The 57,671-nt window shown below is 31.6% G+C and carries 63 protein-coding genes (1 of these 63 running past the window's edge); 13 read left to right on the top strand and 50 right to left on the bottom strand.

Going from position 1 to position 57,671, the window contains the following annotated elements:
- From scpA to COC46_RS12805, 11 genes are all read right to left on the bottom strand, one after another.
- Positions 1–346 carry the beginning of a methylmalonyl-CoA mutase gene (gene scpA, locus COC46_RS12855; RefSeq protein ID WP_098810116.1) on the bottom strand. The gene continues 1,814 nt to the left of window position 1, outside the view, so only the first 346 of its 2,160 coding nucleotides appear in the window; the start codon lies at positions 344–346; its stop codon lies beyond the left edge, outside the window.
- Positions 343–2,430 (bottom strand): methylmalonyl-CoA mutase family protein, encoded by a 2,088-nt coding sequence (locus COC46_RS12850; RefSeq protein WP_098810115.1) that lies wholly within the window; start codon positions 2,428–2,430, stop codon positions 343–345. The genes scpA and COC46_RS12850 overlap by 4 nt, the downstream gene beginning before the upstream one ends.
- Before the next feature lie 270 nt (positions 2,431–2,700).
- Positions 2,701–3,663 (bottom strand): PDR/VanB family oxidoreductase, encoded by a 963-nt coding sequence (locus tag COC46_RS12845; RefSeq protein WP_098810114.1) that lies wholly within the window; start codon positions 3,661–3,663, stop codon positions 2,701–2,703.
- Positions 3,664–3,678: 15 nt separating this feature from the next.
- Complete coding sequence (locus COC46_RS12840; protein WP_098810113.1) at positions 3,679–4,167, bottom strand: dimethylamine monooxygenase subunit DmmA family protein; 489 nt, start codon at positions 4,165–4,167, stop codon at positions 3,679–3,681.
- A 6-nt stretch (positions 4,168–4,173) separates the two neighbouring features.
- Entirely contained in the window at positions 4,174–5,124 is a 951-nt protein-coding gene (locus COC46_RS12835; protein ID WP_098810112.1) for a heme-dependent oxidative N-demethylase family protein, read from the bottom strand.
- Between the two features lie 336 nt (positions 5,125–5,460).
- Positions 5,461–5,757, bottom strand: a complete 297-nt coding sequence (locus COC46_RS12830; RefSeq protein WP_098810111.1) for a rhodanese-like domain-containing protein — start codon at positions 5,755–5,757, stop codon at positions 5,461–5,463.
- 18 nt (positions 5,758–5,775) lie between these two features.
- On the bottom strand, positions 5,776–6,135 hold the full coding sequence (locus COC46_RS12825; protein WP_098810110.1) for a rhodanese-like domain-containing protein: 360 nt from the start codon (positions 6,133–6,135) through the stop codon (positions 5,776–5,778).
- A gap of 61 nt (positions 6,136–6,196) precedes the next feature.
- Positions 6,197–6,457: a metal-sensitive transcriptional regulator gene (locus COC46_RS12820; protein ID WP_098810109.1), complete on the bottom strand. Its 261-nt coding sequence runs from the start codon at positions 6,455–6,457 to the stop codon at positions 6,197–6,199.
- A gap of 670 nt (positions 6,458–7,127) precedes the next feature.
- The gene (gene lepB, locus COC46_RS12815) at positions 7,128–7,664 is read right to left on the bottom strand and encodes a signal peptidase I (RefSeq protein WP_255294895.1); all 537 of its coding nucleotides are present in this window, start codon (positions 7,662–7,664) and stop codon (positions 7,128–7,130) included.
- A 140-nt stretch (positions 7,665–7,804) separates the two neighbouring features.
- Entirely contained in the window at positions 7,805–9,448 is a 1,644-nt protein-coding gene (locus COC46_RS12810) for an AMP-binding protein (RefSeq protein WP_098810108.1), read from the bottom strand.
- Between the two features lie 257 nt (positions 9,449–9,705).
- The gene (locus COC46_RS12805; RefSeq protein ID WP_098810107.1) at positions 9,706–10,980 is read right to left on the bottom strand and encodes an MFS transporter; all 1,275 of its coding nucleotides are present in this window, start codon (positions 10,978–10,980) and stop codon (positions 9,706–9,708) included.
- 260 nt (positions 10,981–11,240) lie between these two features.
- On the opposite strand from COC46_RS12805, the gene COC46_RS12800 reads away from it, so the two are divergent.
- Complete coding sequence (locus COC46_RS12800) at positions 11,241–12,407, top strand: sulfite reductase subunit alpha (protein WP_098810106.1); 1,167 nt, start codon at positions 11,241–11,243, stop codon at positions 12,405–12,407.
- A gap of 202 nt (positions 12,408–12,609) precedes the next feature.
- Here COC46_RS12800 and COC46_RS12795 read toward each other — a convergent pair whose 3' ends face one another.
- Positions 12,610–13,866, bottom strand: a complete 1,257-nt coding sequence (locus tag COC46_RS12795) for a cation:dicarboxylate symporter family transporter (RefSeq protein WP_098810105.1) — start codon at positions 13,864–13,866, stop codon at positions 12,610–12,612.
- A gap of 656 nt (positions 13,867–14,522) precedes the next feature.
- Between COC46_RS12795 and zwf (COC46_RS12790) the strand changes: the two genes are divergently transcribed.
- On the top strand, positions 14,523–16,025 hold the full coding sequence (gene zwf, locus COC46_RS12790; protein ID WP_098810104.1) for a glucose-6-phosphate dehydrogenase: 1,503 nt from the start codon (positions 14,523–14,525) through the stop codon (positions 16,023–16,025).
- A 79-nt stretch (positions 16,026–16,104) separates the two neighbouring features.
- On the opposite strand, the gene gndA is transcribed toward zwf (COC46_RS12790), so the two are convergent.
- Complete coding sequence (gene gndA / locus COC46_RS12785; protein ID WP_098810103.1) at positions 16,105–17,511, bottom strand: NADP-dependent phosphogluconate dehydrogenase; 1,407 nt, start codon at positions 17,509–17,511, stop codon at positions 16,105–16,107.
- Positions 17,512–17,760: 249 nt separating this feature from the next.
- Between gndA and COC46_RS12780 the strand changes: the two genes are divergently transcribed.
- Positions 17,761–18,870, top strand: coding sequence for an AbrB family transcriptional regulator (locus COC46_RS12780; RefSeq protein ID WP_098810102.1), 1,110 nt, complete (start codon positions 17,761–17,763; stop codon positions 18,868–18,870).
- 36 nt (positions 18,871–18,906) lie between these two features.
- Here the strand turns inward: COC46_RS12780 and COC46_RS12775 are convergent, their stop codons facing one another.
- Both COC46_RS12775 and COC46_RS12770 read right to left on the bottom strand, forming a co-directional pair.
- Positions 18,907–19,653 (bottom strand): SDR family NAD(P)-dependent oxidoreductase, encoded by a 747-nt coding sequence (locus COC46_RS12775; protein WP_098810101.1) that lies wholly within the window; start codon positions 19,651–19,653, stop codon positions 18,907–18,909.
- 84 nt (positions 19,654–19,737) lie between these two features.
- On the bottom strand, positions 19,738–20,211 hold the full coding sequence (locus COC46_RS12770) for a MarR family winged helix-turn-helix transcriptional regulator (RefSeq protein ID WP_098810100.1): 474 nt from the start codon (positions 20,209–20,211) through the stop codon (positions 19,738–19,740).
- Positions 20,212–20,896: 685 nt separating this feature from the next.
- Between COC46_RS12770 and COC46_RS12765 the strand changes: the two genes are divergently transcribed.
- Both COC46_RS12765 and COC46_RS12760 read left to right on the top strand, forming a co-directional pair.
- Positions 20,897–22,444, top strand: a complete 1,548-nt coding sequence (locus tag COC46_RS12765; protein WP_098810099.1) for a bifunctional GNAT family N-acetyltransferase/carbon-nitrogen hydrolase family protein — start codon at positions 20,897–20,899, stop codon at positions 22,442–22,444.
- A 372-nt stretch (positions 22,445–22,816) separates the two neighbouring features.
- A complete protein-coding gene (locus COC46_RS12760) occupies positions 22,817–23,596 on the top strand; it encodes a nitroreductase family protein (protein ID WP_098810098.1) in 780 nt (259 codons plus the stop codon).
- A gap of 113 nt (positions 23,597–23,709) precedes the next feature.
- On the opposite strand, the gene COC46_RS12755 is transcribed toward COC46_RS12760, so the two are convergent.
- On the bottom strand, positions 23,710–24,273 hold the full coding sequence (locus tag COC46_RS12755) for a tetratricopeptide repeat protein (protein WP_098810097.1): 564 nt from the start codon (positions 24,271–24,273) through the stop codon (positions 23,710–23,712).
- A 198-nt stretch (positions 24,274–24,471) separates the two neighbouring features.
- The gene (locus tag COC46_RS12750) at positions 24,472–25,134 is read right to left on the bottom strand and encodes a class I SAM-dependent methyltransferase (RefSeq protein ID WP_255294894.1); all 663 of its coding nucleotides are present in this window, start codon (positions 25,132–25,134) and stop codon (positions 24,472–24,474) included.
- 241 nt (positions 25,135–25,375) lie between these two features.
- On the opposite strand from COC46_RS12750, the gene COC46_RS12745 reads away from it, so the two are divergent.
- Positions 25,376–25,957: a TetR/AcrR family transcriptional regulator C-terminal domain-containing protein gene (locus COC46_RS12745; RefSeq protein WP_098810096.1), complete on the top strand. Its 582-nt coding sequence runs from the start codon at positions 25,376–25,378 to the stop codon at positions 25,955–25,957.
- 285 nt (positions 25,958–26,242) lie between these two features.
- Here the strand turns inward: COC46_RS12745 and COC46_RS12740 are convergent, their stop codons facing one another.
- The 5 genes from COC46_RS12740 to COC46_RS12725 all read right to left on the bottom strand — a co-directional run bounded on the left by COC46_RS12740 (position 26,243) and on the right by COC46_RS12725 (position 28,014).
- Complete coding sequence (locus COC46_RS12740; protein ID WP_098810095.1) at positions 26,243–26,431, bottom strand: DUF6440 family protein; 189 nt, start codon at positions 26,429–26,431, stop codon at positions 26,243–26,245.
- 42 nt (positions 26,432–26,473) lie between these two features.
- The gene (locus COC46_RS12735) at positions 26,474–26,773 is read right to left on the bottom strand and encodes a hypothetical protein (RefSeq protein WP_098810094.1); all 300 of its coding nucleotides are present in this window, start codon (positions 26,771–26,773) and stop codon (positions 26,474–26,476) included.
- Positions 26,774–26,882: 109 nt separating this feature from the next.
- Positions 26,883–27,050, bottom strand: a complete 168-nt coding sequence (locus COC46_RS22200; protein ID WP_176545141.1) for a hypothetical protein — start codon at positions 27,048–27,050, stop codon at positions 26,883–26,885.
- A gap of 173 nt (positions 27,051–27,223) precedes the next feature.
- Positions 27,224–27,556, bottom strand: coding sequence for a hypothetical protein (locus COC46_RS12730; protein WP_098810093.1), 333 nt, complete (start codon positions 27,554–27,556; stop codon positions 27,224–27,226).
- A gap of 173 nt (positions 27,557–27,729) precedes the next feature.
- Positions 27,730–28,014, bottom strand: coding sequence for a hypothetical protein (locus COC46_RS12725; protein ID WP_098810092.1), 285 nt, complete (start codon positions 28,012–28,014; stop codon positions 27,730–27,732).
- 257 nt (positions 28,015–28,271) lie between these two features.
- Between COC46_RS12725 and pssA the strand changes: the two genes are divergently transcribed.
- Complete coding sequence (gene pssA / locus COC46_RS12720) at positions 28,272–28,763, top strand: CDP-diacylglycerol--serine O-phosphatidyltransferase (RefSeq protein ID WP_098810091.1); 492 nt, start codon at positions 28,272–28,274, stop codon at positions 28,761–28,763.
- Between the two features lie 83 nt (positions 28,764–28,846).
- On the opposite strand, the gene COC46_RS12715 is transcribed toward pssA, so the two are convergent.
- From COC46_RS12715 to COC46_RS12655, 13 genes are all read right to left on the bottom strand, one after another.
- Positions 28,847–29,200, bottom strand: coding sequence for a hypothetical protein (locus COC46_RS12715; RefSeq protein WP_098810090.1), 354 nt, complete (start codon positions 29,198–29,200; stop codon positions 28,847–28,849).
- 294 nt (positions 29,201–29,494) lie between these two features.
- The gene (locus tag COC46_RS12710) at positions 29,495–30,028 is read right to left on the bottom strand and encodes a hypothetical protein (RefSeq protein WP_098810089.1); all 534 of its coding nucleotides are present in this window, start codon (positions 30,026–30,028) and stop codon (positions 29,495–29,497) included.
- A gap of 242 nt (positions 30,029–30,270) precedes the next feature.
- Positions 30,271–30,585, bottom strand: coding sequence for an iron-sulfur cluster biosynthesis family protein (locus COC46_RS12705; RefSeq protein WP_098810088.1), 315 nt, complete (start codon positions 30,583–30,585; stop codon positions 30,271–30,273).
- A gap of 21 nt (positions 30,586–30,606) precedes the next feature.
- Positions 30,607–31,668 (bottom strand): lactonase family protein, encoded by a 1,062-nt coding sequence (locus tag COC46_RS12700; protein ID WP_098810087.1) that lies wholly within the window; start codon positions 31,666–31,668, stop codon positions 30,607–30,609.
- A gap of 113 nt (positions 31,669–31,781) precedes the next feature.
- Entirely contained in the window at positions 31,782–32,447 is a 666-nt protein-coding gene (fsa, locus tag COC46_RS12695) for a fructose-6-phosphate aldolase (protein WP_088072603.1), read from the bottom strand.
- A gap of 48 nt (positions 32,448–32,495) precedes the next feature.
- Positions 32,496–33,389: a phosphogluconate dehydrogenase (NAD(+)-dependent, decarboxylating) gene (gnd, locus tag COC46_RS12690; RefSeq protein WP_098810086.1), complete on the bottom strand. Its 894-nt coding sequence runs from the start codon at positions 33,387–33,389 to the stop codon at positions 32,496–32,498.
- Positions 33,390–33,481: 92 nt separating this feature from the next.
- Complete coding sequence (tkt, locus tag COC46_RS12685; RefSeq protein ID WP_369700050.1) at positions 33,482–35,473, bottom strand: transketolase; 1,992 nt, start codon at positions 35,471–35,473, stop codon at positions 33,482–33,484.
- A gap of 3 nt (positions 35,474–35,476) precedes the next feature.
- On the bottom strand, positions 35,477–36,988 hold the full coding sequence (gene zwf / locus COC46_RS12680; RefSeq protein WP_098810084.1) for a glucose-6-phosphate dehydrogenase: 1,512 nt from the start codon (positions 36,986–36,988) through the stop codon (positions 35,477–35,479).
- A 291-nt stretch (positions 36,989–37,279) separates the two neighbouring features.
- Entirely contained in the window at positions 37,280–38,470 is a 1,191-nt protein-coding gene (locus COC46_RS12675) for a DUF445 domain-containing protein (protein WP_098810083.1), read from the bottom strand.
- 241 nt (positions 38,471–38,711) lie between these two features.
- On the bottom strand, positions 38,712–39,137 hold the full coding sequence (locus COC46_RS12670) for a GNAT family N-acetyltransferase (RefSeq protein WP_098810082.1): 426 nt from the start codon (positions 39,135–39,137) through the stop codon (positions 38,712–38,714).
- Positions 39,138–39,236: 99 nt separating this feature from the next.
- Positions 39,237–40,055: an SPL family radical SAM protein gene (locus tag COC46_RS12665; RefSeq protein WP_098810081.1), complete on the bottom strand. Its 819-nt coding sequence runs from the start codon at positions 40,053–40,055 to the stop codon at positions 39,237–39,239.
- Entirely contained in the window at positions 40,052–40,597 is a 546-nt protein-coding gene (locus COC46_RS12660) for a methylated-DNA--[protein]-cysteine S-methyltransferase (protein ID WP_098810080.1), read from the bottom strand. Before COC46_RS12660 ends, COC46_RS12665 begins: the two co-directional genes overlap by 4 nt.
- Before the next feature lie 170 nt (positions 40,598–40,767).
- Complete coding sequence (locus COC46_RS12655) at positions 40,768–41,340, bottom strand: DUF1836 domain-containing protein (RefSeq protein WP_098810079.1); 573 nt, start codon at positions 41,338–41,340, stop codon at positions 40,768–40,770.
- Positions 41,341–41,481: 141 nt separating this feature from the next.
- On the opposite strand from COC46_RS12655, the gene trhA reads away from it, so the two are divergent.
- Positions 41,482–42,129 carry a PAQR family membrane homeostasis protein TrhA gene (gene trhA, locus COC46_RS12650; protein ID WP_098810078.1) on the top strand — a complete coding sequence of 216 codons (648 nt, stop codon included), beginning with the start codon at positions 41,482–41,484 and terminating at the stop codon, positions 42,127–42,129.
- 38 nt (positions 42,130–42,167) lie between these two features.
- Here trhA and COC46_RS12645 read toward each other — a convergent pair whose 3' ends face one another.
- The 3 genes from COC46_RS12645 to COC46_RS12635 are packed head-to-tail and all read right to left on the bottom strand — an operon-like array spanning position 42,168 to position 45,874.
- Entirely contained in the window at positions 42,168–43,295 is a 1,128-nt protein-coding gene (locus COC46_RS12645; protein WP_176545140.1) for a Ger(x)C family spore germination protein, read from the bottom strand.
- Complete coding sequence (locus tag COC46_RS12640) at positions 43,285–44,391, bottom strand: GerAB/ArcD/ProY family transporter (protein WP_098810076.1); 1,107 nt, start codon at positions 44,389–44,391, stop codon at positions 43,285–43,287. The genes COC46_RS12645 and COC46_RS12640 overlap by 11 nt, the downstream gene beginning before the upstream one ends.
- Complete coding sequence (locus COC46_RS12635) at positions 44,378–45,874, bottom strand: spore germination protein (protein WP_098810075.1); 1,497 nt, start codon at positions 45,872–45,874, stop codon at positions 44,378–44,380. Before COC46_RS12635 ends, COC46_RS12640 begins: the two co-directional genes overlap by 14 nt.
- Before the next feature lie 366 nt (positions 45,875–46,240).
- Between COC46_RS12635 and COC46_RS12630 the strand changes: the two genes are divergently transcribed.
- Complete coding sequence (locus COC46_RS12630; protein ID WP_098810074.1) at positions 46,241–46,822, top strand: hypothetical protein; 582 nt, start codon at positions 46,241–46,243, stop codon at positions 46,820–46,822.
- 143 nt (positions 46,823–46,965) lie between these two features.
- Here the strand turns inward: COC46_RS12630 and COC46_RS12625 are convergent, their stop codons facing one another.
- From COC46_RS12625 to COC46_RS12615, 3 genes are read right to left on the bottom strand one after another with little or no spacing between them, the layout of a single operon-like run.
- Positions 46,966–48,819 carry a PTS fructose transporter subunit IIABC gene (locus COC46_RS12625; protein WP_098810073.1) on the bottom strand — a complete coding sequence of 618 codons (1,854 nt, stop codon included), beginning with the start codon at positions 48,817–48,819 and terminating at the stop codon, positions 46,966–46,968.
- A gap of 12 nt (positions 48,820–48,831) precedes the next feature.
- Positions 48,832–49,743: a 1-phosphofructokinase gene (gene pfkB / locus COC46_RS12620; RefSeq protein WP_098810072.1), complete on the bottom strand. Its 912-nt coding sequence runs from the start codon at positions 49,741–49,743 to the stop codon at positions 48,832–48,834.
- Entirely contained in the window at positions 49,743–50,495 is a 753-nt protein-coding gene (locus COC46_RS12615; RefSeq protein ID WP_098810071.1) for a DeoR/GlpR family DNA-binding transcription regulator, read from the bottom strand. Before COC46_RS12615 ends, pfkB begins: the two co-directional genes overlap by 1 nt.
- Before the next feature lie 296 nt (positions 50,496–50,791).
- On the opposite strand from COC46_RS12615, the gene COC46_RS12610 reads away from it, so the two are divergent.
- Positions 50,792–51,274: a DinB family protein gene (locus tag COC46_RS12610; protein ID WP_098810070.1), complete on the top strand. Its 483-nt coding sequence runs from the start codon at positions 50,792–50,794 to the stop codon at positions 51,272–51,274.
- Between the two features lie 47 nt (positions 51,275–51,321).
- On the opposite strand, the gene COC46_RS12605 is transcribed toward COC46_RS12610, so the two are convergent.
- The 3 genes from COC46_RS12605 to COC46_RS12595 form a co-directional block, all read right to left on the bottom strand.
- On the bottom strand, positions 51,322–52,104 hold the full coding sequence (locus COC46_RS12605; protein ID WP_369700051.1) for a DUF4931 domain-containing protein: 783 nt from the start codon (positions 52,102–52,104) through the stop codon (positions 51,322–51,324).
- A gap of 45 nt (positions 52,105–52,149) precedes the next feature.
- A complete protein-coding gene (locus COC46_RS12600) occupies positions 52,150–52,350 on the bottom strand; it encodes a hypothetical protein (protein WP_098810068.1) in 201 nt (66 codons plus the stop codon).
- A 72-nt stretch (positions 52,351–52,422) separates the two neighbouring features.
- Positions 52,423–53,151, bottom strand: coding sequence for a phosphotransferase (locus COC46_RS12595; RefSeq protein ID WP_098810067.1), 729 nt, complete (start codon positions 53,149–53,151; stop codon positions 52,423–52,425).
- 236 nt (positions 53,152–53,387) lie between these two features.
- On the opposite strand from COC46_RS12595, the gene COC46_RS12590 reads away from it, so the two are divergent.
- On the top strand, positions 53,388–53,540 hold the full coding sequence (locus tag COC46_RS12590; RefSeq protein ID WP_098810066.1) for a YpzG family protein: 153 nt from the start codon (positions 53,388–53,390) through the stop codon (positions 53,538–53,540).
- 101 nt (positions 53,541–53,641) lie between these two features.
- Here the strand turns inward: COC46_RS12590 and COC46_RS12585 are convergent, their stop codons facing one another.
- The 5 genes from COC46_RS12585 to COC46_RS12570 form a co-directional block, all read right to left on the bottom strand.
- Positions 53,642–53,773 carry a DUF4023 domain-containing protein gene (locus COC46_RS12585; protein ID WP_098810065.1) on the bottom strand — a complete coding sequence of 44 codons (132 nt, stop codon included), beginning with the start codon at positions 53,771–53,773 and terminating at the stop codon, positions 53,642–53,644.
- A gap of 97 nt (positions 53,774–53,870) precedes the next feature.
- Positions 53,871–54,194, bottom strand: coding sequence for a DUF2085 domain-containing protein (locus COC46_RS12580; RefSeq protein ID WP_098810064.1), 324 nt, complete (start codon positions 54,192–54,194; stop codon positions 53,871–53,873).
- 14 nt (positions 54,195–54,208) lie between these two features.
- Complete coding sequence (locus COC46_RS21925) at positions 54,209–54,493, bottom strand: hypothetical protein (RefSeq protein WP_141550896.1); 285 nt, start codon at positions 54,491–54,493, stop codon at positions 54,209–54,211.
- Between the two features lie 58 nt (positions 54,494–54,551).
- The gene (locus tag COC46_RS12575) at positions 54,552–54,848 is read right to left on the bottom strand and encodes a hypothetical protein (RefSeq protein ID WP_098810063.1); all 297 of its coding nucleotides are present in this window, start codon (positions 54,846–54,848) and stop codon (positions 54,552–54,554) included.
- Positions 54,849–55,037: 189 nt separating this feature from the next.
- Entirely contained in the window at positions 55,038–55,793 is a 756-nt protein-coding gene (locus COC46_RS12570) for a sporulation protein (protein WP_098810062.1), read from the bottom strand.
- A gap of 194 nt (positions 55,794–55,987) precedes the next feature.
- Between COC46_RS12570 and COC46_RS12565 the strand changes: the two genes are divergently transcribed.
- Positions 55,988–56,428 carry a cupredoxin domain-containing protein gene (locus tag COC46_RS12565; RefSeq protein ID WP_098810061.1) on the top strand — a complete coding sequence of 147 codons (441 nt, stop codon included), beginning with the start codon at positions 55,988–55,990 and terminating at the stop codon, positions 56,426–56,428.
- A gap of 90 nt (positions 56,429–56,518) precedes the next feature.
- Here COC46_RS12565 and COC46_RS12560 read toward each other — a convergent pair whose 3' ends face one another.
- On the bottom strand, positions 56,519–56,899 hold the full coding sequence (locus tag COC46_RS12560; protein WP_098810060.1) for a FixH family protein: 381 nt from the start codon (positions 56,897–56,899) through the stop codon (positions 56,519–56,521).
- Between the two features lie 199 nt (positions 56,900–57,098).
- Here COC46_RS12560 and COC46_RS12555 point away from each other — a divergent pair, with 199 nt between their 5' ends.
- Positions 57,099–57,563 (top strand): hypothetical protein, encoded by a 465-nt coding sequence (locus COC46_RS12555; RefSeq protein WP_098810059.1) that lies wholly within the window; start codon positions 57,099–57,101, stop codon positions 57,561–57,563.
- The last annotated feature ends 108 nt before the right edge of the window (positions 57,564–57,671 follow it).

Below are 57,671 nucleotides of genomic sequence, written 5' to 3'. Positions count from 1 at the left end.
GAGTTGCTAAGTCAAAGGCAATTGATAACCCTTTTTGACCAGCAGCTAAATTTCTTCGATAAAACGCATTACTCTCTTCTGCAGTTGAAAAACCCGCATATTGTCGGATTGTCCAAGGTTTGTTGATATACATGGCTGGATACGGTCCTCTTAAAAAGGGAGCAATACCAGAAACATAACCTAAATGTTCGATCTGATTAAGATCATTCGAATCATATAATGGCTTAACATCTATTTGTTCTAATGTTTTCCAATCTTCGTGATTAATTTGTTTTGGAGGTGCTGTATTTGGTGCTGAAAACGTTGTATTAAATGGCATCTTTGTAAAGTCTGTTAGTTTATTCATTTCATAATCCCTCCATCCTTTTGAAGAGTTTCTAACTTCTCATAATTATTTACGTTAAAATGAATGAAATCATCCACTCCAACTTGTGTGTAAAAATTCATATCTTCTAGAGACGGTTTACCCGCTAAAAGAACTTTTGCGTTTGGATTACTTGTTTTAATCTGTTTTGTAATAGATGGTACAGCATCCAAATATTGGTCATCCGTTGAACAAATTACAACAATAGTAGATTCTGATTTTTTGTATGAATCAATTATTTCATCAATGGAGGCAAAACCTTTATTTTGCAAAACCTTAAATCCACCAACTTCAAAGAAATCTGTAACAAAATCTGTACGAAGCTTATACCCCGCAACTGGACCAAAATTTGCCACAAAAACAGTAGGGAATTCACCATTACTACTTTTATATTTTTCAGAATTTTGACGTAAAGTTTCATACGGTTGAGCACCACGATGAATCAATAATGGGTCAATTGTCAGAAGTTCTAAGTTTAATAAATTCATTGCATTTGTAATATCCGTTATTGTTGCTCCATTATTAGCAGCATCAATTGTATCTTCAAGTAAGTAACTGTTTAATATCACAGAATGCTCAGTACTTGCTTTAAAATTTTCGGGCATCACTTCAATCTTTTCACGATCCAACTCTTCTTTTGCAATTTGTGTTTCATTCAGATTTGGATAAATATTAGTACCTATAAATTTATCTTTTCTACTCTTTATGTTATTCAATTTTTCATCTGCAACCTTACTAACTAATTGTTGAGGGAAACCTTCTTGTAATGCTTTAACCATTCCGCCTTTTTCTTCAATTTTTTGGAATAGTTCCCACGCTTTTTCAGCTAAAGTATATGTAAGTGATTCAATATACCAAGAACCTCCAGCTGGGTCATTAACTTTTGATAAGTTCGATTCTTTATCAATAATTAGATGTGTATTTCTAGCAATACGTCTAGAAAATTCATCAGATGATTTAATTGATTCATCAAATGGCGAAACTTGTAGTGTATCAGATCCCCCGATTACCCCAGCAAAAGCTTCAACAGTGCCACGAAGTATATTTACATATGGATCATAAATCGTTTTCGTCCATGCAGATGTTCGTGAGTGAATTTTCATCTTTTGTGAAGCTTCGTTACCACCTAATTCTTTTACAATTTTTGCCCAAATCATTCTTGCCGCTCTTAATTTTGCGATTTCCATAAAGAAATTTGATCCGATTGAAAATGAGAAAAGCATTTTTGATGCTGCATCATCAAGTGCAACTTGTCGATGATCCATTTCACGTAAATACTCTAATCCTGTCGAAATAGCGAATGCTAATTCATGAACTGCATTTCCTCCAGCATCGTGGTAAGGATGTGACTGAACTAAAATTGTTCTTAAATTTGGTGTATTTTTAACAGACCATTTTGTCATCTCAGCCATCATTTTGTAAGCATTTTCAAAAGAATACGGAAGAGTCCCTTCTTTTACATAATTGCTTAAAGGATCCATTCCAATAATGCCTTGGATTTTATTAAAATCGTAATTTTGTTGTTGCACATAAGCTATTAATGAAGCAAAAAATGCTTGTCCACCTTTAACTGTTTCAATATATAATGGTACTTCTTCTAAATTTATATTTTGAAAGGCTACTCTAAAATCATTAACTGAATTTATGACTAAACCTTTGTTTTTATTTTTTGTACTGACAGATTCGTTTAGTCGAAGCTTTAGCATTGTTTGTCCTTTGTCTAAGTCATGTCTAGCAACTCGATTGAATTCTTCTGGTGATGTACAATCTAGTTCCTGACAAATCCCCCATGGCTGATCTAGATAGCCATTTTCATTAGTTCCCCTAACGTAAGGAAATTCTCCTGGCTGTGAATTTAAAAAAGGAAAGTTAGCGATATTCTCTTCACCATACATTGGATTTAAATAGATTTCTTCATATGTTTTTGTAACAAGCTTTTCCTCAATAGTGGCTCCTTTCAAGGATTTTTCTACAACATCTCTCCACTCTTGTACAGTCGGCTTTGGAAATTCAGCAAATAAATTTTCTTCCAAATGATGGCTCGAAGTTTTTGTATTTTCTGACATGTTTAAAGCCACTCCTTTCTTTATCTCTTAACCTAATAAGATGTATAAATTAGTTAATCGATTTTATAAATTTGGTTATAAAGCTTTTTCTTTTCATTAAGAACATAAATGCAAAGAATAATTAAAATTTCGACAAATACTTCGAAAAATCCTCTAAAATTACGAAAATTAAGTATTTATCAAATAATCTAATTTATATATATATTTTGATAATAATCCTCAAAAAAATAAAAGAGCTATTCTACCCAATTATTTGGAAAATAGCTCTATTCATTCTATTTCAAGAATTATTTGATTCGATTTTGCTCTAGAGACGCAAGTTAAAATCATTTTATTACTTTTTCTTTGATCTTCATCCAATAAAAAGTCGTGATGATCAATTTGTCCATCAATGACATTCACTTCACATGACCCACATCTACCAACTCTACAAGAATATGGAATTTTTAACCCCTCATCTAGTAAAACGTCTAATAAAGTTTTATCTACAGGGACTTGTTTAGTAGTGCCATTCGCTAGTTTTACCTCAAAAGGTCTTGTATTAGCCAATTTTTGTTGTGTAAACACCTCAATATGGACACTTGATTTTGGATAACCAAATGCATGGGCTGCCTCATTAAATTGAGTGATAAATCGATTTGGACCACAAAAATATACATGAGTTCCGATGGAATGGTCTAATAGTGTTTCAACTTTTATTCGACTAGATCTAACTTCTTTCGTGAAGTAAAAAGAGGTCTCTTTTTGATAATATTCATTTAAATAATCGTAAAATGCACAATTATCTTTTGTCGTAGAAGTATAATGTAGTTCAAAAGATTTATTTTGGCTTTTTAATTCCTTCATCATCGATAAAAATGGCGTTATGCCAATTCCCGCTGCATAAAACACATGATGTTTGGCTCTTGAGCTCATTGGAAAGTAATTTTTAGGATAACTAATTCGTAATCGGTCTCCTACTTTCATTCGTTCATGCCAATAGGTTGAACCACCTTTTGATTCTGAACTTAAATGAATTGCAATTTTAAAAGTGTTATCAATAAGTGAATGATGAACTAACGAATAAGGTCTGCAAATGATTTCATTTTCTGTATCAACATATGTATTAATATGAGAACCTCCACTAAAAGCGGGGAGATTAAATTGTTCAATAGGAATAAAACTAAATTCTTTAACCTGTGATGTTATTTGCTTTATTTCACTAACACGAACTAATATCGAATTCTCAATCAATACATACACCCCCATCTACAATATAGCTACGTTTCCTAAATAAGCGTCATAATGGGCCGAATAATGGTCAGAAACTGAAAGTAATAAATGACAGTTTTGGCATTTGATTTCTCTACCAAATTCCAAATTTTTCACTTCAGTTATGCTATGACAACGACAGCAAAAAACCTTCGAGTTCAGTTCACCATACCCAACATATTGGACTTCATCTTCAAAAAATCCTACATCCTCAATCATCGGTCTTAAATTTTTAAGCTCTTCTTTACTTAATGCAATATATAAATAACTTCCCATTTTTTGATTTTGTAACCAAGTCTTAATATTCGTTTGGATTTGTTCTGGAGTTGAATCAAATCCGATGAATACAAAATCAAAAGAATAATTCTTCTCAAGTAATTTCTCTAGGATTGGTTGGATTAATTCTCTTCCTCTATGATTTGCACAGATTAAATATTTTCTTTTGCCATCTATAAAACTAGCTTGATCAACTATTAAATTATTCATCTCATTCTACCCAACTTCATCTAGTTTATTTTTTAAATATGTTATTACTTCTTTTTTATATGAAGAGATTCCTTTATAATCTAAAATGAAATCTGGCAATTCACATAGAATTGTATAAAATTGCTTTAGCCACTCCTTATTTAAAGAGAATTGCTCTAATGATAATAAGTGCGTATGGATTGTAAAAAGGAGCCCATTGCTAACAGATAGTCTAAATAATTTTTGAACTTCAACTCGTAAGTGAACAAACTTCCCGGCATTATCAGCCGTAACATTTTTTCTGTCTTTACCCCATACATCGAACGTTTCTAATGAAGTGTCCAGACTATTACCAGCCATTAGTGACCAATTTTTCCGGGTCCAAGGTGTTCCTTGTTCAATATTTTTTAAGAAACGAAGAATTTTGTCATCCAATGATTTTTCACTAAACTTAGGTATTGGTTGATGAATCTCTTTAAAACCCATCCCTAGTTTAAAAGCAAGTGACCAATTAGAAGGAAAACAGAGATGTCCAGCATCTAAAAATATATCACCATCTCGTTGGCTCATAAAAATTAAATCTTCTTGAACATGTTTACCAATGAAATTCAATGGTTTTCCTGAAACTGTAGATAAATCTCCAAAGGTCATATATTCTTCTTCCATCAGAAGCTTATTATAAAGTGTCCATTTGTCATTACACTTATGAAGTTCAAAATAATGAGGATAATGATTTACTAAATGATCGATGACCAATTCTACTATTTCCCATTGTCCTTGAACACTAGTAGGTAATGCTTGATAGCAATGGCTAGGTGAATTCTGTAACAATCTTCTTTTTAAATTTATTTCATTTTTATAATGATTAGTGACCTCGATACTTATAGGCGGATCTAATAGAATAGAATTATTGGAGTATCGATAAGTATCATCTTTAAATGGATACGGAAAGCTTTCTAATTCATTGATTTGATTCATCTGAACACCCTTTATAGTAGATTAAAAAGTTTATAGTTCAAATTAGTTAGACGAAGGAGAGATCATCCTCATGTTAGATAGATGATTCTATTAACAGTAGATTTTAATTAATTATAAGAATATTCTGTTTTTTATGTCAATAGTTAGACTATCTAATTATAGAATTTAAATATAAATTTATGAAAAATTCATAAAAAAATTGCTTATACTCATATAAGCAATTTAACTCTGTTGAAAATAATCTTGTCAACTAATAACCAAATTTTCGTAAGAGAGCTTTCCACTACATATCGTTAATAGAACATTAAAATTAAATCTTATTTCATTGAACAAAATTTATTTTATTTCACCAGTCCAAGCATCCATGCCACCTGTCATATTTATAACGTTAAATCCATGACTTTCTAAGTACTGTCCTGCTCGACTGCTTCTGCCACCAGCTTTACAAACAACGATGTATTCATTATTTTTATCTAAATCTTGCATACGAAACTCAATTAAACCAAGAGGGATATGTGTTGCACCAGGTATCATTCCATTCGCTACTTCATCAACCTCACGAACATCGATAATATTAAGTGTTTTGCCTTCCTTTAGTAAATCATTTAGCTGTTCTGCTGTCATTTCTTTCATTACGATTCTCTCCTTTAATTAAGACCAGGCACTCATTCCGCCTTTTACATTTGTAATATTTGTATATCCCATCTTTTTAAGAACTTTACATGCTTTCAAACTTCTGATCCCACTTTGACAAATTACAATGGTTTCTTTGTCTTTTGATAGCCCATTTACATTTTTCTTTAACAAATGAAGTGGTATATTTTCGAATTCTTTAATATTTCTTCCTTTATATTCGGCAGTAGTTCTAACGTCAATGAATTGTTTCTCTTTATGTTTCAATTCATTTTTTAAATCACTTGTTGAGATCTGTTTTACACCTTTGACTGGAAGAAAAGTTTGTACGATAAAATAAGCAATAAAAACAATGATTAGAATATTTAATAATTCCATTTAAAGTCCCACTTTCTTCTTGTTATACATAAGAGGTAAATTTAAAACAATTCAAAGGTACTTATCTACTCTTCACTAATAAGCTAACAGCTTCTTTTACAAGCTCTTCTGCACTTTCCCCGTTTTCATCCGCTAGTCTTACACACTCTATTAGATTCGTACTAACGATCACACCAATTGTTCGATCCATGGCTGCTCTTACTGCAGATAGTTGAGTTATTACATCTTTACAGTTTTTATCCTCATCCATCATCTTTAAAATGCCTCTAAGCTGTCCTTCAATTCTTTTCACTCTATTTTTTATTTGAGCATCATATGTCATTAGAACAATTCCTTTCTAATAAAAATTTTGCATTAGTTAAAATGAACTATATACCCTCATAGGTATGAAGTCAAATAGTTTGTCATCATTTTTAGTAGGAAAGAAATATTGAAGCCACTCTCTAATTTTAAGAGGGTGTGCTCACATATAAAAAAATTTTATGAATAAGTTGATTCCTGCGGGAAATGCGAGAAGCTTGAGAACCCACAGGCGCGCTAAAGGAGGCTCAGTTCTCGCCCATGGAGAGCTAGCAAACTGTAGTGGAAATCAACATCGAATGCTCCCTTTCCGAAATTTTAGTAATTAGCATCGTTATTTTTCAACACAGACAAAAGCCTGGCATCTATACACCAGGCTTTGTTTTTACATATTTATTACTAAAAAAGGAATCGTTATTAATGCTACGACCAATAACAACCAATTATTCTTCTTCATTTGAGTAATCTGTTCCTCCAATAAATGCTCTTCACTTTTTTTCATTATATATTCCTACTTTCAGTTTTAATAAATTTATTCTTATATTTAAGATTTATTTCCTTAAATAAAGCTTAAAATACCTGCAAGTAACAATTTTATTACTTTTTTACCCTATATAATGAAAATGAAAATATGATGAAAAAGCCTTTCACGAACTTTTAAACTTCTTATTTAATCTATTTTACTTTTCTTTTTAGCGTATTATTCTTAATCGATCAAATGGATAAAAAACACCTTCTACTTTTCCGACAATTTCAGATTGCTTAATATATCCTAAACCATTTCTACTATCTTTACTGTTTAAACGATTATCTCCCATCACTAAATACGAATTATTCGGTACTTTCACTTGATTAAATTGAAGGTATTCCTTATATACACTGCGTAATTTTTCATTTAAATAATCTTCAGTTGTATGCTTTCCATTAATGAATAGTGTTCCATTTGTTATATGAACGTGATCATTTGGTATGCCAATTATTCTTTTGACATAGTACTTAGGGTCATTTTGTTTTTTTATAATGACAACTTCACCTCTATTTATAGAAGAAATATGAAATGAAGCTTTGTTTACAAACAAATAATCATGATTCTGTAGGGTCGGTTGCATCGAAGCACCTTCAACAAGAAAGGGTGAAAACACAAAAATCTTAATAACGAATGCGATCGTAAAAGAATAAACGATTAGTTTAGTAGATTGCCATGCAGAATCTTTTTTTCTAGTTTTCAAGTTTATATCCCCTTACTATTAATTGTATCCGCATTTTAACAATAATAGATTAATTGTTTGAATATTCCTTACAATACATTTAATAAAAAATAGCAAAGCTTACTATTCACACTTTGCTATTTCGTTTATGAATTCAATTATTAAATTTGTTTTTGTGCACTTTCCACTGCTTGCTCTCGCAGTCGGAATTTTTGTATTTTTCCTGAGGCAGTCATAGGATATGCTTCAACAAATTCTATATAACGTGGAATTTTATGTTTTGAAATTCGCCCCCTGCAGTATGTACGGATATCCTCAGAATTAATCTTCACACCCTCTTTCGGAATAATCCATGCCATTACTTCTTCACCATATACTTGATCAGGCACTCCGACAACTTGAACATCTAACACATCTGGGTGCGTATATAAAAATTCTTCAATTTCACGAGGGTAAATATTTTCTCCTCCACGGATAATCATATCTTTCAGCCTACCAGTAACTTTACAATACCCATTTTCATCCATGATTGCTAAATCTCCAGTATGTAACCATCCGTCTTCATCAATTGCGGCTTTAGTAGCTTCTTCATTTTTGTAGTAACCCTTCATAACATGGTAGCCTCTAGTACAAAGTTCACCTTGTACACCAATTGGTACTTCCTTTGATGTACCTGGCTCAACAATTTTCACCTCAACATTCGGCAACGCTTTACCAACTGATTCAACTCGTAACTCAATTGGATCATTTGTGCGAGTTTGAGTTATAACAGGTGAAGACTCTGTTTGGCCATATGCGATTGTAATCTCTGTAATTCCCATTTTTTCAATTACAGCCTTCATTACCTCAATTGGACAGTTTGATCCTGCCATAATTCCTGTACGTAAAGTAGATAAATCGTATTTAGAAAAGTCCGGATCATTTAATTCAGCGATAAACATAGTCGGAACCCCATGTAGTCCAGTACATTTTTCATCTTGTACAGTCTGAAGAACCCTTTTTGGACTAAAATCTTGAACTGGCACCATTGTTGCTCCTACGGTCATACAAGCCATTGTCCCTAAAACACAACCAAAGCAATGGAAGAATGGAACAGGAATACATAGACGATCATCCTTTGTTAATTCCATGCAATTCGCAATATTAAACCCATTATTAACGATATTTGAATGTGTTAACATAACACCTTTAGGGAAACCAGTCGTTCCAGAAGTATATTGCATATTTATAACATCATTTGGACTCATTGATTCCATTCTTTTATCTAACTCTAAGTCCGATGTATTTCTCGCCATAGAAACAAGTTCATTCCATGAAAAAGTTCCAGGATACTTTTTATCACCCAGTACGATAACATTACGTAAAAATGGTAATCGACTACTATGTAGTTCACCAGGTATAGAATCCTTTAATTCTGGTATGATTTCATATAGCATTTCAATATATGATGAATCCTTATACTGATCCATTAAAATAATCGTAGTTGAATCAGACTGTTTTAACAAATATTCTAGCTCAGCTGTGCGATAGTTGGTATTCACCGTAACAAGTATGCCACCCATTTTACCAGTAGCAAACTGTGCTGTTAGCCATTCAGGAGTATTAGAAGACCAAATTGCAATATGATCTCCTTTTTGAATTCTAAGACTCATTAAACCTTTTGCTACTTCTCTACAGTGGTTTTCGAATTGCTCATAATTCATCCTTAAACCTCTATCTGCATAGACAACAGCCTCGTGAACAGGATGTAATTTAGCTTTTTCTTCTAATAGTTTCCCTATTGTAATATTTAGTAAATTTGTCATCTGATCCTCCTTAATTTGTCTCCTTTAGCAAGGACGAGTAATTAAATAGAAAACTAAACACAAATAAGAATATTCTATATTTTTAGTTTTTTCCCTTTAAAAATTCTGATTATTAATCTCACTCTTTATTTAATTCATTTTTTTGCATGAAAAAGAAAAGGACTCCGATTTTAACCGGAGTCCTTTCTACTTAACATAAAATTCATTTCTGAATAGCAAATTCAAAAGGGTGTTTTGTTTTGCACACTCTATCTTTTTTAATAAGTTGTGGTATTCGAAACTTCTGCTTTTTCAGGTTCAGATACACGAGTTAAAAAGAGAATACCAATAACAAATAGAATAATTAGGCTAAATACCCCCATATTAGAACGACCTGAAATTTGTGCTGTCAAGCCGACGATTAGTGGTCCCATAATCGAGGCAAATTTCCCGAAAATATTATAGAAGCCAAAAAACTCATTTGATTTTTCTTTAGGAACAAGTTTTGCGTAATACGATCGACTTAGAGCTTGAATTCCACCTTGAGATGTAGCAACAAGCATGGCCAATATCCAAAAGTCTAAAGTGGAGTTTAAAAAATAAGCATATATACAAACAAACATATAAATAATGATTCCTACATAAAGCATAATTTTACCCGTAAACTTATCTGCGAGCTTACCATAAATAATTGCAAATGGAGCAGCAACTACCTGCGTAACAAATAAAATAATTAATAGATTTGTTGAGCTAATTCCAAGGTCGGTTCCATAAGCGGTTGACATCGTAATGATTGTTCCAACGCCATCAATATAGAAGAAATATGCAATTAAAAATAAAAATAAAGCACGATATTGACGAATATTTTTTAGTGTTTTTCCAAGCCTCTTAAAGCTATTTAATAAAGGATTTTTTTCAGGTTCAATAAAATAATTTTGACGAACGTTTCGTAACAAAGGAATTGCAAAAATGCCCCACCATACTGCTGTAATGAGAAAGGCAATTCGACTAGCGAGAGTTGTTGAAATTGAAAGAATCTCTTTTTGTGCTAATACGATGATAGCAATACTAATGATAAATGGAATTGTACTACCAATATAGCCTAAACTAAAACCTCGAGCGGAAACTTTATTCATTCGATTTTCTGAAGTTATATCTACTAAAAATGCGTCATAAAATACGTTCGCGCCACTAAATCCAATCGCAGTGATCGTATAACATATCAATAGTAAAAGCCAGTTATCATTTGGGATAATAGTAATTAGTGCCGTAAAAGAAACCCCGAGAGTAACAAAGAAAGCAAAAAAGATCTTTTTAAATCCTTTGTAGTCGGCAATTGTCCCAAGAACTGGACCCAACATGGCTAATATAAATGTAGAAATTGCAATCGCATAACCTAAATAAGCAGTCGAATCAGAAGAACTTATTCCTGCTTTTGAGGCTGAAGCCTTATAAAAAAGTGGGAATACGGCAGTGCTAATAATAATTGAATAAGCTGAATTAGCCCAATCATAGAACATCCAACTATTTTCTTCCTTCGTAAAACTCTTCATGAGTTTTTTCCTCCCAATGATTAGTAACTGCTGTATTATAAAATAGGCTTATTGATTAAATACTACTGATAGTTTAATTTTCCTCCACATTTAATTATATAAAAATTTTCAATAGACAATATGAACCCTTTGGTCTGTATATCTGTACACATTGCTTTTAAAAAATAGATGACAAACGTAAAAAAGACCTAGATTCTAATACATAAATTCCCATTTGTATGTTATCTTAGTTATATACCAATCCTTGGAGGTTAAGAGAAATGAAATCTACTTTAAACGATACTAAAAATGCGACACCCCCATTTTCAAGGACCAATCCATTTCAAGCGAAGGTTCTAAAAAATATTAATTTAAATGGAACAGGCTCAAACAAGGAAACAAGGCATATTGAGTTATCTTTAAAAGGGTCAGGGCTTACTTATGAACCAGGTTATGCACTTGGTGTGGTCCCATCGAATGATCCAGAACTTGTGGATCTTATTATAAATGAAATGAAATGGGAAGAAGATGCAACTGTAACTGTTGGTAAGCAGGATGAAACACTATCTATAAAAGAAGCGCTTACAAATTACTTTGAAATTACATTATTGTCGAAGAAGATTTTACAACAGGCAGCTGTGTTCACAGAAAACGAAGAACTTCAAAAACTTTTGTTGGTTGAAAATACAAATCAGCTTAAGGAATATTGCTATGGCCGAGATTTGCTTGATATGTTACGTGATTTTGGTCCATGGAAAGCTTCTGCTCAAGAGATCGTTTCAATATTAAGAAAAATGACTCCTCGTCTGTATTCAATTGCAAGCAGTATTGCTGCAAATCCAGATGAAGTTCATCTAACGATCGGTGCTGTACGCTACACTGCGCACGGACGCGATCGTAAAGGTGTTTGTTCAGTTTTATGTTCAGAGCGTGTTAAAGAAGGAGATACTCTCCCAGTCTATGTTCAAGCAAATAAACACTTCCATTTACCGGAGTCTGGAGACAAAGATATTATAATGGTAGGACCTGGGACTGGTATTGCACCATTCCGTTCTTTCATCCAGGAACGTGCAGTCAATAAAGTTAATGGCCGTTCATGGTTATTTTTTGGTGACCAGCATGAATCATCAGATTTCCTTTATCAAAGTGAGCTGGAAAAATATCAAAAAGACGGAGTATTAACTAAACTTGATGCTGCATTCTCTCGTGATACAGATCAAAAAGTTTATGTGCAGCATAAAATGCTGGAAAACAGCAAAGAATTATTCGAATGGATCGAAAAAGGCGCATATTTCTACGTTTGTGGTGATAAGGAATATATGGCGAAAGACGTCAATGAAGCGCTTATTACCATTATCGAAAAAGAAGGTACGTTGTCTCGCGACGAAGCTGAAGCTTATCTTAAAGATATGCAGAAGCAAGGGCGTTATTTACGTGATGTGTATTAATAATTTTTTAGCATTATCTATTCATGAATAATGATTCAAACCAAAAAAGANNTCTTTTTTGGTTTGAATCATGTAAAGTGATCATGAATGTTTGAATGAAAATGTTTTATGTTAATGAACAGGTATGCCTCGACTTTCATAGAATTTCTCTAAAAAAAAGAAGAAGCAGTCAGCTTCTTCTTTTCATTCTATTACTTATAACTTACATCGCAATGTTATTATCATTCTCTACCACTTGTGGCTTAAACGCACGTTCCCATTTAGCAATTACTACTGCTGCCAAAGAGTTACCAACAACGTTCACTGCAGTTCTAGCCATATCTAGAATACGGTCGATACCTGCAATAAATGCTAAACCTTCAACTGGAATGCCTACAGTTCCTAATGTTGCTAATAAAACAACAAACGATACGCCAGGTACTCCTGCGATCCCTTTTGAAGTAACCATTAACACTAGCATTAGAGAAATTTGATCTGTGATTGTTAAATCAATACCGTACATTTGAGCAATAAAAATTGCAGCTAATGCTTGGTATAAAGTTGATCCATCAAGATTAAATGAGTAACCCGTTGGAATTACGAAAGAAGAAATTGATCTAGGTACACCAAATTTTTCAACTTTTTCCATAATTTTAGGTAAAACTGTTTCAGAACTTGCTGTTGAGTATGCTAAGATCAGCTCATCTTTAATTAATTTAATAAATTTAAAAATATTAACGCCTACCATCTTGGCAACTAAACCTAATACTACAACAATAAATAATGCCATTGTTATATAGACAGTTATGACTAATTTTCCTAATGGAATTAAAGATTCTAGTCCAAATTTTGAAACTGTTACACCAATTAATGCAAATACACCAAATGGAGCAAACTTCATAATTTGATTTGTAATGTAAAACATTGTATCAGCTGTTCCTTGGAAAAATGCTAATACTGGCTTTCCTCTTTCTCCTACTGCTGTAATACCAAGACCGAATAGCACTGAGAAGAAGATAATTGCTAACATATTCCCTTCAACAAAAGCTGAAAAAATATTTGGTGGCACGATATTAACGAATGTATCAGCAAATCCATGGCTTTTTACTTCCTTTGCTGTTTCAACATAAGTATTTATATCAGTTTTTTGAAGAATACTCATATCTACACCAGCGCCTGGTTTAACGATATTCGCTACTAATAAACCAATTAAAATCGCGACTGTCGTGATAATCTCAAAGTAAAGGATTGTTTTTCCGCCTAAGCGTCCAAGCTTTTTTGTGTCACCTACACTAGCAACACCAACAATGATACTTGAAACAACAATTGGAATTACGATCATTTTAATCAGTCTTAAAAAGATGTCTCCAATTGGTTGTAAATAATCTGCAACCTTTGGATTACCATAAAAAATTGCACCTACTATGATCCCGATTACTAGACCAATTAGTATTTGCCAAGCTAAGCCAATTTTTTTCATAATAAAAGTCCCCCTTGTAGTAGAATTTTGCCAAGTGTAATTGAATTTACAAAATAAGAAACCATTTAAATTGTTTTTTTTAAATGGTTTTAAGCTCTACTTGGCTTATTAAGTTGTCGATGGAACCCTTATAAATTACCCATCTTTGACTAATTTGTTTTTTGATTATATTCAGAATTTACAATCAAAAAAAGTTATAAATAACAGTATAACAGAAATCATTACGATTTCAATTTTACTATATTTTCCAAACGTCTAGTAAAATATATTACAATTCTACTAAAAAACTGAGATTTTGACAAATCCTTATTAGTTCTTTCTAATTATTTTTTAATTTTCAACCAAATAATTACAGAAATCTAGCTGTTTAATTAAGTATAAAGAAGTATTTTTCTAATTCATTTAAAACCCCTTTGTTTTTTAAGAAAATTGAAGAAAAATGTTAAATTTTATAAAGACTTCTGTTTACGAATCTGTTCGTTTTGTTTATGATATAAGATGAATAATTTGGTAAAGTAATTTATTTTTTAATAATTGATGAAAATGCTTTCAATTTGTTATTTTTTGAAAGCGATTTTACATAAATTGTATAATCGGCTTTGATTATTACTAAAATAAGTTAGTAATTTTATGTTTAAAAAGTGAGGTATATTTCATTGAAAACTAAAGTAAACCCCAAAGCAGTCATAGTCATTTTTGGAGCCACAGGAGATTTAGCAAAAAGAAAGCTTTTTATTTCAATATATAGATTATTTTTAAGTCAAAAAATTGATGAGGGCTTTGCAGTAGTCGGTGTCGGTAGAAGACCATGGTCAAATGAAGAATTTCGTGAGACCGTAAAAAAATCGATTCAATCAATTGCTTCATCAGAAGAAGAAATTGAACGTTTTTTATCTCATTTTTATTACCATCAATTTGAAGTATTAGAAGCATCTTCTTACATTGAATTAGGAAATTTATTAACTAACTTGGATAACCACTATGTAATTCCTGGTAACCGAATTTTCTTTTTAGCAATGGCGCCTGAATTTTTCGGTACAATTGCTAAACAATTAAAACAAAACGGTTTAGCTGATACAGAAGGTTGGAGTCGAATCGTTATTGAAAAACCTTTTGGACATGATTTACCAAGTGCTATGGAATTAAATGATGAAATTCGTGAAGCATTTTCAGAAGATCAAATCTACCGTATTGACCACTATTTAGGTAAAGAAATGGTTCAAAATATTGAGGTAATCCGTTTTGCGAATGCAATGTTTGAACCGCTTTGGAATAATCGATTTATTTCAAATATCCAAATTACTTCAAGTGAAATTCTTGGTGTTGAAGATCGTGGAAAATATTACGAGAATTCTGGTGCTTTAAAAGATATGGTTCAAAATCATATGCTTCAAGTAGCAGCTTTACTTGCTATGGAGCCTCCAATTAAATTAACAACTGAAGAAATTCGTAGTGAAAAAGTTAAAGTATTTAAGGCTCTTCGAAAAATTGAAGAAAACGAAGTGAAAGATTATTTTGTTCGTGGACAATATGATGCTGGTGTAATCAACGATGAAGAAGTACCTGCATATAGAAAAGAGAGCAATGTTGATCCAAATTCACAAACTGAAACATTTGTTGCAGGAAAACTTTATATCGACAACTTTAGATGGGCAGGTGTTCCATTCTATATTCGAACAGGAAAACGAATGGCCACTAAATCTACGAAGATTATTGTACAATTCTCAGATATACCAATGAACCTTTACTACAATACAAAAGAACCAATGTCACCAAATTTATTGATTATACATATTCAACCAGATGAAGGCATTACATTACAATTAAATGCAAAAAGATCTGGATCTGAAGGATACACAAAACCAATTCAATTAACATTTAATAATAATTGTGTTGATTGTGTAAATACACCTGAAGCATACGAGCGATTAATTTATGATTGTATGTTAGGTGATGGAACAAACTTTACTCATTGGGATGAAGTAAAATACTCTTGGAGCTTTGTAGATGTTATCTCTAAAGCTTGGAACCAAAATTTAGCACCACTTACAACATATACTTCTGGTTCAATGGGACCTAATGAAGCTGATACTTTATTGACTGTTGACGGTCATAAGTGGTGGCCTGTTACTGATCGATTAAATGAACACAAAGAATGAAATTAAAGATAAAAAAGTTACCCCCTCTTAATGTAGAGGGGGTAACTTTTTTAGTTCATGAACAAAATAAAATTTAAAATTAAGTCCACTGAGTGTGGAATTTTCCTTCTTTATCAGTACGTTCATAAGTATGCGCACCAAAATAGTCTCTTTGAGCTTGAATTAAGTTAGCTGGAAGTGTTTCAGTACGATAGCTATCATAATATGCTAATGCAGCTGAGAAACATGGAATTGGTACACCAGCCTCAATGGCTACAACGCTAATTTTACGTAATGCGCCTTGATAACTCTCTACGATTTCTTTGAAATAAGGATCAAGTAATAAGTTAGAAAGATTCGTATCAAGATCATATGCTTCTTTAATTTTTTGTAAGAATGCCGCACGAATAATACATCCGCCTCTGAAAATCATGGCGATCTCTCCGTATTTTAAATCCCAATTATACTCATCAGATGCAGCTCTTAATTGTGCAAAACCTTGAGCATAAGAACAAATTTTACTCATATAAAGTGCTTTACGGACATCTTCAATCAGTTGTTCTTTATTTCCAGTATATGAGCTAGTTGACGGACCAGATAATAATTTACTTGCTTTTACTCTCTCATCCTTCATAGCAGAGATGAATCTTGCAAATACAGATTCAGTAATAATGGACGTTGGTACACCTAAATCTAGTGTACTTTGACTTGTCCATTTCCCAGTACCTTTTTGCCCTGCTTTATCTAAAATAACATCTACAAGTGGTTTCCCTGTTTCATCGTCAGTTTTTGTAAAGATATCAGCTGTTATTTCTATTAAATAACTATCAAGCTCACCCTTATTCCACTCACTAAATACTTGATGGAATTCATCAGCACTTAAGCCAAGTACATTTTTTAATAAAAAGTAAGCTTCTGAGATTAATTGCATATCACCGTATTCAATACCATTATGAACCATTTTTACGTAGTGACCAGCACCATCTGGGCCAATATATGTCGTACAAGGTTCATTGTTTACTTTTGCTGAAATAGCTTCAAAAATCGGTTTTACTAATTCAAATGCTTCCTTTTGTCCACCAGGCATAATGGAAGGTCCTTTTAATGCGCCCTCTTCTCCACCTGAAACACCTGTTCCAATAAAATGAATGCCTGAGTCAGATAACATTTTATTACGTCTTTGAGTATCTTTATAGTATGTATTTCCACCATCAATTAAAATATCACCTTTATCAAGATGAGGTAATAACATTTCAATTGTTGAGTCAGTTGGAGCACCTGCTTTTACCATGATTAATATTTTTCTCGGTGTTTCAAGAGAATGTACGAATTCTTCAATAGAAAACGTTCCAACTACATTTTTACCCTCTGCTTCTTTTAAAAATTCTTCTGTTTTTTCAACTGATCGGTTATAGACAGAAATTGAAAAACCTCTACTTTCAATATTTAAAGCTAGGTTTTTTCCCATAACTGCCAATCCAATTACGCCTATTTGTTGTTTAGCCAATTCAATTAGTCCTTTCTAATTAAAATTTGCAGGGTTTTCTAATTAAAAATTGTAAAATATTTACTATCTTTAATATATCCTTCGATTAGTTTTGCTATCCTGTTAAATCATTAGATTGCGACCAACCGAGCAAAATCCTTGCATACCATAAACTTAAGGTCAATAATGATATTAACATACTAGACGTGTTGAATAAATGTAAACATTAATTGTTCATTAAAATTTTATAATTTGAAAAGATGTGAAATTATGGCAATACATTTTTACAATAATAAATGGATTCAACTTTTCCTCACTTTAATCATTGCAATTATTGGAGGTTATTTATTTCAATTCATTAAACTACCAATCCCTTGGCTTCTTGGTCCAATGTTTTTTGTCCTCATATTTTCTAAAATAAATGGTATCAAACTATATTGGCCAAATAAAATTCGTGATGCAGCAATGATCATAATCGGCTACACGATTGGACTATCATTTACTGCTTCAACCTTCATTCAAATCGGACATCAACTACCTTCTATGATTTTAATGACCTTTTTATTGATTTTATTTACAATTACAATTTCAATTATCATTTCAAAACTATTTAAAATTCATTATCCAACCGTTTTATTAGGTAGTATTCCCGGGGGCTTAAGTCAAATGATTGCTCTTGCCGAAGAAATTAAAGATGTTGACTTTACAATTGTCACGTTCTTACAAATTTCTAGGCTCATGATGATTATTTTTATGATTCCACTATTCATTTTCAGTCCATTTTTTGATATACATAAAAATTCAATATCAGAAGCTATTCAACACTCTTCTGCAAGTTGGCATGGCTTGTTTCCAAATATTATTATTTATGCAATTGCATGTACGCTCCTTGGACTATTAGGGAAGAAAATAAATTTTCCAACTGCTTTATTGTTAGGTCCCATGGTCGCTTCAATTATTCTCAATTTATCTGGACTACATGGACCTGCATTGCCATCTGTTATTTTAGATGGCTCTCAGCTAATGATGGGTAGTTATATAGGTCTATTATTGAATCCAGAAAAGTTAACTAATAAATTAAAAATTGTTTTAGTATCAATTTTAAGTGGCATTATTCTATTAGCATTTTCGCTTTTATCGAGCATATTTTTAACACATATTCACTCCATTGATCCTCTAACTGCACTGCTTGGTCTAGCACCGGGCGGTATGGATCAAATGGCACTGATTGCAAAAGAAGTAGACGCAGATATAACTGTCATTATGTGCTACCAACTATTTAGAACACTCTTTATCTTTATTGTTGTACCTTATTTATTAAGATATATATTTAGGGCGAGAATACAAGAAAGTAAGCTTAAACGAATAAGTAATGAATAATAAAAAAGCAAGGAACATTAACTTTCCTTGCTTTTTCTACTCTTCATAGATCATCTTTCTTGTCATGCCGCCATCTATGATCATATTTTCTCCATTAATGAAGTTATTGTCTGGGTCTGCTAAAAAGATACATGCTCTAGCTATATCTTCAGGCTTGCCTACTCGATTTGACCAATGCTGAAGATGGTCCGTTTTTTTTAATTCGTCATAATCATCAACTTGAATCCATCCAGGGCTAATACAGTTTACAGTTATACCATTTGTCTGTAGTGATGCAGCTAATGAATGAGTAATTGACACTATACCGCCCTTAGAAGCTGCATAAGCTTCTGAATTGGGCTCTGACATAATGGCTCTAGTTGATGCCATATTGATTATTCTTCCACCATTTTTCATCACTTTGGCAGCTTCTCTTGACGAGATAAAAACACTTCTCAAGTTTGTGTTGATTACTCTCTCCCATTCATCTATAGATAAGCTCAAAAATGGCTTAAAAACAGAAATTCCTGCATTATTAATTAAAATATCAAGTTTACCTGATTGATCGATTACAGAGTTAATTAGAAGGATGATGTCTTCCTCTTTACTAACATCCGTTTTAAAGAATATTGCTTTTCCGCCGTTTTCCTTAATTTTCTGTACTACCTTATTCCCTTTTTGTTCATTAACGTCTGCTATAAAGATCATTGCTCCTAATCTTCCAAAAGCAATTGCAATACCCTCGCCAATTCCATTCGCACCACCTGTAATGATAATTGATTTGTCTTTAAACTTTTCTTCCATTTGCTCATACCTCTTTAACTTCTAAATATTTATATTATTTCCTACCTTAACAAAAAAAGCCCTCAAGTTGAAAGCTTTTAACATCTATTTGTTTCGAATCAAGTTATCTCTACATTGAGATTTATTCTCATTTAATCCAACCTTTTTTAATAAATAAATCAACATATCCTTTTCAACTGAATTTAGTTGTGCAAATAATTCATGTATCATTTCTTTGTGAACTGGAAAAATGGAACTAATTACACGCTTACCCTCTTCAGTTAATACTGCATAGATTACTCTTCGATCTTTAGGACAATGTAATCGTTTAATATAATGTCTTGCCTCTAATTTATCTAAAACATAAGTCATATTTCCGCTTGAAATTAATATTCTTTTTCCAATTTGTTGTATCGGCAAATCACCTTTTTGGTATAACAATTCTAAAACTGCAAATTCAGTTAAATTCAAACCAAAACAATTTATATTATTAATTGAAGCATCAGTTAACATTCGATTTGCCTTACAAATTTCTGAGTATAACCTAAGCGAATTAGTTGAAATTTCATTATTATTCATTTCATTTCAACACCTTTCAATTATCTTGAATTGAAGATAATTTTAAAGTATTTATTGGAAGTAGTCAATGTCCGAATGTTGGTTTTCATAGTATGCTAGTTAGTTGTATTCGGATTTAGTTTACATAATATTATTATTTGGTAGTTTTTTTCGGATTAGCCAGTTTCAAATAGTCTATACTTTTATATTTTAAAAAATATAAAAAAACGTTGGGTGATCACAAAGTTTTTCTATAAAAACATTTGGTTAAATGATATATTAATTAGCATTAAATCCACTTTGCAAACCACGCAACATAATAGTCAGCAGGTATTAAAAGCTCGAGAAAAAATAGTACCCACAAACTTCAAACTCTATACTTATCCAATTCAGTAATAGCGTCATTTATCCTTCTGTCATCTCCATAAGGATTATTTTCTATTGATAACTCATAATGTCCACTATACCAAAGTTGTTTACTAAGGAAATCAAGATATTTCATAAAATAATTCCCACTTTTTGTACACATACAGAAATCAAAACTTATAAAATTACAATTTCAGCAATTAGTTGAAATATTAATATAAAACTCGAATTACCACCATAGTGAAAAGGTAATTTATGGGTATCCTAATTGTGTAAATTTTAATCCATAGAAAGTTTTATGGAACTGTATGTGAGTTATTTAAATTTAGGACGTGAGAATATGTCAGAGACAGATATGTCGAAATATGAGAAAAAAATTGAAGTTCGAAATATACGGTTGGAAGATATTAATGAAATCATGAGGTTATCTGCCCGCTGTTTTCCTGGCATGGAGGGCTGGAAACGGGAGCAATTAGAAAGTCATATTCGAATTTTTCCTGAGGGCCAGTTTTGTGTAGAGTATGAGGATAAAATTATTGGTTCTTGCTCCAGTTTAATGGTTGATTTTGACGAATATGATGATCAGCACACTTGGAACGTCATAACAGATAATGGTTATATTACGAACCATGACCCTAATGGATTTAATTTATATGGAATTGAAGTAATGGTCGATCCAGAATACCGTCGCATGAAGATTGGACATCGTCTTTACGAAGCTAGGAAGGAACTAGCTCGACAATTAAATCTTCAAAGCATTATCATCGGTGGCCGAATTCCAAATTATCATAAACATAGAGATGAAATGTCACCACGTGAGTATGTTGCAGCAGTCGAGAAACATAGTATTTATGACCCAGTTTTGTCATTCCAACTAATGGAAGGTTTTACCATTAAACGGATTAATACACGTTACCTTCCAGATGATAAAGCATCTGATTCATTTGCCACTTTGATGGAATGGAGTAATATTGACTATCTTCCAAAGTCGAAGAGAGTTTATCGTGCATCATTCCCAGTTAGAATTTGCGCAATTCAATACATGATGAAAAAGATTGATTCGTTTTCAGATTTTACGAAGCAAATCGAGTATTATGTTGACGTTGCTGCTGATTTTGGTTCGGATTTTGCTGTTTTTCCAGAACTATTTACAACACAATTGATGTCATTTCTCGAAGAAAAACGACCTGATCAAGCTGTTCGTAGACTTGCAACTTATACAGAACAATATATCGAACTTTTTACTGAACTTGCTGTTCGTTACAATGTCAATATTGTTGGAGGATCTCATTTCGTTGAGGAAGATTGTAATATCTATAATGTTGCCTATCTATTTAGAAGAGATGGTACAATTGAGAAGCAATTAAAAATCCACGCAACACCAAATGAGCGGAAATGGTGGGGAATTTCAGAAGGAAATGAAATACATGTGTTTGACACGGATTGTGGAAAGATAGCGATTCAAATTTGCTATGATATTGAGTTTCCAGAGCTTGCTCGAATTGCTGTGGATCAAGGAGCGAACATTATTTTCGTTCCGTTTTGTACTGATGATCGCCAAGGTTATCTCCGTGTTCGTTATTGTGCTCAAGCAAGAGCAATCGAGAACCAAGTATATACTTGTATCGCAGGGACAGTAGGTAACTTAACACATGTTGAGAACATGGATATTCAATATGCACAATCAGGTATCTTCTCCCCTTCAGATTTTGGGTTTGCAAGAGATGGAATTGTCGGTGAATGTGATGCGAATGTTGATACTGTAGTTGTTGGAGATGTTGACCTCGAAAAATTAAGACGATCACGAAATACTGGTTCTGTCCGACAATTACGAGATCGCCGACGTGATCTGTATCGAATTGAATTTAAAGATTTAAAGTTAGAATAAATAAATTAATTGATAAGTGACATAATTTAAACGTTATCACAATAAAGCTCAGTCTACTGATTGGACTGAGCTTTATTGTGCTTATTTTTACTACTACCAGCAATAATCACCCTTTGAAACATCTTATATTTTTTTCATCACCGGGTTTTGACATATTTAGACATTTTTTATGCACTTGCTATTTTAATAAAATATTGACGTAAGTAATTTTTCCTAAAAATGAATAAATCGCACAAATTTGTGTACGATAATGGTTTTTTACTTTATAATTTGATTATTCAGAAATAATTACGAATTGAAAATTCCGTGTCGAAATTTTGTGCATTTCCTATTATTTCTATTGAAAACTATTGGATATGAGGAGTGATTGTTTTGGAATTTACTGATGTTTTACATGGTCACAGGTCAATACGAGAATATGAAGACAAGGAAGTAAGTCAAGAGATTTTAGATCAAATATTAGATGCGGGTATTCGTGCCTCATCAAGTGGCAATATGCAATCTTATTCCATCATTGTCACAAAAGACAAGGAAATTAGAAAGAAATTATATAGTGCACATATGGAACAATCAATGGTTGTTGATGCACCAATTCTTTTAACTTTCTGTACAGATTTTAACCGAATGAGAAAATGGCTTACACTGAATGATGCTCCTGTACATTTTGATAATTTCATGAGCTTTATGATCGGTGCGATTGATGCTACTTTAGCATCTCAAAACTGTGCTTTAGCAGCTGAGAATGCTGGACTAGGTATTTGTTACATGGGCTCTACACTTGCAAATTGTAATCAAATTGGAGAAATCCTTAACTTACCACCAAATGTCGTACCAATTGTAGGCTATTCATTAGGCTATCCTAAAGAAAACCCTGCATTACGTGACCGCCTTCCAAGGCATGGTCTAGTACATTATGAACAATATAAAGATTATACAGATGAAGAAATTCTTGAAATTTATAAAGAAAGAGATCAAAAAGGTTGGCAACGTTACATGGACGTTCCAAAGCTAAAAGAAATGACGGAACGACTAGGCCTTAAGAATCTTGCCCAAATTTATACGATTGCAAAGTATACACAAGAATCTCATCACGAATATTCTCAAACTGTTCTTGATTATTTAGAGAAACAGAACTTTATGAATAATAAATAATCTTTACAAAATGGTCGATTTCCAGATTGTTGGAATCGACTTTTTCATTATTAAAATATAGTAGTCTATTTATTACCTTTATATTACTAAACTCCGTAAATTGCATAGTTAATTTAAGACAATAATCTATCCTTTAAAGGCTGTAACCTTTTGAATTTTTTATTATAGGATTGTCTATTTAATAATTCTTTAACTAATCTTATCGCATCTTCTTTTCGATTCGCTTTTACGTAGCATTCAATAATTTCTTTATATTTTTCATCATATGGAATCTTTTCTTGTTTAACTAGTTCAAACGCTTGGTCAAAGCAGATCGTTGCATTTTTATAATCATTTAAATAATAGTATGTTCCGCCATTTCCCACATGTAATTCTGCACGTTGTAAATCATTTAATGATAGTAACTTCAGACCTTCTTGTCTTATTTGAAGTGCTTTTTCATATTCTTTTCTTTCATCACAATTAAATGCTTCACTATAGAAATGCTCAAATTTTGTTAATGTTTTTTTTCGTCTGTTTGCTTTCAGTAAAATCACTATAATAAATAAATCGATAACTATTCTGCCAATATCATAAACTAGTGATTGAGTTTCAAAATTTCCCCAATTACGATAAGCAATTTGAATAAGATCCCACGCGAGCTTAAAATATAATAAATATAGAAAATATTTTCTCAATAAGGTACCAACTTTCTTAGATTATGTACATTTATTATACCAATCTAAGGTTTAAAATGAATAATTTAAAAATATTATAATAGATTATTAACTAACTCAAAATTGAAAAGTAAAACATTTGAATACTCCAAGGTTTAATTCTATCCTTTTTTATAAAATTAATTGGTTTAGCACATTACCTTCTTAGCAACTACCATTCTATTTTTTATAAAGATATACAAATAAACTGATACCATCTTGTTTAATAGTATAATTCTTAAAATCCGTGTCATTTATAAACATTTCAAAATTTCCCTTTGTATAAGCCCCCTTTTTCAGGAAGGTTTTAAATGCAAATTTTACAAAATACTTATCAAATCCTTTCATTTCTGTTTTTCGTATTTCTTTTTCTATATCTTCAGAAGTCGCATTAAAATTCATATCGATGATTAGAGCCATTCCGCCTGGTTTCAATACTCTGTACATTTCTGAAAGTGCTGTTACTGGATCTTTAAAGTTCTTGAATGCAGCACTACAAACAATAAAATCAAATGTATTATCACCACAAGGTAAATTTGATGCATTTCCTTCTTTAAAATCAACTGAGACATTTGCTTCCTTCGCATTATTTTTTTCAATGTTAACAAAATCTAGACTTAACTCTACTCCTGTAACATCAAACCCCATTTTTGCAAGTTCAATAGACAAATATCCCGGTCCAGGAGCTACTTCTAAAATCCTTGCCCCAGCTTCAACTAAAGTATTAATTTCGTAAGCATATTCTTGCATTTGAGTCATACGACTTCTTCGTGAATTTTTGTCATACCATTTTGCTGTTCGGCCGTAAATTCCAACATCTTTTTTCTTCCGCATATTTTTCATCATACGATTCACCTAATCTCCTTTTTATCTCATCAATCATTGTTAACAAGGATTATTATTTAAATTTATAACTAATAAGTAATTTGTTTGTGTAAATTAGTGCTACAACTTTAAAGTAGTTTCCATTTCTTGTACAATAAGAGAACAAAAACATCTAACAACGTTAGTTACCTAACATCGTTAGATTATCATCTAACACTGTTAGAGTCAATGGAAATTATTAAATTTTTGGAGAGATTTTATGGCTATAACTAAAGAAGCAATTGTAAAGGCATCGCTTGAAATATTAAATCGAGATGGAATTAGTAACTTGTCGATGCGTACATTAGCAAAGGAGCTTGAGATCAAAGCTGCCTCATTGTATTGGCATATTAAAGATAAACAGGCTTTGTATGATTTAATTGCTGAGCACTTAAATAATGAAATTGTCTTACCGGAAGAAATTGATGATGCAAAAGAGGCTTTAACAGCACTTGCATTTGAAGTACGTAGAGTTTTATTAAAGACAAGAGATGCAGTTGAGGTATTTGCACAGTCAATGCCAACTACTCCTAGTAGATTAAAAGCAGTCAAATTCACATTAGAAAATTTGACTAAATACGGTGTATCTGATAAAAACTGTTTAGTTGCTGGTAACCTTTTTAACAATTATGTCTTATCATTTGTAGCGGACGAACATCGTGCAAAACAATTCACGTTCACTCCGGAAGAAATTACAGCTTTTACTTCATTTTTTGGTGAACAATATCATTATAGTTTTGATTTTGAAGAACAATTTCGATATGGATTAAGAGTGTTATTTGCAGGATTACATACTGAGTAAATTAAAACGTCACATCNNGATGTGACGTTTTAATTTACACTATAAAAGAAACTGTTTTATTTAGTATTATGATCCATTCTTGAAATAAATGAATCGAATATTTCATCTGTAAAAACGGCAAATTGAAGAAGTTTTTTAGACTTTAATACAATAATTCCACTCTAAAATAGTCTTTCTAAATCCATAAAAATATTTATTTACTACTTATCTACTATTGAAAAAAGAGCTGATTAAAGTTCAGCCCTTTAACTTTTATTAAATAAATCATGTAGCTTACTCGAGAAATTATACATTTTTTGAGTTAACAACCGGTTTCCCATCTCTATCTAATAATGGGGTTAGACCTCCAGCATAACCGTCCCAACTAAATAAGTATTGTACACCGGTCTCTTTATCTTCTAATATTTTTATCCCAGACAACTTACCCTCTTTATAGATTACATTAAATCTATTTTCTGAATCCTTACCAAACATTTGTATCATCCCCTCCATACAAAGTAGCTTTGATCTTTATCTTTAATCAAAACGTACTGTATCAAATCCTTCAATTATATCCTCTAATTCAGTTAAAAAATTAATTTGCACTGGACCAGGAATTTGGTCCATCCATCTTTTTATTTCAGGCAACTCTTCAGCATCCTCTATATTGGACGGTTTTGGGTCAAGAGATTCCCACCACTTTTTTAACTCATCAATAAATTCATAGAAGTAGCGTTCAAATCTTTCTGCCCACTCTGCTCCTTCATCATCTGTTGTTTTTTGCATCATACTCCATGCTTCCATTGCTATTTCAAAGTATTCATCAATCTTTTTCATTTCTGTTTCCTTTCTTAGTAGTTCAAAAAATACGGAACTATCTACTCTGTTATATTACTTTCTTTTATAAAATGCGTAAGAAATTGTCATTTGTAAACATGACAGTAATTTAGAATCTAGGTCGATCATTATTATGTGTATGCCTTGTAATTTCTTCATGCAATTCTTGTCTTTCCGATTTATCTGGTGCTTTTGTACCGAATTTTTTTTGCATAAAGAAACCAAATGCAATTGCAACAAGTACAAATCCCCAAAATAAATAACCAAATAACGTCAATTAAATCCCTCCATTAATTAAAATTATATTGGTTCCATAACATATGGTAGTTTCATCTAATTAAAAGAAGATTCTAGATAAGTAAAAAGTCGACTATAAGTTGACTTTAGTGTTAACCCACACATTTGCTAGTTTTTTATTTTATATATATTCTAAACGCTAATTTAATGATCTTAATGAAAAACTTTTTTTATTAATTCAATTATTAACGGCATCAATATTAATACTGTTGAGCAAGAAATTAAAAGTCTAGTGACTATTTTAGATAATTTCTCCCTTCCTTTTCCATTATACCATCCACTAAATTGTATTTTGTTTCGATATAAGACAAATATTAAAACAAGGATCCCTATAGAACTCCACCATCCAGAATTATTAAGATTCACACCTATTTCTTCATATACTTCTGTTAAAATTGATGAAAATAAAGCACCTAGTAACCCAACAATCAATATAATTCTAAGCAATTCTAATAATGAACCAAGTGAAACTGATATTGACTTCATTTTACGCCTCCATAAATTACTTATATCTTTTTTAATAAGTTCAATTTAATTTATATTCTATATCTGGTAATTTTCCTCTTTTTTCTTTTAATCATATAAAATCAACTGCACACTAATTTTTAGCCAAAAAATCTCATATGTACAAGTGTAAAACCATTATTAAAAAATATTAATTAATTTTCATCATACATCATTTTAGAATCTAATCTTTGAATTACGATAAAGCTAATAATGAAAGAAAAAAGAATAAAATAAAGATGAGGTTGGTAATTAAGTGAAAAAGTTGTTAAAAATACGGTAGCAAATGGTGAAATTAAAATACTCCCCCATTTATTTTTAGTAAACAAATACATTGAAATTGTAAATAAGATTGCTGCTATTACCGCTGATAATATAGGAAATAATTGACCTTCACCAACAATTATATACCGATCATAGAAATATGTTAAAGATTCCATGTGCTCTCCCCTTCAAACTTAGAATACATTTACAATTTATTCGATTTAATTCTTATTTTCCCTCTAAAAGTCTATAAATGGTCTTCATTCTTCTCGAACAATTTGATATTTAGTTTAAGGAAAACACCATTCAAATATAACACTAGCCAGTATAGTAATATTGCTATTCAAAAATGTGTATGTGATCTATTTAAGAATAAAGTATAAATTAATAGAAAATACTATTGTATGATTTATTAATCGCTAGGTGGGATACTTTGTATAATCAAATCGTAAAATCTATACCCAATTTACTTACAATTTGTAATTTATTATGTGGTGTTCTCTCAATCACTTTCAATATGAGTGGATTAGTCATCATTGCCTCTATTTTTATTTTTATTGCTGCTATTTTTGATTTACTTGATGGTAGAGTTGCAAGAAAACTAAAAGTGAATAGTGAATTTGGTGTAGAATTAGATTCTTTAGCGGATATTGTTAGTTTCGGAGTCGCCCCTGCCCTTTTATTTCTTTCCATTTCAGCACCGTCTATTTTAACTTCTTTTGCATTCATCCTTTTTCCTACGATGGGAGCGTTAAGATTAGCTAAATTTAGTGCAAAGCCAACAATAGGTTATTTTAAGGGACTACCTATTCCGGCCGCTGGTTTACCATTAGCTGGTATGGGTATGTTTCTATATAGTAATGCATGGATTACCTTAATTTTAGCTTTCTTAATGGTTAGCCCGATCAGATTTAAAAAACTTTAACAAATACATATTCGAAATAGAAAATGCTATTACCTTTTTTAGAGGAAATAGCATTTTTAATTTATATATAAAATCATAATAATTTATACTTTACTAAATGAATTGATTGCGTTTTTTAAAGTGTAAAGTTTGGCTGTAAAAAGATAAAGTTCATTAAAATTATTTTCAACGTATTCATCAATAATGCTTAAACCTTTTATAAAATTATCAATCAATAAATATGTATATTTTTCATCCCAGTCAAACCGATTAATTCTAATCAGTTCATCTACTAACACTTGAAACCTATATTCCTCAATTAATAGTTTTATTTGAAAAATTTTATCTTTATTATTAAACGATGTATATTTACTATTTTCATAGCTTTTATAAACTAATTTTATAAAATCATTTAGATCCTCAGCCAACATATTTGCTTTTTGCATCTCAAATTTCATTTCCCTCATCCCCTAAAATGTAAAAAATATACATCACTAAGAAGAGTGTATGTTTTTATTTTAAATCATAACACAAACAATTCAATTAATCCCGTATCCTTCCTCATATCCTATACGAAATTGATTTTGAAATTTGATAGTTTTGGAAAAAGTTTTTAAAGAGTAGAAATAAAATAGTAACCATAATAGTGACACTATATTATGCTAAAACTTGTTTTATTAGAATCATCTATTAAAAAGAATTATTATTTTCCCTAGTAGTAATGATTATTTGTACTTTTGTTGTTCAAGTCGTTATTGAAAATCTTTTCCTCGATATACAGTTGACGATGGGTCCGAAGCATACTCTCCGCAGTTTCGAAGCGCTGAACGATCTAGCACCCGTTTCCCATCGGTTGTAATAGCGATTGCTCCAATTTCGGGAACAATGCAACCAATGGCTCGTACTCGATTGATTTCTTTTTGGATTTCTTGTATGATTCGTTTCCCGAACAGTCGTTTGTTTTGATGTTGTTGGTTCACAACCATTGTGGCCAAATAAAGATACACTTGATTACCTTTTTTGTACGGAACGATGTGATGACACAATTCCTTTTCATCGAGTTCACCTACGAGGTACATTTCAAAACTTTCCTGATCCAACCCGAAAAACGCAAGGAAACCTTGAATCCCTACTTCATTTTCTAGTACACGGTAGATCTCATTGTTTCGCTCCCAAGCTGTTTTTACAAAATCCATCGTCACTTGCCACTCGGGTGGATATACGCTTGCATCAAGACTAAGTAACGCTCCAAAATCATCTTCCGTAGCGAATCGAAAGGTCTCCATACTCTTCATTCCTTTCTTAATTTGATCGAGTTACATATTTATATACTCCATTAAAGTGTTACGCTTTTTAGGTTTTGTATATTAAAATCTTATTATCCATTATGCGAAATTTTCCGTCAAATTGCTTTTTATTTTTGACCAGTAGATATAAAAAAAGAGATGCCAATTCATACAAGAATAACATCTCTAAACTATCGAAATATTTAATTTCTCTTGATTAACTTAAAGGATTTGCATCAATCCTATTTAATATAAGTCAAACCAATACGATTATTAAAAATTTGATTTCTATTTTTAAAGATAAATGAACCGTCAGCATAATCAATTACTAGTTGCTCTTCATAAACATCTTCAAAATTTTTATTTACCATAAATTCAAATTGGTCTCCAATAATCATTTTTTCATTTGGACCGCATTCTCTTTTATTAATAACTTTAATTTCGTAAATGTTATTAACTACATCACAGCTTCCACGGTCAAACTCTAATTGAAGTATTTTATTTTGATCTACGCTTGCAAGTATTTCTTTTGCTGCATCTGTTATTTTAAAATCCATATTAAAATCTCCCCAATTCTATTAAGCGTTTAAGAACTTGACGCATACTGCTTCAGGAACTTGTACATCTGATTGAATAACAGTTAGTTTTCCTGTAGTTGTATTTCTTGAATATAAAACTAGATTACCTGACATTTCATTTGAACCAACTAAATAATTTCCAGAAGGATCTAAAACGAAATCTCTTGGCCAGTTCCCTTCACTTGAAGCGATTTCCACTAATTCAAGTTTTCCAGTATCTTGATTTACACTAAATACTGCGATACTATTATGTCCACGATTTCCTGCATAGACGAATTGTCCATCACTTGAAATATGGATGGCACTCCCTTGATTGTTTTCAGTAAAATCACTTGGAATTGTAGAGATATACTGAAGTTCATTAAAGCTTCCTTCTTCTTCATTAAATTGAAGAGCAATTACTTCTGAGCTAAGTTCAGTCATAATATAAGCAAACTTTCCATTCGGGTGGAATGTAATATGGCGTGGTCCGCTTCCAGGCTTAACAGAAAGACTACTTACTTCAACTAACGAATCACCTTCGATTTTATATGTAACTAATTTATCTATTCCTAGGTCAATCGCCACAACATATTTTTCATTTAGTGTATAACCAGAATAGTGTGCATGTGGTTTTTCTTGTCTTTCTTTATTTGGACCTGTTCCTTCATGCTGCATAATAGATTTAACAACACTTGCAAAACCATTCTCTTGATTAATTTTATATAATTCAATTGTACCTTTGTGATAATTCGCTGTAACTATATTTTGCTTATGGCTGTCAACGCTAATATGACAAGGTGAAGCGCCTTCAATAAGCTGTTCATTTAATTTTTGAAGCTCACCACTGTTTTCATTGATTGAATACGTAGCGATTCCACCTAAATTACCATCTTTTACTACAGCATATAAATTTTTATTGTCCTCACTAATAGCTAAATATGTCGGATTTCCCAGTTCAGCAACTGGTTTAACATCTGTAATTCTATCTATTTCAGTATCTAATGTAAATTGATAAATACCTTTACTTTCACTTTTTGTATATGTACCTACATAACCAACAAATTTTTGATTCGAATTCATTATTATTCCTCCTCTATTCCTTATTTTTTATGTAAATACCCCCACTTCAAAAACGAGAAAGTTTCATGAAGATGGGGGTTTATACTTATTTAAGATTCATATGCTTTTAAAAATTATAATGTTGTTTTTGCCCAGTCAGCAGCAAATTTCTCAATACCTTGATCTGTTAAAGGGTGTTTTGATAATTGTTCAATTACACTGTAAGGAATTGTTGCAATATGAGCTCCAGCTAATGCTACTCGAGTAACATGGTCAGGGTGACGAACTGACGCTGCAATAATTTGAGTGTCCATGTTATGAACACGGAATAATTCAGCAATTTTAGCAACTAATAAAACGCCATCTTCAGAAATATCGTCTAAACGACCTAAGAATGGAGATACATACGTAGCACCTGCTCTTGCTGCTAATAAAGCTTGGTTAACAGTGAAGATTAGTGTTACGTTTGTTTTAACACCTTTTTTAGTTAAGTAGCGGCAAGCTTCTAAACCAGCAAGTGTCATTGGTAATTTGATTGTAATATTTTTATCGCCACCATTAATTTTAATAAGCTCATCAGCTTCAGCAATCATTTCTTCAGCAGATACCGCGTTTGGCGTTACTTCTGCAGAAACAGATTCTACTTCAGGAACTAATTTTAAAATTTCTTCGATACGGTCTTCGAATTTAACTCCTTCTTTTGCTACTAAAGATGGGTTTGTTGTTACTCCAGATAATACACCCATTTTGTAAGCTTTTTGAATGTCTTCTACATTAGCTGTGTCAATAAAAAATTTCATTTCTAATTTCCTCCAATTTTTAGGGATATTTCCTATTGTATACTTTATTTATTTCTTTTCAACTGCATGTCCACCAAATTCATTACGAAGAGCCGCAACAACTTTACCTGTAAACGTATCATTATCTAATGAACGGTAACGCATAAGTAGTGACATTGCGATTACTGGTGTAGCAGCTTGAAGATCTAAAGCAGTTTCAATTGTCCATTTACCTTCACCAGATGAATGCATTACACCTCTAATTTCATCAAGTTTTGCATCTTTAGAGAATGCATTTTCAGTTAATTCCATTAACCAAGAACGAATGACTGAACCATTGTTCCATACTTTTGCAACTTTTTCATAATCATAATCAAAGTCACTTTTCTCTAATACTTCAAATCCTTCACCAATTGCAGCCATCATACCGTATTCGATACCATTATGAACCATTTTTAAGAAATGTCCACTACCAATTTTACCAGCATATAAGTAACCATTTTCTACTGAAGTATCTTTAAAAATTGGTTCTACGATATCCCAAGCTTCTTGGTCACCACCAACCATGTAACATGCACCATTACGTGCGCCTTCCATGCCGCCAGAAGTACCAGCATCCATGAATCGGATACCATGTTCTTTTAGTTCATTATAACGTCTAATAGACTCTTTATAGTGTGAGTTTCCTGCTTCAATTATGATATCGCCTTCTGATAAGAATGGTTTAACATCATTAATAACAGAATCAACCACACCATGTGGTACCATAATCCAAAGTACTCTTGGTGTATCAAGATTTTTAACTAAATCTTCTAAACTTGAAGTACCGATCGCACCAAAGCCTTTCATTTCTTCTACTGCAGCAGTATTTAAATCAAATGCTACTACTTCATGATTATGATCCATTAAATTTTGACCTAAATTAAGACCCATTTTACCTAAACCAACTAAGCCGACTTTCATTATGTTATCCTCCCAAAATATCTTCTGTACTATTAATGTTTTTCTCTAAGTTAAAATTTTTATGATATAAAAATCAATTAAAAATCTTTTGATTAAGAATTTAATAAAGCTTTACTAATATTTACTACATTGTTCGTACAAAAACCAAATAATTCCATCACTTCATTTCCTGTACCAGATGCTCCAAAGGTCTCTATTGAGATTTTTTTACCTTTGAAACCAACATAGCGTTCCCAACCAAGTGAAATACCCATTTCGATTGAAACACGGTTTAACATATTTGATGGTAAAACTGACTCTTTATATTCGTCTGATTGTTTATCAAATAATTCCCAACTTGGCAATGCTACAACACGTACTGATAAGTTTTCTTTTTCTAATTCATTTTTACTGTTCACAGCAAGCGACACTTCTGAACCAGTAGCAATTAAGATTAAATCTGGTTGATCGTTTGTTTCTGTTAAAACATATCCACCTTTTGAAAGATTATCTAATCTAGTAGCTGTTTCTTCAAATACTGGTAAGTTTTGACGACTTAATACTAAAGCAATTGGCCCTTTTGTATTTTGTAATGCAAATGCCCAAGCATTAGCTGTTTCATTTGCATCAGATGGACGAATTACTGTTAAACCAGGAATAGCACGTAATGCTGCTAAGTGTTCAACTGGTTCGTGTGTAGGACCGTCTTCACCAACCGCGATAGAATCATGTGTAAATACATAAGTTACTGGTAATTTTTGTAACGCTGCTAAACGAATTGATGGACGTAAATAATCATTAAATACAAAGAATGTACTTACAAACGGTTTAACTCCACCATGTAATGCCATACCATTTGCTGCTGCACCCATTGCATGCTCACGTACACCATAATAAATATTGCGTCCAGCATATGATTCTACAGCAAATTTACTTTCATCTTTAATATCTGTCATTGTTGAATGAGATAAATCTGCGCTTCCGCCGAAAATTTCAGGAACTGATTGAATGTAATGATTGATTGCCTCTCCACTCGCAACACGTGTTGAAATAGCTTTGTCTTGGTCAAAAGTTAATAAATCATTTGTATCGATTAAAACTTCATTAGTAATCGCTTTTTCAAGTTGAGCAGCTAGTGCTGGATAAGCTTCACGGTAAGAATTAAATAATTCATTCCACCTAGCTTCTTTTTCACTGCCTTTTTCTTGTAATTCTTTGAAATGTAATTTTACTTCTTCTGGTACGTAGAAATCTTCCTCGTAGTTCCAGTCATAAGCTTTCTTCGTTTCTTTTGCTTCTTCAAGGCCTAATGGGTTACCGTGGGCTTTGTTTGTACCAGCCACTTTTGGACTTCCATATCCAATAATTGTTCTGATTTCAATAATTGTTGGTTGATCTAAATTTTGTTTAGCTAATTCGATTGCTTTCGAAATTTCTACATGATCGTTTCCATCTTCTACTCTTAAATATTGCCAGTTAAATGATTCTGCTCTCTTTTTCATATCTTCAGAATAAGAAAGATTTAATGTTCCATCTAATGAAATATCGTTTGAATCATACAGAACTACTAGCTTACCAAGTTTCATATGACCAGCAAGTGACATCGCTTCGTATGCTACACCTTCCATTAAATCGCCATCACCAACTAAAGCGTAAGTGAAGTGATCGATAATTGAATGGTCTGCTTTGTTAAATTTACCTGCTAAATGAGCTTCAGCCATTGCCATACCTACCGCAGTAGCAATCCCTTGTCCAAGAGGACCAGTAGTAGCTTCTACACCATCAGTGTGTCCAAATTCAGGATGGCCTGGTGTTTTACTATTTAATTTACGGAAATCTTTAAGATCTTCAATTGAAACATCATAGCCTGCAACGTGTAGTAAGCTATATAACATACTTGAACCATGACCAGCTGACAAAACAAAACGGTCACGGTCAAACCATTTAGAACTTTTTGGACTATGTTTTAAATGATCTGCCCATAAAGCGTATGCCATTGGCGCAGCACCCATTGGTAAACCAGGATGACCAGAATTAGCCTGATTGATTGCATCAATTGAAAGTGTACGGATTGTATTAATTGATAATGTAGAAATCGAACTCATAATTTAAATACTCCTTTTTAGATCTGTTTTATTGTTTTCTGTTGCTTGTACAAAGTCTGTATCTAACCACCATTTGAAACCATCTTCTGCTAATAATTGTTCAGCAGCTTCTGGGCCAAACGAACCGGATTTATAAGTTTGAAGTGGTACTAAGTTTTCTTCAAATGCTTCTAAAATTGGTTGAACCCATTGCCAAGATAATTCTACTTCATTCCAATGAGCAAAAAATTTCGAATCGCCTCGTAATGCATCGTAAACTAATAACTCATATGCTTCTGGACGATCTTCGTTATTAGCAAAATACTCAGCTTTTACAGGTTCAATATTGCCTTCTACGTTTTTACTATTTAAATAGAAGGAAACTCTTTCATTCGGATTAATTTCAATAACCAATAAATTTGGTCCATTGTTTGATTTGTTCTTTTTTGAAAGGTTTTGAATCGGACTTTTAAATTCAAATACGATTCGAGTAGATTTTTCTTTCATTCTCTTACCTGTACGGATATAGAATGGAATTCCCTTCCAAAAATTATTTTCTATCAATACTCTAGCTGCTACATAAGTATCATTTTGTGAAGAAAACTCGATACCTGGTTCTTGTCTATATGCAACTACTTTCTTACCGTTCAGTTCACCAGAACCATATTGACCTCGAACTACATGAGAAGCCACTTCTTCTTTTAGCAATGGTCGAAGCGATTCAAGTACCTTTTTCTTTTCAGCTCTAACATCACTTGCAGTGTTCTGATTAGTTAGGTGCATCGCTGACATCATTAACATTTGAAGCATATGATTTTGGAACATATCTCGAATTGCTCCAGATTTATCATAATAACCCGATCGTTCTTCAACTCCGACTGTTTCACTAGCCGTAATTTGAACGTTTGCGATATATTGATTGTTCCATAATGCTTGTAATACCGGGTTAGCAAACTCTAATGCTTCTAAGTTTTGAACCATTGGTTTACCTAAATAATGATCAATTCTAAAAATCTCATCTTCTTTAAAAGATTTACTTAATTTTTCATTTAACTCTCTTGCTGTTTTCAAATCACGTCCAAAAGGTTTTTCGATAATTAGACGTTTCCAGCCTTTTGTAGTACCAAGACCACTTTCCTTAATATTTGATGCAATGACATCAAAAAATTCAGGTGCTACTGATAAATAAAATAATCGGTTTTCAGGAATCTGTAATTCCTGCTCTCTTTCTTTTACTAAATCTAATAAATCAACGAATCCTTCTTTGTTCGTGATATCTAGTTGTTGATAGCGAATTGAATCTAGAAATTCTTGGACCATTTTTTGATCATCTAAAGAACGTCTTGAAAAAGTAATTAGTGATTGCTTTACTTGATTCTGAAATTCGTTATCTGAAAAATCTTTCCTACCAATTCCTATGATTGAAAAAGACTCAGGCATCTTTTGGTCAATATATAAATTATATAAAGCAGGATAAATTTTTCGTTTTGCTAAATCGCCAGTGGCTCCGAACAATACAAATGACATAGAATCCATTAACTTACCCCCCTTAAGTCGATCTTTTAAGTTGTGATTCTGATAATAAAAATATATTTTCAAACGATCTTTATCTTTTATATCGAGATAATACTAGTTCAAATAATTCATTTCAATTAGTTATTCGGAAAATATTTTTTACCCAAACTAATAATACAAGAAAAAAATTTTTCTTTCCAATAAAATGCTTATGTTTCTATTAATTGGATTTTCATTAACTTCATTAAAAAAAAAGCCTTAATTAATTTTTTACGTTAATTAAGGCTTTGAAATCTTTTTTTATTTTGAAGATTATGTAAAAATCATACGTAGTGTTGTTAATATTAAACCAATAATAAAACCACAAACGGCTCCATTAACCCGAATCCAAGTAATATCCTTACCAATTTTATTTTCTAATAAGTCTGTTATTTCTTCAGTAGATAATTTTTCAATGTTGTATTTTACTAAATCACCAATTTTATGATGATATTTTTCAATTGTATTGATTAGAAGTTTCTTAAAACTTAGCTCAACATTATCAATCCAATTAGAATTTTTAGTGAAAATAATAATTTTTTGGATAGTATTTAAAATAAATTCTTCATCATTTATCTTATTTCTAAACAATTTTATTGCTTGATCTACAAGATATTCATACCCTTTATGTTTCCATTCGTCTAATTGACGAATAATATTTTCATTCGATTTATTTTTTTGGGCTTCCATTCGAATAAACGATAAGATGAAATTTCTTCGATCACTATTAGGATCCTTTAACTCAGAAAGCAAGTCTAATAGTCCACTATGTATAAATTCAGTTATCTTTTCCTCACCAATCATCGGTAAAAAAGCTTTAATCATAAAAAACTTTCGTTCGATAAATTGAATAACCTCTTTGCCAATTAATTCTTTAATATGGGGCAGGCTTACGGTTTCTACGATTTTATTAATTAAAAACTCATAAGTCTTTGAATCCCATTCTTTTTCAATTACAGTATCAACTGCGTTACTTAATAATCTCTGAGAGGAAATAGAATCAATGGTCGGTTTAAATGAATTTAAAAGAAACTTTTCAATTGTTTCATCTTGAATAGACATACCAAATTGTTTTATTGAATGAATCATTTTATTTCTTGATTCTTCATTTTCTACTAGTTGTTCAAATGCACTAATCCCTTGATGGATCCATTCACGTTCTTCTACTTTTTCAATTAAACTTTCCTTACTTAGCCATTGATTATTTAGTGTATTTAAAATACTGTCTGTAATTTTCTTTCTATTTTTTGGTAATAAAGCAGTATGAGGAATTGGTATACCTAGCGGATGACGAAACATTGCAGTAACAGCAAACCAATCTGCAAGACCACCAACTAAAGCTGCCTCAAAACCACCAGAAAGAATTTGTAATAATTTAGATTGAAACGGCGCCGTAGCAGCAAACCCACATGTTGCAACTAATAGAGATAGATTAGCTAGCCGTTTTGAATTTTTTTCTTTCATTACCTAAAAGCCTCCTAAATCTGTTTGAAAATAGTATATCATTCCTTTTATTTATTTTCTAAAATCATATTTAATAAAATTTATTATTTATGTAATTTGCCATAAATTGATTTATGACAGCATGAAGAGTTAAATAGTTAAGTACTGTTAAGCCTATAACGAGAAAAAGACTGTTTTCACAGTCCCAATGAATAGAGTGTTCTTCTATTAGCTGTTTGAAGCTTCTGACAGTCTGAAGTAACTAAAAATGCAATTGAAAATGATGACAAGTTATATGCAATCTATTTTTAAGATAAAATCTATGCGCTTCATATCGCTGAACTCCAGAATCTAAGTGGAATTGTTCACAATTATTCTCTTTTGCTTCTTTAATTAACCAATCCCATAAAAGTTGTGCATAGCCGTTTTTACGTTGGTTTTCGCTTGTAATTAAATCGTCAACATAAAAATATTTCCCCCATGCTAATGACTCAGTAATACGATAGCCAGCAACCGCTGTTACCACTTCATTTTCTAATACAGCTACAAGATGATAATTATTTGAATTTATTAATCTGTTTATCGTTTCAACAAAGTCATCTTCTCTTAAATTTGGACGCAATTGACTTACTGTTTGAAACGTTTTCAAAATATCTGAATTACTTTGCATTAATTTTACTTCTGCCATCTTTTCGCTCTCCTATTCACAAATCAACCTTCTTTAAAACATTAAATTTTATTCAATATTTTACCATTTTTTTGAAGTTATTTGTTTTTTATTTAAGGTTTAAGGTTCAAATCCAACTTTACTAATAAAAATCCGGTCTTCTAAAAAATATTTCTTAAAGCGTTCATAAACTAGCAGATAAGCTTCGGGACTATACCATTCTTCTAAATTGAGCTGAGTATATTTTTGCTCGATACCAAGTCGAGTCGTCCGTTTCCCGCCACTTCCATCACCCATCATAAAATCGTCTATACAAACTCTATTAACAATTCCCGATAACATTGATGGAAAATCCTCACTACTAGGTAAAATAGGCGCAATAGTAGCTTGTGTCGGAATACCAGCTTTTACAAGTTCTTCCAGCGTTTTTATTCGAGCACCAATTGGAGGTGCAAAAGGCGAGAAATACTTTCTAATCTCATCTAAATCTGTTTCAACTGTCATACTTACTCGTACCTTCTCTTTTAATTCCTTTAAAAGGTCAATATCTCTTTTTACAAGCGGACTCCGTGTTTGAACGAACAAAAAATCAGGCTGATTATGAACCATTACTTCTAATAGACTTCTAGTCAACTTCACTTTATATTCAATCGGTTGATATGGATCCGTACTTGAAGACATAAAAATGGTCACTTGCCCTTTGTTTTTTGACCTTGTTAATTCCTTCTCTAGTACTGTGGCTGCATTCTCCTTAATATCAACCCAACTGCCCCATTCTTCTTTTCGAAAAAGTGAAACTGGCATTTGCCTCACGTAGCAATATGAACAAGCAAATGAGCAACCCGTATAGGGATTTAAAGAGTGAGTATATCCAGATAGAAAACCAGTACCTTTATTTAAGATCGTTTTTGAATTTTTATAGATTACTTTGATTTTCATCTGGTCATCTCCGTTTTTAATTTTCTAGATTCAATTTTTAAAAGATTTATTTTCATCTCTAATCCACCGCGATAACCAGTTAATGCTCCGTCTTTTCCGATTACTCGATGGCAAGGAACAATGATAAGTAATGGGTTTGCTCCAATTGCTTTCCCGACTGCTCGAACAGCTTTTGGTTTATTTATATAATTTGCAACGTCTGAGTAAGTTTTAGTTTCTCCATAATTTATCGAGCAAAGTGCAATCCATACTGAATTTTGAAATTCTGTGCCGCGAAAATCCAAGTTAATCGTAAAATTTGAACGTTTTCCTTCTAAAAATTCTATCAATTCTGTCTTATAATCTTCCATCATTGTGTCATCTTCTACTATTTCAAATTTAGGGAAATATTTATCTTTAAATACTAGTAGTTCCTGAATGCCTTCATTTTGCGTTCCGACGAAACATAACCCTTTTGTTGTTGAGGCAATATGAATCTTCCATTCTTTTTGTTCGATTAATGTCCAAAATAATGTTTCAGTTGAATTTTTAAGCAATTTCATTCTCCCTTTTGATACTAATTTTTCATCGACCTATTTAATTCATATTATAAACTTAAATAGGTCCAATGGAGTGTTATTAGAATGAAAGAGCAAGATTTTGAAAATACCTTACTAAAAAAAACAATAGATTTGCTCTATTGTTTAAGCGACTAGTAACTTAGGATTGCAATTTAATTTCGCTTCTCAATCATTTCTGTAATCAGTTTTTCAGCTGCACTTCTATATAAATTGCTCATATTTATGAACGAAGTAATCAGTAGTAATTTCTCAACATATTCTTTACTTTCATCATCTATTCGATCTAACTCTTGATTTACGCTTTCACTTGATTGTTGAAGATCATTTTTAAATTTTTCTAGGCTGAGTTCGTTTAAATGTAAAAAACTATTATAAACATCATCAATATTTATTTGATTGTTTTCTAAAACTCTTTGATTTAACCCATTTAAAGTTTTATTTATGTCGTTTATCGATAGTGCACCTTTTAAATGATAAATTAAGCTAATTAAAATAATATGGTTCTTTGTGTATTTCTTATTTTTTATTGGAAAAAGCAGTTTTGCCTTAGAATAGTTATTAATCATTGTTTTTGTAAGTACTTTTTCGTCTGAATTCGGTTTCGAAAATTTATTATCAAATAGCTGGATTACTTGATCCATATATAGATCTAGATTTGGAATTTCCTCTAATGTAATTTTCTTGTCTAGCTCTAATTGTTCAATTATTTCATTTATATTGTTCATTTTTCATCCTCATTTATATGTCATTTACCTGTTAATAATATCATATTAAAAGGGGAGTTTAAACACTTGACTACATAATATAGTTGATGATAACTTTATATGTAGTTATTAAAACTACGTAACATAGTCGGAGGAGATACAATGGAGAACTTTATGCGTGAACCAATTAATTCTTTAACACATTTAATTGGAGCAGTACTATCACTTTTTGGGTTAATAGCGATGATCTTAAAGTCTACTATTTCTGGTGGGAGTGTTCTACAAACTTCAGCAGTTATTGCTTTCGGTATCAGTATGATTCTTCTCTACGCGGCTTCAACTACTTATCATATGGCAATCGCTAGTGATAAAATAATAGCTTTTTTAAGACGGATGGATCATTCAATGATTTTTGTCTTAATCGCAGGTACATATACTCCTTTTTGCATCATTAGTCTAAATGGAAAAATGGGATGGATCATTTTTTCGATTGTTGCTTTTATTGCTTTTTGTGGTGTTTTATTTAAATTGATTTGGTTTAACTGCCCAAGATGGTTATCTACAACTCTTTATATCGCTTTAGGTTGGATAATTATTATCGCTTCAGCACCCTTATCTGATGCGATTAGTATGAAGGGAATGTTCGCGCTTATTTTAGGTGGAATTTTTTATACTGTTGGTGGCGTCATTTATGGAATTAAACCTAAATTCTTATCATTTAGAAATTGGGGATTCCACGAAATTTTTCATATTTTTATTATGCTTGGAACTCTGTGTCACTTCTTCTGTGTTTATTACTTTGTAATCTAAATAAATATGAAACCATCCATTCGTAAAATGGATGGTTTTTATTTTAATATGCCCGAACCGTCAATTCTCACTTCAACTTTTGGTTTAATTGTAATTTTTTTATAGTCTTTATTCCAATCTAGTTTTTTCCATACATCTGGATGAAATGATATTAACTGTCTTCCAACTCCTAAAGCATCACAATTCGATTCTTGTAATGTCTTAATAACTTTTTCAGCTTTTTTTGTTAATTGCTTTGATAATTCTTTGTTTAACTTATCAATTTCTTTTTTTGAATCTAACTTATCATGAGCGTACTCAAGTGTATCAACTTCTAGTTTTAAATTTAATTTTACCGTTATTTTATTATCTTTTGAAACTTCAATTTTCATTTCCGGATCATTTTTTTTCACTTGAATCGAAATATATCTTTCTCTAACGTCTTTTTCTTTCGGACTAACTTCAATATTAAATCTTGCGAATTTCTCCATTCGATTTTTAAATAAAAGTAGCAAAGTAGGTTCATCATCCAACAAATTATACCCAGTATATTTGTGCTCGTTAAATAAAGCTAAGCCAGATATATCAATCAGTTTCTCATCCACTATTTCAATTAGCGGTAACATAATATCTTCACCTGGATCGAACATAATGGTACAAATCGTTTGAACGTTTTCAATTGGAACGATCGTATGGCTTTCAGCAGTTGTTACTAAATTCAAAATTTCTTCACTAACGAGTGTTGCCTCTACTTTATTTAATTTTAAAATTTCTTCTGCTTGCCCCTTTGCTACAATAACTTTAGCGCCTAATGAACTTCTTGGGTCTCGATAAACGATGTCGAAAATCGGATAAATATCCTGTTTTGCCAATTCATTTCCTAGTAATAATACCCTAGTTTTATTCGTAGCAAAGTCACCTGATACTTTCCGAGTCACTTTTAATTTCGCATCTCCAGGTGTTTTTCCACTAGCATTCACAATAACGTTAGTTGATTTCACTTGTGAGGGATCACTCCCTCCTTGGCTATTTGTCTTAATGACTGCTGTTACTCTTACATTATTATCTTCTGCTAAATCATATCCCGCGCTATAAACTAGCCTAGATTCCTTAAGAAGTCTTTGATCCCAGCAACTAGTTAAAAACAAATTACAAATTAATGTGATGATTACTAATTTATATTTCATATAAATTCCCATTTTCTTTCTTCTTCCTAATTACCGATACAATTAATAAAATTAAAGGAAAAATAAAGATAAATAAATAACTTGTATAAGAAAGATATGTTCCAAATTTCATTACAAATTCTTCATTTTGAGGTACAAATAGGCAGATAATCACGATGACTATTCCTGTAAAAATAGTAGTTTTATGATGGTTTTTAAATTTTAAGAGTTTGCATATACCGAAACATGTTAAGTATAAGTAGGTCACAAAAGAAGTCAAAATCGGTACAACCCAAATAGATAAAAAAACTAGATCTAATCTTTCAATCACTTCGTAGGATAAAGATTTTAATAAATATAAAATAGGCTCAGGTACAATTGCAATCTCTGCCTTGCTAAAGCTCATATAGCTAGTAATTAAAAAAAATGTATATAAAAGCGTTACAAAACTAATTGAGATCGTTCCGGCTTTTAAAATTTTGTTTGGCTTAGCTTTAATAAATGGAAATAATACTAAAATAAATTCAAATCCCATCATTGAAATCATTGCATCGTGAGCCCCGATTAAGATATTTTTTAATCCCGCTTGTCCGACTGGAAACAAATATCGATAATTTATATTATTAAAAGAACAGATTTCTAGAAAAATCAATAATAAAATAAGAATACACACAAATGTAAAAAATCGTGCGATTACTTTCATATTTTCTTTCGCTAAATATACGCCTGTCCCCACTATAAATAGAATTAAAACAAATGGTGGGGTAAATGTTAAGATCCACTTTTTTAAGGTCGAAACTGTGATTACAACAACATAAATTGAGACAATAAAGAAAAATAAGATGTAAAGATATGAAATTAAGATTCCTAAATATTTCCCTACAATTTTCGATGCATATCCATAAATCGTTTCATTAGGAAATCTAGTCCCAAGTAACCACATGATGAGTAATAGAAAAAAAATCCCGATTCCAGCTATTAATACAGAAATCCATCCATCATGTTCTGCATGCTTATGCACAACATATGGTAGAGATAATAAGCCAACACCTATTTGAGCTTGGATGATGACGAATGTAAATTGCGTTATGGAGAGCATCTTTTCATTTTTCATCATGTTCCCATCCCCTAGAATTATTTTCTCGATTAAATTTCTTTGGCAAAGATGCAAACGGTCGCTTTTTCATTTTCCAAGCTGGAGCGCGAACTACTGTATCTTTAAGATCCGATTTTCTAAACGGAGCAAATGGCGAAAAATAAGGTGTTCCGAACGATTCTAGCTTGCATAAATGAATCAATATAATACTAAGTCCAAATACGATGCCAATTAACCCAATTAATGATGCTGCAAACATTAATGGAAACCCAAGTAGCCTGACTGAAGTTCCTATTTCATTGTCTGGAACAACAAAAGATGCTATGGCTGTAAGTGAAATGACGACAATCATTGTATTAGAAACTAAATTAGCCTGTACAACAGCAGTTCCAATTACTAAACCACCTACAACACCTAAAGTTTGTGCGATTGGATTTGGAAGTCTTATTGCTGATTCTCTTAGTAATTCTAAAGTAATTTGCATTCCTAGAGCTTCTATTAATGGTGGGTAAGGAACGTTTTCTAGAGAGCTTTTCACGTTAAATACTAGATCTATTGGTATAATTTCAAAATGAAACGAGACTAATGCGATATATAAAGCAGGTAATGAAATTGCTATCAAAAAACTAACTAATCTTAATATGCGTGCAAATGAGGCAACCATCCATCGGCTATTATAGTCGTCTGGTGATTGATAAAATGAAAAAAATGTAATTGGTAATACAAGTGCGGAAGGGCTACCATCAGTTAAGATAGCAATTTTCCCTTCCATCAAATTGCCTGCTATTCGTTCAGATCGTTCTGTTGTCAGTATCTGTGGAAATGGTGAAAACGGATTGTCTTCGATGAATTCCTCAAGATTTCCTGGAGAATAGATGTAATCAACATTTATATATGAAAGTCTTCGATGGACCTCCTTAACTAACTCCTCATTGGCAATCGTATCAATATATAAGACTGCTAAGCACGTATCAGATTCTACGCCCAATGATAAAGTTTTAACCACAAGATTAGGATTACTAATTCTTCTCCTTATTTGATTAATATTTGTAACGATACACTCTACTAAACCATCATGTGAGCCTCTAATCGTTTGTTCACTACTAGGCTGTTCAATCGATCTATTTTGAAAAGAAGTAGTTTCTAAAATAAATCCAATTTTTTCATCTTCTGTAAAAATGACCGTATTGCCTTTCACAATACTGAGTATACATTCATCAAACGAATCCGAACTTTTAACATCTTTAATTGCTACAGTATTTGGAATCGTATCCTTTGAATTATTAATAATTTGTTGAATGATTTGAGTTTCTAGTGTATCTCTACCTACAATTGTACTGACATAGACAACTACAATTTTCTTATCTTGAAACATTAAATTTCGAGTAGTTAAATCACTAGAATTTAATAATGATTTTTTTACGTTTTCAATATTTTGGTCCAAATCGCGACTTATTTCAACTTTGGAATTCTGATTATTTTGGTTATGTTTAAACGAACGCATTTATACATTTCACCTATTTTCCAAACTCATACAATATATTAGACTTATTTTACGTTAAATAAGGGTTATTATTCATTTGTAAATTTACAACTTTAAGTTAAGGAAAATAGACTAATTACGTATTCATTCTAATTTTTGTTTTCATATAGTATTTGTACAGGCTATTTTCGAAAACTTTGTTTTTTTAAGAATATGTGTGAAAAGTTAAATACAACCGTTTCCTGTATAATGATGAAAATCAAAAGCCTCCTAATACACATTCACACTCTCGGCTTATAATCTCCCCTGATTCATTATTAGGTTTTTCACATTTTCATTCCTATCTATTAATTGAAGCCTTGTATGAAACATGAAAGAGGAATATATATGACAAATTTCGATCCAAGAAGGAATAAACCTTTACTTTATTATAAACGTGCATTATTAAATAATAGCTCGATTGTTAGTAATTCGGTGATTGGTGGTAATAAAGAAATTAGTTGCAACTTACCAACTGATCGCATTTACAATGTTGATAGTACAAGCGAAAGTAGTAATACAAATAATGATACGAGTGATAGCACTAATACAGATAATGATGTAATTGTTAGCACTAATACAGATAATGATGTAATTGTTAGCACTAATCCAGCAGAGAACGATGATATTAAAAGCAATTCTATTAAGATTAGTCCTATTGGTGGTAGTTACACAGACGGCATATCAATAGAACAAAGTAAAGACGGTCTTACAATCAATATTACAATTAACAATTATATTAATAATACACTTCTAGATTCAGCTACAAATCAAAATAAAGAATCAAAAAACCAATTTTCAATAGAAAATAATGAAAATTTGCCTACTATTCAAGATTCAATTATTAATAAGAATGAAGTAAAAGATTTTGAGGAAGAAGTAAGGGAAGAAGTAAGGGAAGAAGTAGCTGAAGAAGAGGTTGACCAATAGATACCTATCACTTTTAAAAAATTGATAAAAATCGATTTTCTATTAAACATATTTGAAGAATTAAATTATATTTAATTTTTTGGTCTTAATAAAAAACTAAACCGATACCTAAAAAGTATCGGTTTTTGAATAAAACTTTTTATTTATTTAATTCTTTTTTTCCAAATTCCTAGAATTACAGCTGTGATGATTGAACCAATTAATATGGCTAGTAAATATAGAACTGGTTTATTAACTAACGGTATAACAAATGCTCCTCCGTGTGGTGCTGGTAATGTAATACCAAATGCCATCGCAAGTCCACCGGCAATTGATGAGCCTATAACAGAACTTACGATAACTCTAACTGGATCAGCAGCAGCAAACGGGATTGCTCCTTCCGTTATAAACGAAATACCCATAACATAGTTTGTAATACCTGACTTACGTTCCATTTCAGAATACTTTGATCTAAAAATCGAAGTAGATAAAGCTATACCTAAAGGTGGTACCATTCCACCTGCCATTACAGCTGCATGTGGTGCAAAATTATTTGCTGCGATTGCTGCAATACCAAACGTGAATGCAGCTTTATTAATAGGTCCACCCATATCTACTGCCATCATTCCACCTAGGATTAAACCTAGCAAAATAGCATTACCACCACTTAAACTATCTAACCAATGAGTTAAAGCAGAATTCAAAAATGTTACTGGCGGATTCACTACTAATTCCATTAAAACGCCAGTAATTAATAATCCAAATACTGGATATAAAAGAACTGGTTTAATACCTTCTAATGCATTTGGTAACTTTGAAAATACTTTCTTTAGTCCAAGTACAACATAACCTGCTAAGAAACCTGCAATCAAACCACCTAAGAAGCCCGCACCAGCACTTGATGCTAAAAATCCTCCTACGACACCAGGTACAAATCCAGGTCGATCGGCAATTGAACTTGCAATAAAACCAGCTAAAATTGGAACTAAATAACTAAAAGCACCTGTTCCACCAATTTTCATCAGTAATTCAGCCACAGGACCTTTTGTATGAATTCCACCAAAAGCAAATGCTAGTGCGATTAGAATACCGCCTCCTACTACAAATGGTAGCATATTACTAACACCGCTCATTAAGTGCTTATAAATACCAGAACTTTGATTAGTAGAAGAACTTCGGCCATCATTTTTATTCGCATGAAAAATGGGTGCATCTTGTTTTACAGCTCGCTCAAGTAATTCCTTTGTCTTACGAATTCCATCAGCTACTGGTACTTGGATAACATGCTTACCATCAAAGCGATTAACTTCAACTTGTTTATCAGCCGCTACAATAATAGCCGATGCTCGACTAATTTCATCATTTGTTAATTCATTCTTAATACCTGTTGAACCATTTGTTTCAACTTTAATATCTATATTTAATTCTTTTGCTTTTGCTTTTAAAGCATCCGCTGCCATATACGTGTGAGCAATTCCTGTTGGACATGCAGTTACTGCAAGTACGAAAGGACGTGAAGAATCTTTTCCAACAGTTTCTGGTTCTTCATTTTCAGCATTTAACGATTTTTCTTTTTGATCAATTAAATCGATTATTTCATTTGCAGTAGATGCATTTAATAATGATTTACGGAATTCTTCATCCATTAATAATGATGAAAGTCGCGATAATGTTTCTAGATGTGCATTATTCGCTCCTTCACTCGCTGCAATCATGAAAAATAAATGAGCTGGTTGACCATCAAGTGATTCATAGTCAATCCCTTCTTTTGATCGCCCGAATGCAATTGCAGGAGTTTTAACCGCTGCAGTCTTTGCGTGTGGAATTGCAATCCCTTCACCAATTCCTGTTGTACTTTGATCTTCGCGTGTTAAAATGGCTTCTTTAAACTGTTGTTTATCATTTAATTTCCCTGTTTGATTTAATACTTCTACTAATTCATCTATTACAGACATTTTTGATGAAGCATACAAATCAATGAGAACCGTATCTATTTTAAGTAATTCTGTTATTCTCATAACTCGTCCCCCCTAGCTCTTTTCAATCTTAACTTGTTTAAGTAATTCTTCAATTTTCTCTCTTTTTGTTAAATCCTCTGAAAAAGCTGTAGCACTACCAGTAGCTACTCCAACTTTAAACGCAGTTTCAATATTATTTGTTTTTACATAGGTTCCAACAAAACCAGCGACAAGTGAATCACCTGCACCAACTGAATTAATCACTTCTCCTTTTGGTACATTTGACACATAAACCGATGATTCGGTAATCAGAATTGCCCCATCACCTGCAAAAGAAATTCCTACATTTTTAGCACCCATCTCAACAAGTTTTTTACCATATGGGATTGCTTGCTCAATTGAAGTAATTTTAACATCAAATAATTCGCCTAATTCGTGATGATTTGGCTTGATAAAAAATGGATTATGTTTAACCACATCTAAAAGTACTTTTCCACTTGCATCTACAATAATATGAACCCCATTTTCTTTTCCCCATAATGTCAATTGTTCATATAAATCAGTTGGTAATGTAGTAGGGATATTACCAGCTAGTACTAAGTAATCACCTTTTTTAACTTGTTTTAGTTTATAACAAAATTGATCTAGCTTTTCCTCGGAAATTGAAGGGCCTTGACCATTCATTTCAGTCTCCAATTGAGATTTTAATTTTATGTTTATTCTAGAATCGCCTTCTACCTGAACGAAGTCAGATGAAACTCTTTCATTTTCCAACACATTTTTTATAAATTCCCCAGTAAATCCTCCGACGAAACCAAGTGCTACACTTTCGACATTTAATCTTTTCAATACTCTAGAAACATTAATTCCTTTTCCACCAGGAAATTTATTTTCCCTCTTCATTCGGTTTATTTTTCCTAATTGAAGATCGTCTACTTCAACGATGTAATCAATTGACGGATTAAGTGTTACTGTATAAATCATTATTCCACTACCTTTATCAATGATGTTTTTTCCTCAAATTGTTTAGCTAGTACATTATCTATTTCATCTGTAATAATTATCGCTTCTTCAATTTCACCAATTTTCGCGAAACTTGTTTCACCAAATTTACTATAATCAGCTATTATAAAAACTTTCTCTGAAATAGAGATTGCTGTTTTCTTTACAAATGCCTCTTCAGGATCTGGTGTCGTATAACCGAATTTAGGATGGATTCCATTCGCTCCAATAAAACTTTTATCAAAGCGATAGTTCTTTAAGCTCTCAGAAGCCATACTTCCTATTAACGCTTTTGTATGCCCTTTCATTTTTCCACCTATCAGATAAGCAGACACTTCATTTTCGAAAAGAGCTTCGACATGCATTAAACCATTCGTAACGACTGTTACATCTAACCCCTTTAATAAAGGAATCATTTCAAATGTCGTACTACCGGCATCTAAATATATACAATCACCTTTATTAATTTGCGAAACGGCAAGTCCAGCGATTAATTTTTTACTTTGAACGTTTTTGGATGTTTTTTCAGTCATACTTAATTCAGTGGCTTTGCTATTTAATGAAGCTGCTCCACCATGAACTCTTTTTAGGAGATTAAGAGATTCAAGCTCAACTAAATCCCTACGTATAGTGGACTCAGAAGTATTTGTTACTTCGACGATATCCCTTAATTTCACAATACCCATTCTTTTAATCATATCGATAATTAATTGTTGTCTTTCGGGAGTTAACATTGTTTTCACCCTTTCATAAAACCAAGTATATGACACAAAAAATAAAAAATCAATCAATTTCTTCCAAAAACATTCAACAACACTCTAAAACATTCAAAACCAATCAAAACCGTCCGATTGTATAATTTTACAAGCTACATTAAACTATTAGTTAAGTACATTTAAATTTGTTTTTTTATTATTTCTAATGCTTACACATAATATTTATGGAAATAAGTTGTATCAAATTTTTAGTTTCATAGAATCTAGAACGGACTTCCAAATTAACCAATTATTTTTGAAATGGGGAATAACTTTTGAAAGAAACTATTCAAACTCGAGAAGAACTTTTAGAAATTGTTGATCAATTAACGGATGATCAATTAAATAAGAAAGTCCAAAATGAAAAATGGTCCATAATGCAAGTACTTGAGCATTTATACTTAATGGAATCCAAATTAGTAAAATTAATGACACGTACATTTAATGAAGCACCCACAGAAGTAATACCAGATAAACCAATTCACCTTGCAACAGATCGAACTCGAAAAGTAATCTCTCCACCTTATTTTGAACCAACTGATCAATTCATTTCTAAAGTGGAAATGAAAGAAAAATTGAAACAATCCAGAAATTCATTACTTGAATTTGTTGAACTATCGAAAGGACATAATTTAGAGGACAAAGGCATGCCACATCCGATTTTTGGTCAAATAAATTTAAAACAATGGATCCCTTTTATTGGAATACATGAAAAACGTCATATTGAACAAATTAGAGAATTAAAAGAAGAGATTTAACTTTGAAATTCCATATTAATAAGAGCTTACCAATGCGGTAAGCTCTTTTACGAAGAAATCGACTCTAATTCTTTTTTATAAATACTAAGTATTTGATCTTTATGAACTTCTAGTTGATTTGACACCTGAGAAATTGAATAGCCAATAAATAATGGAGATACAACAAACCTTGGGAGGATTTTACAAATAATTTTTCCATTCCATTTATAAAAGAATAAATTATAACTTTCTAAGCCTTTATAAAAATGATTAAGTAAATAATGCGTAACCGTTTGTAAGTAGATAGCCATTTGCGAAATAAATTTATGATGTTCAATCAAAATATTAAATTCTCTGAATCCCATGATTGGGTATGTAGATATATTTAATTCATAACCTTCTCCCGACGAAATAGGAATACCTTTGAAATAGGCATCAGTCACTTTTTTGTTGTAGTCGATATTTTTTAATCCAACGATTTGCATATGCGGATGACTTAAGGTCCCCCCAGATAATGGTCCATGATTTTTATATAAAATAACAGACTTGTATTCACCTGTCGATTCCATTTGGTCCCATTTTTCGATAGCGAAGGTTAGTAACTTTGTCAAATGTGCAATTGAGTATTTCGATGGATCTCCTTCACAATCATCACTTTCAATAATAACAGTTTGAAATGTGTCTTCTAAAGTTGGGAATTTATTTTTTAAATAAATGATTGAGCCCGATGTGTCATAAATATCAGTCAAGTTTTCACGATCACAGAATGGGCATTTAACTTCTTTGTTCTTAATACTATCTGGTTTTTTAACGCCAATATCCATTTTAAATTGTAATACTTCATTTTGAATATCCATCACGGTTTCCCCTTAAAAATAAAGTGTATAAAAATAACTTTAACGTAATAATTCTTCTAATTTTTTTCCTCTTTGCAAATAATAATTTAAGTGAGTATTTAATTTTTCTTCGTTTGTTTTGATTAATTCAGAAGTTGTTTTAAAGAAATTCCAATTTATGCAACCTGATAGCCAAAGTAAAGAAGAAAGTCTTTCAATTTGTTCTGTTCCAATTTGGGCATACTCACAGTAATTTGTCAAAAATTTGTCAACTAAAGACTTTGAAACGTAGGTTGAAGTATTCTCGTCTGTTTTTGAATACCATTTAATTAACTATGCTAATCCTTCGATTCGATCAATATATGAAATGGATTCAAAATCAATGATTCCCTTTATAGCTAAATCTTCCACATTCCAAATAATGTTTAGGGGATTTAAATCTGATTGAATAATAAATTCCAATTGGTCAGTATGTGCTTTATTAAGATGCATTTTAATTAAGGATAAGTACTCTCTTAATTTTGAATGATTTGCTTTCGAAATATTTTTGGAATTTGATTCAATGAAAAGTTTCTTTACAAAGCCTTCGTAAGCAATTAAATGTGATTTCTTTCGTAAGGAATTACTTTTAAATCCAATGGCAGCTTCATGAAATTTAGCTGCCATATTTCCAATCTTTTCTGTTATTGAAGGATTAAATTTAGTAATATGTATTCCGTCTATCCATTTAAATAATATAAAACGATACGTTTGATTTTCAATTAAAACGCTCAAACGCTCATTCTTTCTTGTTTTCACAACCTGCATGAATGGAATATTATTTTCACCCAAAAACTCTGTGAACTTTATTTGGTCTTCTATCATTTCATCTGAAAGTTCGCCAAAAAATTCATTATTTGAACGTTGCATGCTAATAAATCTAGCTGAATAGGCGGTATTGTTAACTAAAATTTTAAAATGTTGATCGGTATGCCAAGTATGTGGATTCAATTCTTTTACAACTTCGATCGTCTCTGGTGAAAAAGGATATTCATTTAATATATTTTTTAATAATTTTTCCATGTTATGAATCCTTTCATATTATTTTATAAGAACTTAAAAGAATTCAATATTATTTAAAAAATCCCTTCATTAATTCCTTCAGAAAAAAAATTCTTGAATTTCTGATATCTTTACTAGAAACTCATTCAATATTTTATTGTTTAATAATAGTATCAATTTCAAGTAACTTTCAAATACTAATTATGATATTCAGTTGAATATCAAGAAATCCTAAATTATCTAGAGGTGAATCAAACATGACAATGAAAAATCATTTAGATCCACATTCTCAGAAGTTTTACCATAATTGGACAAGACCTAAACGTGCAAAATCGCAAGTTAATGGACATACGATGGAGTCACAAAACACGATTATTTTAAAAAGCAACGCTAAGGCACATAGATGGTAAAAAAGGATAATTAAGGTGCAGGAAGACATTAAGTTGTCTTCCTTTCTTTTAAATAAAAATAAAATAGCCATGACAAATGCCACGGCTATTTAGTTCATTTTTTATTTATTTGTCCCATGTTGTTTAGTTGGTAACTGTTCGTTTGGTGTTCCGTTACCTTGATGTTCTCTATTTTTTTGGTCTTTTCTTTGCTTTTCGTGTAAATTTTCCACAAACTCATGTGTATCTTCCATTTTAATTCCTCCTTCATAATAAGAATCTAAATGTACTTTAACCAATCGAGCATGAAAAAATTCATTTAAAAACTTGATAATCAATTGAAGTTGATGTTCACATAAGAATTTTTGTCAAAAAGAGAACGGACAGTACAATTAAAATTGTCTGAGCAATTCCAAATAACAATCCAGTAATAAAACGTAAAAAGTTATTACTTTCCCTCCACTTCCATTTTTGTGTATAACCATCAACAAGTAATGGAATCATTAAAATCGGAACATACCACCAATGTAGAAATGATGAGAACATAAATAGAATAGGTAGAAGCAAATAACCAACTAAAATTGCAGTGCATCTTGCACAAAGTGGAAAAGTATATGACCCTATGTGAAAAGATCTTTCTTTTTTTCTATGGCACGGAATCCATTTAAAAAACAAAAGTAATCCCCCTATTAACTCGGACAATCTGGGCTGCAGTCACAATCCGGTGTACAGTCGGGCATATGATGGTGACAATCAGGAAGATCACAGTCTGGTAAATAGATAATATCACCGCAATCACACCTATCGATTCCCCTACTTTTCTTTCTTCTCCGTTCATAATAAATAATCATAAGGATAAAAGAAATAATACTAATGCTAATAATAATTAATCCTTTTGCTAAAAATCCCTTTACGATAAAAACAATTCCAAGAATAAGAAGAATTAAAAAGCCACTTAATAAGAAAAAGACCAACTTAACCACTCTTTCTTAAACATAATGTACACATACTTTACATTTTGACTCTACATTATTATTTTGTACGCTGTGTTGCTGCACCTATTAAAATAAAAATTGCAGAAAGAATATGCATAACCATACCTAAAAAAGGAATCCATGCGAGACAGGATGTAATAATTCCAAAAATATTTCCAAAAGCAGATACTTTAGCTTTTTTCGCTAACACAAGAGTAATGATATGAAGAATTAAAGCAATAAACAACGGCGTATAACCAAAACCAATAACGATGGAACCACCTATAGCCGGAATTCCTAGTAATGCTTCAAAACCACCTGAAATCCATTTCATATTTTTAACGTTAGCATTCATAAATGACTCCTTTTCATCATTAAATGTTAATTTTTTCTATTTATAAATTTATTGTATTCTAAATTTTTTTGTACGAATAGTTTTTATTTTAAATTACGATACAAATTCATACTTAAGAATGAATTTCCGGCTGATTATATTGCTCAAAATAAAAAAGTAAGAGACAACTAAACTGTCTCTTACTTTTTGTTAATTATATTGTTGTAAAAATGACCTTAAAGATTTTGCAATTGAATGCGCATCTTTAAGTTGTTCATTTTTAAAGTTTAGAGATGTTTTCTTTTCATCTAATCCTAGTGATTCCTGTAGTAAGCCTGATAAACCTCGGTGTAAACCAGCTTTATCTACTGCTACCATCATAAATAGTCCATCTTTATTCGGTTCAATCATACATTCAATTTCATCAAAGCGCCATTCTCTTTTTGAGCTTGGAACAAACTCCCATTCTTGATAGAAACGGCCATTTTGAGCTTCAACCTCAACCTGGCGTAGACGGAAACCAAGAATTGTAAACGCTTCAACAAAATTTGCTAATTCTTCGTGAGCATGAACCTTTAAGAAATCAGTATCTGTAGGATCTATGCTTAAATCTATATCTAAATCAGTCTCAATCCAAACTTGGCCATGTTTAATTGTAATCGGTGTGTAAAATGGCAGCTGGAAAGAAAAAGGGATAATTTTCAATTCATTCGCTTCGATTTTCATTTTTCCAGATACATATTCTTCATGTAATTGGATTTTTACCGATACTTCATCGTCTCCACTTTTCTTTTTAGCATAAGACTTTAACTTAAGTGCAATATGATTAATCTCTTGTGCAACTGAACCACCCTTAATTTCAACTACACCTTCAACATTTTTTCCTGGATATAAATCTCTCGTATGAATGACTGTATTGACTGTAGCAGCTCCAATTCCAAGTCTAGCTAGTACTTTTTTAAACATCAGATCCCCTCCAAAAAATATTACTATATTTCCATTATATAGTAGAATACGAATCTTGAATAATCCTATTTATCTCCTTTAATACATTATGATTAAAAAGAATTATCTATGAACTTATGAAAGTAGAATTTGTAGACAAGTTATTAATAGGATAAGCATATTTTATAATATGAAATTAATTTAGGAGGTGCCATATGCACTTTATTTTTATTAAGAAAAGATGGCTACTAATTTGCTTTTTACTCGTAGTAATTGGATTAAGTGGTTGGTATTACTTAACACCAAATGCAGTTCAAACTGCAGTACAACAGCAACAAGTAAAAACAATAGACATCGATATGATTACGGCTGAATTTAGTACAAAGCTAGATGATGGTACGGAAATTGAAGCGTATAGATGGGATCCAGGAACGATTGTTATTCAAAAAAATCAAAAAGTAAATTTGAAAATTCATGGAATAAATGGGAAAGAACATAGTTTTCATATTGAAGGTACCAATATCACAGGGGTAGTTTCAAAAGGGAAAACTACAGAAGTACCTCTATTCTTTAAAAAAGAAGGTACATATCGTTTAATTTGTGATACTCATTCACATGACGGTGCACCTATGATTGGTTACATCGTTGTTGATTAATTATTAATTTATAAAAGATGAAATAAGGTAATTAAAAAAGATAGTAAATACAGTATAGTTTACTAAATTTACTATCTTTTTCTTATTCAATTATTTTATTGATACTTTTCGCTCATATTTACCTTTGATTAATGTTACTTGTTTACTCCAAGTCCCCTCCATTGGAAGTTCTATACTCACTTCATAAACACCCTTACTTATTTGCTTCATATTCGATTCAACATGATGATTCATATTTTTCATTTCCATTTTAAAATTTACTGAATCCACTTCAACTTCTTTCCCATCCGAATTTACTAAATTTACTCTGTAAACATGTGTATGAGCTTTATTTGTTAATTTTTTTTCGTTAATTGATAAATGGATATTGTCTAAAAAAGGGCTAGATTTCATCTCAGCCTTTTTCCCACAACCTGTAAGAATTAGTAAAATACAAATCAATAATAAGATTATATAGTTTAATCTCTTCATTTACTTCACTCCTTTACAGTTAAATCCTCACTTAAAAAGGATAATTTACACTTGAAATAAAAGTATAGAATCAAACATAAAAATAAATTTATAATCATCTCATTCATACATTTCAGCTTTTTCAACATATAATTGAACGTTTAACTAATTATTTTAAGCTCAACATCAAAGAAACTAACATCGAAGGGAGTTTAACTTAATGTTTTTAGAATGGGCTAGCATTGTTTTAACTGTTTTCCTTTCATCATATGTCATAATCATTGCAAATAGAAAAAAAGAAAAACTTTCTTGTACAGTTGGTAAAATGATCAGCATGACTAACTCAATGATGACGAGTATAACGATGGGAACTATATTTGGAATTTTTTTTCGTGATACAGATTTAACAATCCCCACAATCATTTCTATTTCTGTTGGAATATTAATTGGATACTTAACAGGAAAGCCTTTATCTTTAATGGCTGTTTTAGAAGGTATGACTGCAGGTATTATGGGCGGAATGATGGGAGCTATGCTTGGCATTATGCTTCAGCAAACATATATAAACATATTAATCTATTTTATAGACGTTGTTTTTGTTTTAATCACAATCTTATTAATTAAAGTGATTGATCAGGAAGTAAGTAAATATAATAAAAATGAAAAATCGATTCAATCAATTTGAACATAAAAATAGCCTACCTATAATAAATTAGGTAGGCTATTTTTTCAGAGTGTTGAAATATAAAGTTGTCAATATTGGAACAATAGGTAAATTTTATTAATGATAAAG

The organism is Bacillus sp. AFS041924 (assembly GCF_002577195.1).
In the GTDB taxonomy this organism is placed as follows: domain Bacteria; phylum Bacillota; class Bacilli; order Bacillales; family Bacillaceae_G; genus Gottfriedia.
This window is presented reverse-complemented; position numbering and strand designations above follow the sequence as displayed.

Bases quoted from the DNA above. Each gene is read 5' to 3' on its own strand.
- COC46_RS12665 (WP_098810081.1), bottom strand. From the start codon at position 40,055: ATGAAAATCAAAGTAATCTATAAAAATTCAAAAACGATCTTAAATAAA.
- COC46_RS12585 (WP_098810065.1), bottom strand. From the start codon at position 53,773: ATGGAAGATACACATGAGTTTGTGGAAAATTTACACGAAAAGCAAAGA.
- COC46_RS12700 (WP_098810087.1), bottom strand. From the start codon at position 31,668: ATGAATTCGAATCAAAAATTTGTTGGTTATGTAGGTACATATACAAAA.
- COC46_RS12640 (WP_098810076.1), bottom strand. From the start codon at position 44,391: ATGATGAAAAATGAAAAGATGCTCTCCATAACGCAATTTACATTCGTC.
- COC46_RS12810 (WP_098810108.1), bottom strand. From the start codon at position 9,448: ATGACAAATTTACTAAATATTACAATAGGGAAACTATTAGAAGAAAAA.
- COC46_RS12615 (WP_098810071.1), bottom strand. From the start codon at position 50,495: ATGTTAACTCCCGAAAGACAACAATTAATTATCGATATGATTAAAAGA.
- COC46_RS12630 (WP_098810074.1), top strand. From the start codon at position 46,241: ATGACAAATTTCGATCCAAGAAGGAATAAACCTTTACTTTATTATAAA.
- COC46_RS12850 (WP_098810115.1), bottom strand. From the start codon at position 2,430: ATGTCAGAAAATACAAAAACTTCGAGCCATCATTTGGAAGAAAATTTA.
- COC46_RS12590 (WP_098810066.1), top strand. From the start codon at position 53,388: ATGACAATGAAAAATCATTTAGATCCACATTCTCAGAAGTTTTACCAT.
- COC46_RS12555 (WP_098810059.1), top strand. From the start codon at position 57,099: ATGTTTTTAGAATGGGCTAGCATTGTTTTAACTGTTTTCCTTTCATCA.
- COC46_RS12745 (WP_098810096.1), top strand. From the start codon at position 25,376: ATGGCTATAACTAAAGAAGCAATTGTAAAGGCATCGCTTGAAATATTA.
- COC46_RS12730 (WP_098810093.1), bottom strand. From the start codon at position 27,556: ATGAAGTCAATATCAGTTTCACTTGGTTCATTATTAGAATTGCTTAGA.
- COC46_RS12775 (WP_098810101.1), bottom strand. From the start codon at position 19,653: ATGGAAGAAAAGTTTAAAGACAAATCAATTATCATTACAGGTGGTGCG.
- COC46_RS12765 (WP_098810099.1), top strand. From the start codon at position 20,897: ATGTCAGAGACAGATATGTCGAAATATGAGAAAAAAATTGAAGTTCGA.
- fsa (WP_088072603.1), bottom strand. From the start codon at position 32,447: ATGAAATTTTTTATTGACACAGCTAATGTAGAAGACATTCAAAAAGCT.
- COC46_RS12805 (WP_098810107.1), bottom strand. From the start codon at position 10,980: ATGAAGAGTTTTACGAAGGAAGAAAATAGTTGGATGTTCTATGATTGG.
- COC46_RS12830 (WP_098810111.1), bottom strand. From the start codon at position 5,757: ATGAAAGAAATGACAGCAGAACAGCTAAATGATTTACTAAAGGAAGGC.
- COC46_RS12675 (WP_098810083.1), bottom strand. From the start codon at position 38,470: ATGAAAGAAAAAAATTCAAAACGGCTAGCTAATCTATCTCTATTAGTT.
- COC46_RS12840 (WP_098810113.1), bottom strand. From the start codon at position 4,167: ATGAATAATTTAATAGTTGATCAAGCTAGTTTTATAGATGGCAAAAGA.
- COC46_RS12750 (WP_255294894.1), bottom strand. From the start codon at position 25,134: ATGAAAAATATGCGGAAGAAAAAAGATGTTGGAATTTACGGCCGAACA.
- COC46_RS12645 (WP_176545140.1), bottom strand. From the start codon at position 43,295: ATGAAATATAAATTAGTAATCATCACATTAATTTGTAATTTGTTTTTA.
- COC46_RS12725 (WP_098810092.1), bottom strand. From the start codon at position 28,014: ATGGAATCTTTAACATATTTCTATGATCGGTATATAATTGTTGGTGAA.
- COC46_RS12835 (WP_098810112.1), bottom strand. From the start codon at position 5,124: ATGAATCAAATCAATGAATTAGAAAGCTTTCCGTATCCATTTAAAGAT.
- COC46_RS12770 (WP_098810100.1), bottom strand. From the start codon at position 20,211: ATGAATAATAATGAAATTTCAACTAATTCGCTTAGGTTATACTCAGAA.
- COC46_RS12595 (WP_098810067.1), bottom strand. From the start codon at position 53,151: ATGGAAAAATTATTAAAAAATATATTAAATGAATATCCTTTTTCACCA.
- COC46_RS12710 (WP_098810089.1), bottom strand. From the start codon at position 30,028: ATGGAGACCTTTCGATTCGCTACGGAAGATGATTTTGGAGCGTTACTT.
- COC46_RS12800 (WP_098810106.1), top strand. From the start codon at position 11,241: ATGAAATCTACTTTAAACGATACTAAAAATGCGACACCCCCATTTTCA.
- COC46_RS12625 (WP_098810073.1), bottom strand. From the start codon at position 48,819: ATGAGAATAACAGAATTACTTAAAATAGATACGGTTCTCATTGATTTG.
- zwf (WP_098810084.1), bottom strand. From the start codon at position 36,988: ATGGATTCTATGTCATTTGTATTGTTCGGAGCCACTGGCGATTTAGCA.
- COC46_RS12795 (WP_098810105.1), bottom strand. From the start codon at position 13,866: ATGAAAAAAATTGGCTTAGCTTGGCAAATACTAATTGGTCTAGTAATC.
- COC46_RS12660 (WP_098810080.1), bottom strand. From the start codon at position 40,597: ATGAAATTGCTTAAAAATTCAACTGAAACATTATTTTGGACATTAATC.
- trhA (WP_098810078.1), top strand. From the start codon at position 41,482: ATGGAGAACTTTATGCGTGAACCAATTAATTCTTTAACACATTTAATT.
- COC46_RS12575 (WP_098810063.1), bottom strand. From the start codon at position 54,848: ATGAATGCTAACGTTAAAAATATGAAATGGATTTCAGGTGGTTTTGAA.
- COC46_RS12655 (WP_098810079.1), bottom strand. From the start codon at position 41,340: ATGAACAATATAAATGAAATAATTGAACAATTAGAGCTAGACAAGAAA.
- COC46_RS12565 (WP_098810061.1), top strand. From the start codon at position 55,988: ATGCACTTTATTTTTATTAAGAAAAGATGGCTACTAATTTGCTTTTTA.
- COC46_RS12780 (WP_098810102.1), top strand. From the start codon at position 17,761: ATGGCAATACATTTTTACAATAATAAATGGATTCAACTTTTCCTCACT.
- tkt (WP_369700050.1), bottom strand. From the start codon at position 35,473: ATGAGTTCGATTTCTACATTATCAATTAATACAATCCGTACACTTTCA.
- COC46_RS12820 (WP_098810109.1), bottom strand. From the start codon at position 6,457: ATGACATATGATGCTCAAATAAAAAATAGAGTGAAAAGAATTGAAGGA.
- COC46_RS12715 (WP_098810090.1), bottom strand. From the start codon at position 29,200: ATGAAATTTGAGATGCAAAAAGCAAATATGTTGGCTGAGGATCTAAAT.
- COC46_RS12740 (WP_098810095.1), bottom strand. From the start codon at position 26,431: ATGTTTGGTAAGGATTCAGAAAATAGATTTAATGTAATCTATAAAGAG.
- COC46_RS12560 (WP_098810060.1), bottom strand. From the start codon at position 56,899: ATGAAGAGATTAAACTATATAATCTTATTATTGATTTGTATTTTACTA.
- COC46_RS12670 (WP_098810082.1), bottom strand. From the start codon at position 39,137: ATGGCAGAAGTAAAATTAATGCAAAGTAATTCAGATATTTTGAAAACG.
- COC46_RS12735 (WP_098810094.1), bottom strand. From the start codon at position 26,773: ATGAAAAAGATTGATGAATACTTTGAAATAGCAATGGAAGCATGGAGT.
- COC46_RS12570 (WP_098810062.1), bottom strand. From the start codon at position 55,793: ATGTTTAAAAAAGTACTAGCTAGACTTGGAATTGGAGCTGCTACAGTC.
- COC46_RS12705 (WP_098810088.1), bottom strand. From the start codon at position 30,585: ATGGATTTTAAAATAACAGATGCAGCAAAAGAAATACTTGCAAGCGTA.
- pfkB (WP_098810072.1), bottom strand. From the start codon at position 49,743: ATGATTTATACAGTAACACTTAATCCGTCAATTGATTACATCGTTGAA.
- gnd (WP_098810086.1), bottom strand. From the start codon at position 33,389: ATGAAAGTCGGCTTAGTTGGTTTAGGTAAAATGGGTCTTAATTTAGGT.
- COC46_RS12635 (WP_098810075.1), bottom strand. From the start codon at position 45,874: ATGCGTTCGTTTAAACATAACCAAAATAATCAGAATTCCAAAGTTGAA.
- COC46_RS12825 (WP_098810110.1), bottom strand. From the start codon at position 6,135: ATGGAATTATTAAATATTCTAATCATTGTTTTTATTGCTTATTTTATC.